Here is a 56607-nt window from a genome sequence, read left to right as displayed (position 1 = left end):
TTCTTGATTAGTCTGGCGCGCATGATCGAATTATGCGGCACAGCGTCAAGTTATTTCGCAGATGCGAAACGCGCGGTACGGACCTGGCCCGGATTGGCGATCTGGGGGCAATCCCTTCTAATATTTACCCTATTCGTCGCTGCAACCCTCGCCACAAACAAAGTTGAATACTTGTTCAACTTTGCAGTGACCGACGATCTGGCCGGTTTGTTAGCGCTAGCAGCACTGGCAATCATCGTTCCCGCCCTGGCCGAGAAGATGGTTTTCCGGGTCGGACTGGGCGGTCGCAAGGGGCGGATTCGCGCCGCCCTCGCCATCGCCGCCTTCGTGCTCTGGCACCCGGTCCAGGTCTGGCTCGGTCTGCCCATGGCGCAGCCTATCTTTCTGGAGCCCGGCTTCCTCGCCATCACCGCCGCCCTCGGCCTCGCCTGCACGATGGCCTACCGGACAAGTGGCTCGGTCTGGCCGCCAGTGGTGATGCACTGGCTGGTTGTGGTGGCATGGAAGGGGCTGACGGTTCCGGTTTGAGCTAACGCTCGCACGCTTCCGTCTCGCCCAGCCCGCAGGCCTGCGCGAACAGCTCCCGCGCCCGGACGGCATTGCGGCGCATGGTCTGGGCGCCGTCGCGGCCGCGATGATACATCAGGGCCAGCTCGTAACAGGCCGTGCCGTCGCCCTCGGCGCACACCGCCTGGCAATCACCGAGCTTGCGCATCCGGCCGACACGATTGCCGTAGCAGGCCGCCCTCGAGGCCTCCAGCGCATTGCGGCCCAGCGAGGCCAGCAGATCGGCCTGGCGCGCACAGCCATCGGAAAAACCCGCCTCGCAGGACTGGCGGGCCAGCGCCTCGCCGCGCTCGCGATCGGCCACACTGCCATCCTCGTAAAAGCCCGCCGCCTGCCAGCACGCCATCGAACTGCCGCGTTCACAGCCCGACAGGGCGATAGGCAGATAGCGCTCACGGTCATAACGGATCGGTCCATAGGGGTTGGGCGTGTTGATGCGCTCGAATACCCAGCAGGCCCGGTCCGACCCGACCTCGCAGCCGCGCACGAACAGGGCCACACCCTCATCGGTCAGCCAGAACGTGCTGTCGGCGCGTTGCTGAACCCCATAGGCATAAAGACAGGAAAACCCGTCACCCGCTTCGCAGGCGGCAATATAGGGCGCCGGATCCGGACTCTCCGGTTGCGCCCGGGCCGTCGGGGCCAGCAAGACGCTGAAAATCAGGATCAGGAGAATACGCATCAGGCCTCGCCGGGTTTACGGGACAGGATAGTCGGCGCCTGCCTTGGCGGGCAAGCGCCAGCATCTCCATGGCGGGATCGCCTGGCGTGAGGGATGGGAGGGAGCGGGATGTCGACCGGAGCCGATAAAGCGCTGATTTTGATACGGTAGGCTTCGACAAGCATCCCGCTCGCGGAGTTTTCCCGGGCTGTCTCCACCCCGATTCCAATGCGTCAGGTAGATGGGGTCGGTCGTTTAGTGCCCCGCGACCTGGTCGCACGCCCTGCCGGAGCTTCGGACTGTCACATCCAAGGCGCGGACAGGCTCCGCTCGTTTCCGGGCACAAGTGACTGAGCTCGTGCCTCCCGTCCCGAAAACCGAGGGCATTATCGCTTGGTGGAAGGGGGGGCGGATAAGTTTTCTCGACTATTAGCTGCCGCGCGCTTTCCCTCTCCCCTGGGTGAGGGTCAGGGTGAGGGGTAAACCCCGGTGCCAGCAGGAATTTCCCCCCTCATCCGGCCTACGGCCACCTTCTCCCAGGGGAGAAGGAAAGCGGTGCACAACGGGGATAAAGGCGGCGCCGTTTTATCAAGAGCCCGCCAAACCAAACCCATTTTTCCCGGCCGCAGCCCCGCAAAAGCGGGGCGGAGAGCCGGGACCGACGAGACCCTCCGGCAAACGATGAGTCATCTGTTGATCCCGGATGGCGCTGCGCGCCTCCGGGAAAAATGGACAGGGGGCGCGCTGGCGGTGGGGTCCACCACGCCGTCCTCACCCGATCAAACGCACCCCACTCGAGCCCCCACCACGCCCGCTCGTACTGGTGATCCAGCCGCCACCCAGCACCCGGTCTTCATCGTCGGACGAATAGAAGACACAAGCCTGGCCCGGCGCGACGCCCTCTTCGCCCTTGGCGAGCACCACGCGGATGTCATCACCGTCGACCGACAGGGCGGCGGGTACTGGCGGGCGGGTGGAGCGGACCTTCACCTGCACGGGCGCGCCGTCCAGCGGGGCCTCATCGCCGAGCCAGTTGATCTCCTTCAGCGCGATCGTGTCGACTTCCAGCGCTTCGCGCGGGCCGACAATGACTTCGGCCTTGTCGGCATCGAGACGCACCACGTAGAGCGGGTCACCGACGGCGATCTTCAGGCCGCGGCGCTGGCCGACGGTGTAGCGGATCACGCCCTCATGCGTGCCCAGGACCCGGCCATCGACATGCACGATCTCGCCCGGCCGCGAGGCGCCGGGGCGGACTTTTTCGACGATGTCGACATAGCGGCCCTGGGGCACGAAGCAGATGTCCTGGCTGTCCGGCTTGTCGGCGACGATGAGACCGAAGGCCTCGGCCAGTTCGCGGGTCTGGTCCTTGTTGAGGTGACCGAGCGGAAAGCGCAGGAAGTCGAGCTGGTCGTGCGTGGTCGCGAACAGGAAATAGGACTGGTCCTTGCCGGCATCGGCGGCGCGGCGCAGCTCCGGCCCGTTCTCGCCGGTGACACGCTGGATGTAATGCCCCGTGGCCATGCACACGGCGCCCAATTGTTTGGCGGTGGTCAGGAGATCGGCGAATTTGACGGTCTGGTTGCAGCGCACACAGGGAATGGGCGTGAAACCGGCCAGATAGGTGTCGGCAAATTCCTCGATCACCGCCTCGCGGAAACGGCTTTCATAATCGAGCACATAGTGGCGAAAGCCGCAGGCCTCGGCGACGCGCTTGGCGTCGTAAATGTCCTGGCCGGCACAACAGGCACCCTTCTTGGCCATGGCGGCGCCATGATCATAGAGCTGAAGCGTCACGCCGACGACGTCATAGCCGAGATGGTACAGAAGGGCCGCGGTGACCGAACTGTCGACACCGCCGGACATGGCCACCACGACGCGATGGTCACCGGGATTGCCACCCAGCCCCAGCGGATCGCCGGACAGGCCAAAACGTGAAATGAGATCATCGGCCTGCGCACGGGCGCGGCCGGTAAGGTCGGTCGTCATATATCGCCTCCAGCGGGGTCAAGGCCCGCAGCAAACGGTTGATGGAGGCGGGCTATATAGGCGAAGCGGGTGCGCCTGACCAGCTGTCAGGAAATCGCCGTCAACGCCAGTACATCAGAATTTGCTCGATGAACTCTTTCGGGTCCGCCAGGAATACAAGCGACAGCCCAAATGAGAATCCGAAAGTGACCACGGCAACGGGACCCATGATCAAGATTGGCGCGCCCCACATGATCCAGACAAGCAAGGCAGTCAGCACCACCGCGATGGTGGCGCTGAGCACACCAAAGCGATCGAAAGCTTCGTCGCTTGTGATCTCGCTTCGTCCATCAGCCATCAGGCATCAGCCCCATTGAAAACGTCACCAAAGAAATCAATCACTTCTGAAAACAGTCCTCCCACACTGGAAAAAAGGGACTCGGCCAGGCGTGGAATGGTCGCGTCCGCCGAGGCGTCTCTCAGCCTGTCGCCGAGAACGCCGCCACCGATGGCGGCTCCGAGGGTCGCCCAAGGAAGCACCGTGACGGTCAACCCTGCACCGAAGGCGTAAAGCGAGATTGCAATCACGGCACCAAGAATGGCGCCACCCAACATTGGACGACGGCGCTTTTGGCCTTGATTGCGTGACATGAGCACCTCCCCTTCCAGTGCGAACACTAGAGCGAGGTCGCGCGACAACAAAAGCGGGAAAACCGGTCGGCGCGTCCCTACCTCAGGAAGTTCAGCAGGGACACCTGGCTGAGCGTGGAGAAGGTCTTGGCGGAGACGTCGAGGGCTGTCTGGGCAGCCTGGAAGCGGGTCGCGGCTTCGGCCATGTCGACATCCTCGAGGTCAGACAGCATTTGCTGCAGGAAGATCTGGCGGTCGCTGTGGGAGTTCTTGACCGTCTCGACATTGGCCTGGGCGGCGCCGTTTTCGCCGATCCTGGTGTAGATATTGTCCAGCGCGGTGATGACGTTCTGGATCTCGCCGTTGAGGAAGGTTTCCTGGGCAGCGCTGAGCGGTCTGCCGAAAGGCCCGTTCGCACCGGCGTCGAAATCGACGATGCGCTTGAAACTGTCGAACACCTCACCGCCGACATCACTGGCCAGCATGCCGGTCTCGATGGTCAGGTTCTGGTCGAGCTGGACCTGCGGACGACGATCATTGTTGACGAAGGCCTCGGCGGCCGAACCCATTGCGACCAGATCATTGATGTCATTGGTGGCCACCGGCGCGGTATCGGTGCGTGTGCCGCCGAAGATATAGGTGCCGGCGTGCTGGGTATTGAGCGCGTTGGCGACCTTGTAGAAGGCCTCCTGCACCTGGTGCATCGTGTAATCGCCATCCTTCGAGGTCACGGCGAGACGCAGATCGGTGATCGCCTCGGCCATCTGGCCCATGGCGATGTCCTGGCTCTCGAGGCGGGCCTCGGTGCGGATCGCGGCTTCCTCGTAGGCATCGGCGCGCTGCAGGGCGGCCCGGGTGGCGGACAGGGTCTCGGCCTGGTGACCGACGCCCTTGAGGTCGGTGGCGAGCTTGCCGGTGGTCAGCTGTTTCTGCGCGTCGAACACCGCCTTCTGGGCCTTCATCAGGTCCATCAGGGCGCTCTGGTTGGCGGCGAAGGTGGAAACACGGGTCATGGTGCGAATTACCTCCTAGACGATGCCCATCAGGGTATCGGTCATTTCCTTGGCCGCCTGCAGCATGCGCGCGGCGGCATTGTAGGATTGCTGGTAGAGCGTCATCGCCGCGAGTTCCTCGTCGAGGCTGACGCCTTCGACATCGGCCCGCTTCTGGGCGGCGGTGGCGCTGAGCGTGGCGGCAGAGGCGGCCTCGCTCTCGGCGCGGGCGGCGCGCGAACCGATCGTGCCGGCGATCCGGGCGGTGTAGTCACCCAGGCTGGCCGTCGAGGTCGCCAGCGATCCGGCAGCGTCGAAGCTGCGCGGCGCGGAAAGCGCCGCCTGCAGGCCGGTGCCGCCGCGATTGTCACCGGACGACAAGACGTAATCACCGACCACGGTGGCGGCGTCGATGTCGAGCTTGCCCAGTGCGAGGCGTGAGCTGTCGGCGCGGATCGCCGTATCGACCGCAAAGGCTTCGGAGCGGGATGCGCGGGACTCGAGGCCGACACCGAACAGTTTCGAGAATGCCACCCCGGACGTGCCCCGCGAGGTGTCATCGCCGGTCAGTGACATTTCATAGCCCTCATAGCCGGCATTGGCGGTGTAGCCGAGCTTGCCATTGCCATCGAGCGAGAAGGTGACGTAGCGGCCCATGCCGCTGGTGGTGTCGTTGAGCGCCGTGACGATATCATCGATGGTCTCGCCGGTGACCATCGGAATGGTGTAGGAGCCGACCGTCTTGCCGTCGGTCGTGTCCATGCGGAAGCTGAGCGAGGTTCCGGTGGTGAAACCGTGCGCGTCGGTCCCGGCCAGGCCGGTCTCGAAGAAGCCGGGCGAGTCCGAACGGACCAGGTCGTTGAGACCGAAGAAGTGTGACAGGCCGCGACCACCACGATCGGACGGGGTCGTCTCATCCTGCAGGAAGGCGACGCCATTATTGGCCGAGTCAGCGGCGACCGAGAGGGTGCCATTGGCGAAACTGGCCGTGCCGACACCGGCCAGTGCCGTGTTGAGAGCGGTCGCCAGATCACCGACCGTCCCGCCAAAACCGACTGCTGCGCCGCCATCGACGGAATAGGTCGCGGTGTCGAAATCGATATCGACGCGACGCACCAGCACGCCTGTACTGTCAGCGACCGCCAGCGTCGTCGCACCGGTGAAATTGTGGGCGTCGGTGCTTTCAAGCCCGGTATTGCGACCGGTCAGGGTCTGCGGGGCCGGATAGGCCGCGGCGTCGTTATGGGCCGCATTGAGCGCGTCAGCCGCGCCGGCGGTCATCTCGGCGAGTTCGGCAGCGACATCCGGCAGCGTGCGGTCACGCAGGTCGATCAGCGCCCGCAAGGAGCCCGAGGCGATGTGGCTGTCGAGTTCCTGCGGATTACCGCCATTGGGCGATTCCGCGTAGATCTTGCCGTATTCCACCCCGTAGGAACCGGAACCGGAAACCTTGTAGGTGAGGTTGGCCGGGTAATTGTCGAGCAGCAACACGCCGTCGGTGGTACGCAGCACGACACGGCCATTGCCCTGGAAATCGGCGCGGACATCCATGTGTTCCGACAATTCGTCGAGCAGTTCGGAAACCCGGTTTTCCGCTCCGGAACTGTCGCCACCACTTGATGCGACGCTCTGCACACTGGCGTTGAGATCGAACAGCTCGCGCAGGATCTCGTTGGACCGTTGCAGCGTGGCGTTGATCTGGGCGTCGGCCTCCTGCCGCTGGGTGCGGATCTCACCCGACAGACGCTCGGCTTCGGTGAAGAAGCTGTCGAGATCGGCCGCCGCCGACAGGCGCGCAACCGACAGGGTCGGGTCGACACTCGCCTGCGAAAGTCCGGTAAACGACGCATTGAGGCGCGAAAAGATTGAGCCGCTATCGTCGAGATTGCCGAATTGCGACTGCAGGCGATCCAGTGCCGTGGCACTGGTCTGGGTGACGCTGGCATCGGAAATGGTGCGCAGCGAGGTCAGCTGCAGATGGCGATCAACGATCCGGACAATGCCATTGACCTGCACACCCATGGCGACGCCGCCGACATTGCGGGCCTCGACGCTGGCAATGGTCCGGGCATAGCCGGGCGTGTTGACGTTGGCGACATTGTTGGAGGATGCACGCAAGCCGGCCTGGCTGGCCTGCAATCCCGAAAGGGCGTTGCCGAGAATTCCGCTCAACGACATGTGAGGCTCCCTGCGCAGGCGGCAAAATCGAGGCGGTCCCGGCGGAATCTGCCGTCAACGCGGCAAGCATTGCCCAGCGGGGCGGTCATCCCGAAGGGCGCCTCCGCAAGGCATTCCATGCCGTAACCATTTGCCTTTATTTGCTTTTTCATGCGCTTTCCAAATTCCTGTCCCGACAGCATGTGCCAGGGCGTGCCTTAACCATCGCAAGCGCCGGGCCAGTCCCCGCCCTCCGCCCGCCATCACCGCACCGGCGCTCTGAACGTCTCGCCGCGGCGCTCGCGCGCGGGTGCCCACGACGCGCGACATGCGGATGCCCGCGCCCACGCTCACGCGCGGTAACAAGGTCGCTTCGATAGTCGGTCACTGTGCCGCCGGACGACCCGGCAAATTGCGCCCACCGGCGGCAAGCAAGGCCGGATATTCCTGCCCATCGCAAGGTGTTACCGCAAAATTAATGCGCAATATCAGCTAGTTAGAGGCCGCCGACTTGGCACACCGTTTGCGATCACTTCGATGAGACGAGGCATGATGTGTGCCTTGCCGCTGACGAAGAGCACCCATGACGCTGAACCTGACACCTGCGATCTTGCTGACCGATACCGGCGCTGCCGGCAGCGCTCCGGCGCAGCCTGCCGCCGGCGCCGGCAATACAAGCCAGGCCGTCAGCGGCGCAGGGGCGGCCAGCTCTCCCTTCGCACTCATGGTCACCGCCAATCAGGCCCAGTCGGCGCCTTCCCAGTCGGCGCCCTCCCAAGCGGCACCGGTCCGCAACACCGCGATGACCAGTGCTTCGCCCCTGCCACTCGATGCGTTGGCCCCGGCGACAGCCACACCCCCGACAGCGCCCCAGCCGGCGAATGCGGACGGTATCACCGCAGCGACCAGAACAGCGGGCCTGGCGCCGGCCATCACGGCACCCGTCACGTCCCAGCCGGAGCTGACCGGCGAGACCGGTACCGACCTGATTGTCGAAGACGTCATTCCCGTCACGCCGGTGGCCCCGATTACCCGCTCTGCTACCAAGCCGGGCGTTCAGGTGCAGGACGTGATCGATCCGGCCACCGCTTCGGCACGGCCCGCCTCAGCCGGGGCCACGACCGGAACAGGCTCACAAGTCCCGTCACCTGCAATCACACCAGAGGCACTGCAGGCAACGCCTGGCGCTGCGTCGCCGACAACCGCCGCAACGGGCCCTGCCGCCACACCTGTCACGGCCGACAAACGCACCGCTGCAGGCAAGCCTGTGTCCGAAACCATCGTTTCCAAGCCGGCCCCCGCAGCGCCGGCCGGCGCAACCCCCGCACCCGGGGCAGCAGCTGCCACGTCTCCGACCCTGGCCGCGACAGTCAATCCCGCTCCGGCCAGCAACGCGGCGGCATTGACCACGCAGCCGACACCGGCGACCGGCACCCTGCCGGCCACACCGGCATCAACGCAAAGCCTGTCCGCCGCTCCGGCGCGCGCCAGCGCGAGCGCGACAGGCGCGACAGCGACGCAAACGGCGGTCGCTGGCAATGCGTCCGGATTCGCCACGGCGCCGGCCGACCCATCCGGCGCTGCCATTCCGGCGACCGCCCAGGCGAGCGCCGCATCGACAATCCTCGCAACGACCAACACCGGCTCACCCCAGCCAGGCGCCCAGCCTGCTGCCGCGCCAGTACCGGCCTTTGCCCAGCCACCGGCCCAGGCCAAGGCGTCAACCGCCCCGGCCAAACCAGCTGCAGGATTGGCGGGAGCAAGCGGCACCGGCAAGTCCGCCGCCCCGGCTTCGTCGCCGATGCAGTCGGCCGGATCCGGAAACGCCAGCGCACTCGCTGAGACAGTTGACCTGACGCCGCTGCGCCAGCGCGGCGGTGACGGGCCCGCCATCCAGACCGCCAGCAGTCTGGCCGCCCGCCCGGCAGCCAAGCCGCAGGGCGGGTCTTCGACATTCACCGCGACCCCGGGTCCCACGGCGCCAGCCAGCCCGACGGCCAGCGGCGCCGCTTCGACGACAACCGGCAGCGATCCGGCAGCAGCACTGGCCGCAGCCAAGGACGCCCTGCCGACGGCGGCCCAGTCCGGAGCGCCGATCACACCGCTCCCCGCCGCCATTGGGGATGCCCAGGCCCAGCAAGCCACCCGAATTGACGGCGCCTCGCTCGATATGGCCATTCAGGCGGAAACCGACATCAACCTGTCGCGGATGGATGGCCGGATGGCCGCCGATCGCAATGGCAGCCACTCGCACCGTTTCACTCCGCACACCACCACCCAGCTGGCCGGCCAGATCACCAAACACGTGTCCAACGGCAATCGTGTCTTTGACATCCGGCTCGACCCGGCCGAACTGGGCAAGGTGGATGTGCGGATCGAGTTGCGGGCCGACAATCGCGTTCATGCCGTTCTCACGGTCGAACGCCCCGAAACACTCAATGAGTTGCAACGCACGGCACGCGATCTCGAGCGCTCCCTGGCCGAGGCCGGGCTGGAGCTCGATGAGGACGGGCTGAGTTTCCAGATGAATGACGGGCAGGATCCGGCCGGCGATGACGGTCGCGAAGCGGGCGATGCGTTGCCGGTCTTCACCCAGTCCAATGAATTGGCCATGCGCGCCGAGGACGAGTTGTCCGCCCGACCGCGCTCGGCTTACGGCTTCCTGTTGTCCGGACGCACCGGCGTCGACGTGCAGGTCTAGGAGTACACGATGGTAGATGCAGTCTCCGGCCTCGGTGCCACCAGCCCGTCTCTCGCGAATTCGCAGACCGGCCTGGCCGACAATTTCGAGATGTTCCTGACCCTGCTCACCGAGCAGATGAAGAACCAGGATCCGCTCAACCCGCTGGACTCTACACAGTTCGTGAACCAGCTGGTCGACTTCTCGAGCGTCGAGCAGCAGATCGCCCAGAACCAGAACCTGGAAAACCTGTTGCTGCTTCAGTCGGCCGCCGCCCAGAGCGCATCGGTCAGCTATATCGGCCGCGTCGCGACAGCGCTCACCCCGCAGGCCATGCTGGCCGATGGTGAGGCCAGCTGGGAGTATAACGTGCCGGAAGAAGCGACGACTTCTTCGATCATCATTCGCGATGAGGATGATCGCATCGTCGCCCGTCGCGACGGTGAAACCACCGCCGGCACGCACGATTTCACCTGGGATGGCCTGGGTGATGGAGGCGCCGCTCTTGACGATGGCGTCTACACGATGGAAGTCATCGCCCAGAATGCCGATAGCGACGATCTGCCAGTCACCATCCGCGCCGCCGCCCAGGTCACCGGTGTCGACCTGTCCGGTTCCGAAGTCATCGTGGAAATGGGCGGCATCCGCGTCCCGCTTTCCTCTGTCATGTCCATCAAGGACGCCAATACCACCTAACGCCAGGCCGCCGGCCTGATCCGGACCGCCAGAATGGCGATCCGGCCAACCTGACCAGCAGAAAGCTCCGTAAAATCAACCAGAACGCCAGGAGCACGCATTATGAGTATCAATTCAGCGCTTTTGGCCGGCGCATCCGGCCTGATCTCGAACTCGAACGCACTCGCCTCGATTTCGGACAATATCGCGAACGTCAACACGGTGGGCTACAAGCGCGCCTCGGCCGTTTTCACGCCGCTCTATGACAGCGACAGCTCGACCAAGGGCTATTCCGCTGCCGGTGTGAATTCGGTTGCCCGACTGGCCATCGGCGAAAGCGGTCTTTTGACAGCGGGGTCCTCGCCGACCGACCTGGCCATCTCCGGCCGCGGTTTCTTCGTCGTCCGTGACGATGCCACGGTCGATTCCTCGGACCCGGTCTCCTTCACACGTGCCGGCCGCTTCACACCGGACACGAGTGGTTATTTGCGCAATGACGCCGGCAAGTATCTGGCCGGCTGGCCGGTCGCTGCCGATGGTTCGGTCCCACAGAACCCGTCCGACCTCAACGCGCTGGAAACCATCAACCTGTCCTCGATCGGTGGCGCTGCTGAAGCGACCACGATCATGGGCATCAATGCCAACTTGCAGCAAAGCCAGGCGGTCTCGGCCGACGAAGCGACCTATGATGCCTCGCTCTCGGCCAACAACATGTCATCGGGCGCGGTGACGCCCGACTTCCAGCGCTCGATCCCGTTCTATGACAGTGTTGGCGGTGTCCGCACGCTGACCATCTCGATGCTCAAGAGCTCGACGCCAAACCAGTGGCACGCCGAAGTGCACATGGTTCCGGCGACCGACCTCACCACCGGTGCCGGCCTGGTTGATGGCCAGATGCTGACGGGGACGGTCGCCTTTGACGCCCAGGGCCGTATCGACAGCACCAACACGACGCTGCCGACCCAGCTCGACTTCCTGTCATCGACGAATGCCGCCGCCCTTGGTGCCTCCGAATTCCAGTGGGCTGCCGCAACCGGCGTCGACGCCCAGTCGATCACCCTGGACTTCGGCTCTCCGAACGCCCCGGGCGGTTTCACCCAGTATGACAGCCCGTCCGCCCTGCTCTCGACCAATGTGAACGGTTCGGCCTTCGGCAACTTCTCGAGTGTCGATGTGGATGATGACGGCTTCGTCTTCGCCAAGTTCAACAACGGCATCGTCCGCAAGATCTACCAGATCCCGGTCGCGACCTTCGTCAATCCGGACGGTCTGGAAGCCCAGTCGGGCGGTACCTTCACGGTGACGCCGGAATCGGGTGCCTACACACTCAACCCGCCGGGCCTGGGCTCGTCCGGCCAGATCGCTGCCTCGACGCTGGAAAGCTCGAATGTCGATCTCGCCAACGAGTTCACCAGCCTGATCACCACACAGCGGGCCTATTCCGCCTCGTCGAAAATCATCACCACGGCCGATGAAATGCTCGACGAAGCCATCCGTATGAAGCGCTAACCATCACCCAACCGCTTCTTGATCTGGGCCCTGCCACTCGGCGGGGCCCTCTTTTTTGACCGGCTGGCCGGTCCTCCCGGTTATCGGAGCGCCCATATAATATGACCGCAAAATGAGGCCAATCGGAACATTTAGAGGCGGATTTTACGGACCCCATTAAATGTAAATTTACCCAGCAGTTTAGGGCGATGTTAAAGGGCTGCGTGTAGGTTGATCCTACAAACAAAAAAAGAACGGGGACCGGACATGCAACCGCGCCTTAAAAAAGAAAATTATGTCATTGGACCGGATGGTAGCCCGCTGACGCTTGGTGACCTGCCCAATCCGAGCACCCAGCGTTGGGTTGTTCGGCGCAAGGCTGAAGTCGTCGCCGCGGTACGGGGTGGTCTGCTCACTCTCGAACAGGCGTGTCAGCGTTATTCGCTGACAGTTGAGGAATTCCTCGGCTGGCAACGCTCGATCGACCGGCATGGTCTGGCCGGACTTCGCACGACGCGAATTCAACAATACCGCTAGCTCCCCTTACTAGCGCACGATGAACGGCGACCGCGCCCCCTCGGTCGTCGTTCTCGCGCGCCAGCGACGGATTGTCGGCTGACGCTGCAGATGAATTGTGTGCCCTGATTGGTTAATCGGGCGCCAGTCATCACGTATGCAAGCGTATTAAAGTCTCGTTTACCCGACAGGTAGGAAAATTCTGCCCAGTGCTTCGCTGATGAAGCGCACACTTTGAGGCAGGGATTTCCACGTGAACGCGCTTTTCGAACAGTTCAGGGCTTTTGGGGCCGGGCGGCTGACCGCGATCTTCGGCCTGGCCGCCGGTGTCGCCGCCGCGCTCATGTATTTTTCCGGTGCCATGGGCGGCGCCAGCCAGTCCCTGCTCTATTCCGGACTCGATCCGTCTGAAGCCGTCGCGACCTCGCAACTGCTTGATCAGGCCAATATCCCTTACGAAATCCGCGAAGGCGGGTCGGCGATCTATGTCGCCCGCGAGCAGGTTGACGAAGCACGGGTCCGCGTCGCCTCGAACGGCCCGCTGAGCGGTGCCTCGGTGGGCTATGAAATTTTCGATCAGCAGGACAGCTTCGGCCAGACCAGCTTCGTCCAGAACCTCAACGCCAAGCGCGCCACCGAGGGCGAGCTGGCCAGGACGATCCAGTCGCTGAACTATGTCAGCGCCGCCCGCGTTCATCTCAACCTGCCGGAACGTCGCCTGTTTTCGCGCGACCAGCAGGCGCCCACCGCAGCCGTTACGATTTCCACCAATGGCCGCTTGAACTCCGAGCAGGTCCGGGTCATCCGCAACATCGTTGCCTCCTCCTCCGGCATCGCGCCGACCGGCGTCTCGATCGCGGATGATCGTGGTCGCCAGCTGGCCAGCGGGTCCGATGGCCAGTCGGCCGGGTCGATGCTGATGGACGAGCGCCGCGGCGAAATCGAGGCCCAGCTGCGCCAGAATATTCTCGACATTGTCGAAGGTGTCGTTGGTGCCGGCGCTGCCCGGGTCCAGGTCAATGCCGAGCTCAACCGTCAGAGCATCACGCAGAGCTCCGAGACCTATGATCCGGAAGGTCAGGTCGTCCGCTCCCGCGAGCGCGGCGAAGACCTGTCCAATGACCAGGATGGCGCCAGCCAGAACCGGGTATCGGCCTCCGAAAACCTGCCTGATGCCGGCGAAGGAGCCGGTGCTGACGGCGCTGGCAGCCGCTCCAATCGCGAAAGCACCAGCGAGCGCGTCAACTACGAGATCTCCTCGACGACCCGCACCGAGATCATCGAAGCCGGCGCCATCAACCGCCTGTCGGTCGCGGTGGCGGTCGACGGGGTCCTGGAAACAGCCGAGGACGGTACGGTCACCTGGCGCGAGCGGCCCCAGTCGGAGATCGATCGCATCGAAGCCCTGGTCCGTTCGGCCATGGGGTTTGTCAGCGAGCCCGGCGCCCGACAGGACCTGCTGACGGTCAGCCAGATCGAATTCGCCCGCACCGACCCGCTTCTGGGAACGCCGGCGACCAGCGGCATGTCCTTCTCCAAGAGCGACATCATGCGCGTGGCCGAAATCGGCGTCATGTTCATCACCGCACTGCTGATCATCTTCCTGGTCGCCCGTCCCCTGGTCAAAGGGGCCAGTGGCGTGGCCATGCCGCAGGGGCTCGCCCTGGCCGGCGCCGGCATGGATGGCGCGGTTGGCGGAGCCCCTTCTCCGACGGCACTGCCGAGCCAGCCCAATCGCCCGGCCGCCCTGCCCGCTGCCGGCGGCAACGCGGGTCGCGATGACTCCATCGACATCGAAAAGATCGATGGCCAGGTGAAGGCTTCGTCGCTGAAGAAAGTCGCCAATATCGTTGAATCCCATCCGGAAGAATCGATTTCGATCCTTCGGACCTGGCTGCATGAGAGCTGAGCCCGACCATGGCTGACAAGCGCGCCATTGAAGATCCGACCCGCCTGACCGGCCCTGAAAAGGCGGCGGTGATGCTGCTTGCCCTCGGCGATGAGGGCGAGAGCATGTGGCAGCACCTGGACGAGGAGGAGATCCGCGAGGTCTCCCAGGCCATGTCAAATCTGGGCACGGTGACATCTTCGGCTGTCGAGAAGCTGATCGTCGACTTTGTCGGCCAGATGTCCTCGACCGGCTCGCTGATGGGCTCGTTCGAAGCGACCCAGCGCCTGTTGGGCTCCTTCCTGCCCGGCGACAAGGTCGAATCGATCATGGAAGAGCTGCGCGGACCCGCCGGCCGGACCATGTGGGACAAGCTGGGCAATGTGAACGAGGTCGTCCTCGCCAACTATCTCAAGAATGAATATCCGCAGACCGTCGCCGTGGTCCTGTCCAAGGTGAAGCCGGAGCACGCCAGCCGTGTGCTCGGCGCCCTGCCCGAGGACTTCGCCCTCGAGGTCGTGACCCGCATGCTGCGCATGGAGCCGGTCCAGCGCGAGATCCTTGATCGCATCGAAGAGACGCTGCGCACCGAGTTCATGTCGAACCTGGCGCGCACCTCCAAGCATGACAGCCATGAGATGATGGCCTCGATCTTCAACAATTTCGACCGCCAGACCGAGAACCGCTTCCTGGCGGCCCTGGAAGAACGCAATCGCGAGAGCGCCGAGAAGATCCGCTCCCTGATGTTCGTCTTCGAAGACCTGTCCAAGCTGGATCCGGGTGGCATCCAGACGCTGATGCGCTCGATCGACAAGGACCAGATGGGTCTGGCGATGAAGGGCGCATCCGACAGCCTGCGCGACCTGTTCTTCTCCAACATGTCCGAACGCGCCGCCAAGATCATGCGCGAAGACATGGCATCTCTCGGACCGGTTCGTCTGAAGGATGTCGACCAGGCCCAACAATCGATCGTTTCCATGGCCAAGGATCTCGCCGCCAAGGGCGAGATCATGCTGGCCGATGGCGGCGCCGACGATGAACTCATCTACTAGGGAGGTTGAACGATGAATCCGATCAAATTCGATTTCGATACAGAGTTCGACCATGACGGCCAGATCCTGCGCGAAGGGGAGAGCTACAAGCGCTTCTTCACCCAGGACGATGTCGATGCCGCCCGCATGTGGGGCGTCGAGGAAGGTCGCGAGATGGAGGAAGGCCGCTGCGTCCAGTCATTGCAGGCCATCGCCTCGCAGATGCAGCTGATCCTGTCGCGCCTGGCTGTCGAGTCCGACGGGCTGCGGCAGGAAGCTGCCGGCCTCGCCATCGCCGCGGCCCGCAAGATCGCCGGCGAAGCCCTCGCCGCCTATCCGATCGACACGATCGAGCAGGTCGCCCTGGAAGCGGTCAAGGACCTGCGGTCGGAACCGCGCCTGTCGGTGCGCTGCAATCCGGAACTGGTTGAAGCCCTGGCCGAACGCCTCGAGAAGACCGCCCGCGACGCCGGGTTTGACGGCGCCATCATGGTGCGCGGCGATGACGCCCTGCCCGATGCCGATGTCCGCCTGGAATGGGGTGCCGGTGCCATCCAGCGCAGCGCCGATGAAATCGAAACCCGACTGAATGATGTCGTCGCACGCTGGCTGGCTTCGCCGCCAAGCGACGAGGAAACCCAATCTGACGCGCCCGGCGACCAATCCGCCAGTGCAAGCGCGGCTTAAGGAGGCCTGACATGGCTGACGACAATCTCGACCTTCCCGATCTGGGCGATGACGGCACCCAGGTGCCCGTCGAAGCACCGCAACGGGGCCAGCAGATGATGGACGAGGAAGAAAAGAGCGCTGCCGACCTGGCGCCGGTCTTCGACGTTCCCGTCAACATCTCCGCGGTCCTCGGCAAGGCCCATATCGACGTGAACTCGCTGCTCAAGCTGACCTCCGGATCGGTGGTCGAGCTGGACCGCAAGATCGGCGAAGCGATCGACATCTATGTGAACAACCGGCTCGTCGCGCGTGGCGAAGTCGTGGTGGTTGACGACCGTCTGGGCGTCACCATGACAGAAATCATCAAGGACGGGGACGCGGGCTAAGGCCTGGCGGAGAGGACGGAGCACATCATGCGAATTTTGATAGTCGGCAGCCTGGGCGGGCAACTTCATACCGCCACCAAGATCGCCCTCGACCGCGGGGCGAAAGTCTCGCACGTGGACACGATCGAGCAAGCCACCGCCCATTTGCGGGCCGGGCGCGGCGCCGACCTGTTGATGGTCGACCTGCACCTGGACGTGCAGTCCCTGATCGCAGCGAACGACGCCGAGCGGATCTCCGTCCCGGTCGTCGCCTGCGGCGTCAATGTCCGTCCCGAGGCTGCCGCGGCCGCGATCCGCGCCGGCGCCAAGGAATTCATCCCGATGCCGCCGGATGCCGATCTGATTGCTGCCGTGCTGGCCGCGATTGCCGACGACGAACGCCCGATGATTGCCCGCGACCCGTCCATGCAGGCCGTCATCCACCTCGCCGATCGCATCGCCGGCTCCGACGCCTCCGTCCTGATCACCGGTGAAAGTGGCTCCGGTAAGGAAGTCATGGCCCGCTATGTCCACACCAAGTCCAAGCGCGCCCAGGCTCCCTTCATCTCCGTCAACTGTGCCGCAATCCCGGAAAACCTGCTGGAATCCGAGCTCTTCGGTCACGAGAAAGGCGCCTTTACCGGCGCGATCGCCCGCCGCGTCGGCAAGTTCGAAGAGGCCGATGGCGGTACGCTGTTGCTCGACGAGATCTCCGAAATGGATGTCCGCCTGCAGGCCAAGCTGCTGCGTGCCATCCAGGAACGTGAAATCGACCGGGTCGGCGGCACCAAGCCGGTCAAGGTCAATATCCGCATCCTGGCGACCTCGAACCGCGACCTGCGCAAGGCCGTGGCCGATGGCAGCTTCCGCGAAGACCTGCTGTTCCGCCTGAACGTGGTCAATCTGGCCCTGCCGCCGCTGCGCGAGCGCCCGGCCGACATCGTCGCCCTGTCCGAGCATTTCGTGAAGAAATACTCGGCCGCCAACGCCGTCGATGTCCGTCCCATCTCCGATGCCGCCCGCACCTCGCTGCTGGCCCGCGAATGGACCGGCAATGTCCGCGAACTGGAAAATGCCATGCACCGCGCCGTTCTGCTGGCCACAGGACGCGAAATCACACCGGACGCGATCCGCATGCCGGACGGTTCGGCCTTCACCGGCTCGGGCAATAATGTGGTCCGCCAGGCGGCCGACACCGCGCAATCGGTCCAGGCCGACATGATCGGTCGTACGGTCTCGGAAGTGGAACAGGACCTGATCCTGAACACGCTCGACCATTGCTTCGGCAACCGGACCCATGCTGCCAACATTCTCGGCATCTCGATCCGGACCCTGCGCAACAAGCTGAAACTCTATTCGGACCAGGGCGTCGACATTCCCGCGCCCAACCAACCCGCCCAGGGCGTTTCCGTAGCCTGATTGGACTAGATCTTGGTCGATACATCCGCATCCCCAACCGCCGCACCTGCAACCGGCGGATTTGATCTCCGCGCCTTCCTGAACCGCACGCTGCGCGGTGATGTGGCGCTGGCGGTCGGCATTCTCGCCATCTTGGTGATGCTGATGCTGCCCATGCCCAGCTTCCTGCTGGACATGTCCCTGGCCATTTCAATCTCGATGTCGGTGCTGGTCCTGATGACCGCGCTCTTCATCAAGAAGCCGCTGGAATTCTCGGCCTTCCCGGCCCTGCTGCTGATCACCACCCTGCTGCGCCTCGGCCTCAATATCGCCTCGACCCGCCTGATCCTGTCCAAGGGCCATGAAGGCACCGACGCGGCCGGTGAGGTCATCGAGGCCTTCGGCTCCTTCGTCATGCAGGGCAATGTCGTCATCGGCATCATTGTCTTTGCCATCCTGGTGATCGTGAACTTCGTGGTCATCACCAAGGGTTCCGGCCGGATCGCCGAAGTCGCGGCGCGCTTCACCCTCGACGCCATGCCCGGCAAGCAGATGGCGATCGATGCCGACCTGTCGGCTGGCCTGATCACCGAAGACGATGCCCGCAAGCGCCGCACCGAGCTGGAAGGCGAAAGCAATTTCTTCGGTGCCATGGATGGTGCCTCCAAATTCGTCCGCGGCGATGCCATGGCCGGCCTGATGATCACCGCCATCAACCTGGTCGGCGGCATCATCATCGGCGTGGTCCAGTCCGGCATGCCGTTCGCCGAAGCGGCGCAGGCCTATTCCTCGCTGACCATCGGTGACGGGCTGGTCTCGCAGATCCCGGCCCTGATCATCTCGGTCGGTGCCGGCCTGCTGGTCTCCAAGGCCGGCGTCAACGGCCAGGCCGACAAGGCGCTGTTCGGCCAGCTGACCGCCAACCCCCAAGGCCTCGGCCTGGTCTCGGGCGTTGCCCTGATGGTCGGCCTGCTGCCCGGCATGCCGCTGGTGCCCTTTGCCCTGATGTCGGCCGGCGCCGGCGCCCTCGCCTGGATGAACCGTGACATCGCCGAACGCACGGCGCAGGCCGAGCTGGACGCCAAGGCCGAACAGGAAGCCGAGGCACAGGAAAGCCAGGCTGAAACCGAAGCGCCGATCGAAGACAGCCTCGCCATTGACGAGCTGAAAATCGAGCTGGGTTACGGCCTCCTGCCGCTGATCAATGATGTCGACGGTCGCAAGCTGACGGACCAGATCCGGGCCCTGCGCCGCTCGCTGGCCGAAGAAATGGGGTTCATCACCCCGGCCGTGCGCATCATCGACAACATGGCGCTGGGCAATAACGAGTACACGATCCGCATCAAGGAGCTGGAAGCCGGCCGCGGCGACCTGGAACTGCACAAGCTGCTGGTCATGGATCCGGCCGGCATGCCGATCGACATGCCCGGCAACCATGTCAAGGAGCCGACCTTCGGCCTGCCCGCGACCTGGATCGACGAAGGCCTGCGCGAGGAAGCCTCCTTCCGCGGCTACACGATCGTCGAACCCGCCGCCGTCCTGGTCACCCATCTGACCGAATTGCTGCGCGACAACATGGCCGACCTGCTATCCTATGCCGAAGTCGAAAAGCTGATCGCCAAACTCTCCAAGGAGCACAAGGCACTGGTTGACGACATCACGCCGGGCCAGATCAGCCGGGCCGGTATCCAGCGCGTGCTGCAGTCCCTGATCAAGGAACGCATCTCGATCCGCGACCTGCCGACGATCCTCGAGGGCATCGCGGAAGCCAGCGCCACGACGCAGAATCTCGACGCCATTGTCGAACATGTCCGCACCCGCCTGGCGCGCCAGATCTGTCACGCCAACAAGGCGCCTGACGGGGTCCTGCCGGTATTGGCCATGGGTCCGCAATGGGAGCAGGCCTTCCTGGAGTCACTGGTCGGCGAAGGCGACCGTCGCCAGCTCGCACTGGCCCCGTCCAAGCTGCATGATTTTGTCGCCGCCATTCGAAACTCTTTTGAAACCGCATCAGCTCAGGGTCATGTGCCTGTACTGCTGACGAGCCCACTGATTCGTCCGTATGTGCGTTCGCTGGTTGAGCGTTTTCGCCCGCAGACCGTGGTGATATCGCAGAATGAAATCCACCCGAGCGCACGTCTCCAGACGATGGGCCATGTCGGCTGACCGACCGATTTTGACCTGTGAAATGATGCGAGCCCATGCACCTTAAAACCTTTGCAGCCCCGTCCCTGACCCAGGCCATGGCCGATGTCCGTCGTGAAATGGGTCCCGACGCCGTGATCATCGCCACCGGCGATGGGCCTGATGGTGGCGTGCATGTGCGCGCGGCCAGCGAGATGGCGCGTATTGCCGAACCGGCCGAACAGGTCCGCGATCGCTCGATCCGGCTGGCCGGCGAAGCCGAGGTCGAACGCGGCCTGCGCGAGGACAACGAGCTGGACCGGGTGATCCGGGCGCTTGGCTTCCATCGCGCACCCGGCTCGGCCGCCCAGGCCCTGATCCGTTCGGCCCATGACCTGTCCGACGGTCGGGCCGTGGCCCGCCTCGCCCATGCGATCGAGAGCCGCTACACCTTCCAGCCACTGCCTGCCGTGCCCGAGCACGCCGTCCTGTTCGCCGGCACGCCCGGTGTCGGCAAGACTTCGGCGCTGGCCAAGACAGCGGCCCGCGCCATTACTGGCGGCGCAGTCCCGACCCTGATTTCCTGCGACGGCGAACGCGCCGGTGCCAATGACCGGCTGCAGGAGCTGGCCCGCCGCATGGGCGCCGGTTTCCGCGCTGTCGATGACCCGCGCGAAATGATCGATGCGGTCGACGAAATTGACGGTCCCGTCCTGATCGACAGCCCGGCGGTCAATCCGTTTGAACTCGACGACCTGGACATGACCCTCGCATTCGCCGACAGCGCCAATGCGGAGATCATCTATGTCTTCGATGCCGGCCTGACGCCGGAAGACGCCGAGGACGCGGCCTCGCTGTTCGCCTCGATCGGCGCCAGCCGCTGCATCCCGGTCAAGCTGGATTGCGCCCGCCGCCTCGGCGCCATCCTCGGCGTCGGCGAAACCGGGCTGGCCTTCGCCCAGATTTCCTCGACCCCCTTCATCGGTGGCGGCCTGGCTCCGGCCACGCCCCTGCGCATGGCCCGGGTCCTGGTCGAGGATCGCAACACAATGTTCGAGGAAGACGACTGATGAAGATCGCCTCCGCCCCGCAAGACCGCTCAGCCGGCCGCATTCTCGCCATCGCCTCCGGCAAGGGCGGCGTCGGCAAGACCATGCTGTCGATCGGCATGGCCCGCGCCTTCTCGCAAATGGGCGAGCGCTGCCTGCTGATGGATGGCGATCTGGGCATGGCCAATATCGACGTCCAGCTGGGCCTGCAGCCCAATTCCGACATTTCCAGCGTCATCAATGGTCGTGTCGCCATTGCCGACGCCGTCTGCCCTGCCATGGGCGGCGCGTCGCAAAAAGGTGGGTTCGACGTCATCTCGGGACGCTCCGGATCGGGCGCCCTGGCGAATCTGGCCGGCCCCGGCCTGACCAAGCTGGCAACCGGTGTCGCGGCCCTGTCGCTGTCCTATGACCGCGCCATTCTCGACCTCGCCGCCGGCGCCGATCGCGCCACCATTCGCCTCGCACTGACCGCCGACGATGTGGTGATCGTGCTGAATGACGAACCAACCTCGCTGACCGACGCCTATGCCTTCGTGAAGACGCTGCGCCTGCACGATGACGGAGCCTCGCCGCTGGTGGTGATCAACAACGCGCCCGACATGAGCGCCGCCAACGAGGCTTTCAGCGCCTTCCGCAAAACCTGTGAGGCTTTCCTGAGCTTTACGCCGACACTGGCCGGGATCATCCGTCGCGACCCGACGGTACCGGCCGCCATCCGGTCACAGACCGCCGTGTCCTTGCGCGCACCCCAATGCGACGCTGCCAAGGATATCCAGAGCTTGGCCGGGTCGCTTGCGCGTGGCAAACAGGCCGCCTGACCGGGCATTGGGGAGCACCGACGCATGTATGACAGTCTCGCAGATCGCCTGAGTGCCGGCTTCACCCCGTTTGACTGGTGGTTGATCGTCGTGCTGTCGCTGGTCGCCGCCCTGATCATGCGCAAATGGCCGCAATGGCCCGCCGCCGCCTCGATCGCCTTCATGCTCGATGCCTGCGCGCCCTTCTTCTACCGCTGGTCGACCGGCGTCCCGCCCGATTTCGCCTATGACTTTGCCTTCTCCCGGCTGGACGAGCGCGGCGGCGTCGTGGTCCTGCTCAGGCTGGCGATCTACATGATCACGATCGGCGGGATTTACTGGGCCAAGCGCCGCTACGGGCGGTAAAAAAAAGGCGGCAACCCGTGGGGTCACCGCCTTTTCCGTCACTGATGATGATCCAGCCTATTCGATGATGGTGATCTGGCTGTCGAGATAGGTCGCCGCATCCTCGAAGGCGGTTTCGGCATCGCTGAGACCGAACAGGACGCGCTGACCGGCTTCCAGGACCGGGCCGTAGAGCAGCGTGCCCTCGGCATCATCCTCGATGTGGAAACGGCGCGTGCCGTCGGATTCCAGCGCATCGAAGCGGGCGCGAACCATGGCCCAGTAGTCCTGCGTCGCATCCCAGTAATCCAGCGCGGCTTGGCCGTTGGACAGGTCGGTATTGCGATAGGTGTTGACCCCGACCTCACGGACCAGCTCGTGCACGACACCATCTTCCAGGTCGAGCTTTGAATTGTCCTGCTCGTGGATCCAGCCCCAGGAGGTGACCGTGTGGCGGTTGACGGCGGCGATCACGTCATAGTCGTCGCGCGTGGTGTCGTCGCGGCGCGGCAGCGGACGCCAGGACACCGGCGGTTCCCACGTGGAGATGCCATCGGCGTCGTGGGTCCAGGGCGCCACTGCCGCATAGCGCGGGCTGTCATCGACCTGGTAGACTGTCTGAGACCAGGCACCGGCACGTTCGGCCGCAGCGACCTCCTCGACGGTCCAGTCATCAAAACCCTGGAAAGCCAGCACGGTTGCCGGCTCATAGCGCCAATCCTGACGCCAGTGCTTGACGATGAACGGGTTGTCGCCTTCGCCCGCGATAAGCAGGTGCTGCAGCATGATGAAATCGCCCGTGTCCTCGACCACGACCACAACTTCACGGGCCGGCGTGACTTTCGGCTCGGCCAGCTCATAGCCGTCAGCGATCGGTACCATTTCGCGGAAGTCGAAGGTGACAGCGTATTCGCCCTGCATGGCCAGGATGGCCTGGCGGTCACGCTCATAGGCTTCGGCGGAATGAACGGCGACCGGAGCGACCGGTGCGGTCGCCGTTTCGGTCGAAGTGGTGGCGCAGCCGGCCAGTGTCAGCGCGGCGACAGCGAGATAAGCGAGTTTCATGAGCCCCTCGGTGGAATTGGAATAACCCGGAAGAAATTGACGTGTTGTTGAGTTAGATTCTCACTTGCATTCGCAGAAATCAAGCGGCAGAACACAGCTTATGCAATTCATTCGCAATCAGGACACATCATGAAACGCGTATTTCTGGCCTCGACGGCCCTGTTCGCCCTTGCCACCCCGGCCTTCGCCCAGACCGATAGCGAGGAGACGTCCGAAGACGTGATCATCGTCGAGACCACCTATACCGAGCTGGACCGCTTCGTGTATCCGGGTGCCACGGCGACCGTGGATGCCGAGGCCCTCGACCTGTCCCGCCCGTCGGACCTGGACGACCTGCTGCGCCAGCTTCCGGGCGTCGATGTCTCCGGCGGCCCGCGCCGTACCGGCCAGACGGTCTCCCTGCGCGGTCAGGGCCGTGAGAACACCACCCTGCTGCTGGACGGTGCCCGCCAGAATTTCGGCTCGGCCCATGACGGCGTCTTCTTCGTGGATCCGGCCATGCTGGTCGGTGTCGAAGCCGTGCGCGGGCCGGCATCGGCCCTGTTCGGCTCCGGGGCCTCGGGCGGCGTGATCGCCTTCCGCACAGCCAGCGCCGATGACCTTCTGGGCAATGGCGAGAGCTGGGGCTATGGCCTCGGCGCCGGCTACCGTTCGGTGGACGAAGAACAACGCGGCTCGGTCAGCCTGTATGGCCGCACCGGCCAGTTCGACGCCCTCGCCTCGATCTCCTCGCGCCGCTCCGGTGATATCGCGCTGGGTTCGGGCAATGACCTTCCCGCCGATGATGAGAGCCTGTCCGGCCTGGTCAAGCTGGGCGCCGACCTCGCCGACGGCATCCGGGCCGAGTTGAGCTGGCAGACCTTCGAGGGCAGCGCCATCGAGCCCAATAACGGCCAGGGCGCCGGTGCGGTCGGGGCCTTCAACGCCCTTGTCGACAAAGACATCACCTCCGACGCCATTACCCTCAACGCCACCATCGCCCCGCCGACGATCAGCTGGCTCGATCTCGACGTCACCGTTTATCGCAACGAGACCGGCGTCGATGAGACCGAGACCGGCACCGGCCGCGAATTACGCCGTGATCTGGAGACCAATGGTATCCGCCTCGACCAGCGCTTCGATTTCACGCTGGGCGCTTTCGATGCCGGCCTGACAATGGGCGGCGAGTATTATGAAGACACACAGGACGGCTATGACAGCGCCGAAGCTGGCGGCGTGCGCGGCGGTGCGCCCGATGCGGCCAGCCAGTTCACCGCCGGATGGGTCCAGCTGGAACTGGATGGGCCGGCACCGCTGGGCCTGCCGGGGCGGCTGATCCTGCTTCCGGGTGTGCGTCAGGACAGTTTCGAAACCTCGACGCCAAGCACGGCGACCGTCTCCAATGACGCCACGTCCAGCCGTCTCGCCGCGACCTATGCGCCAATCGATGATCTCAACTTCTTCGTCAGCTGGGGCGAGGCCTTCCGGGCGCCGTCAATCAATGAGCTCTATCTGGACGGCACCCACTTTTCCCTGCCGCACATCATCCTCGGACCGCCAACCTTCATCTCAAACGAGTTCATCGCCAATCCGGACCTGCTGCCGGAAGAGACCGAGACACTGGAAATTGGCCTGCGTGTTGACCTCTCCGACCGGGTCAACCTCGACCGCCTCGACATGAGTGCGTCCTGGTACCAGACCGAGGCGGACAACCTGATCGACCTGTTTGTCGACTTCGCCTTCGATGCGACCTGTTTCGCCCCGCCCTTCTTCGCCCCCTGCTCTGCTGGCACGACGCAGAGCCGCAATGTCGGTGCGGCCGAACTGGAAGGCTATGAGATCCAGCTGGGCCTGTCCGAAGGCCCGTTCTCGCTCGACGCGTCACTCACAGGTATTGACGGCAAGGACGTGGCGACCGGCGACCCGCTCGGCTCACTGGCTCCGACCCGGCTCTTCCTCGACGGCCGCTGGCGCTTCGAAGAGACCCGCCTGACCCTGGGTGGCCGCATCGAGGCCGCCGGCGAATATGACGAACCGCTCGCCACCAGCGAACACCGGCCCGGCTATGTCGTCGCCGACGCCTATGCCCGCTGGCAGCCCATCGCCGAAAGCGGCCTGCGCATCAATGTCGGCGTCGAAAACCTGTTCGACCACGATTATGACCGCGTCTTCGCCGGCGTCAGCGAACCGGGCCGCTCGGTGCGGATTGATGTGAGCTGGTCGCAGAATTTCTAGGTGGTTCAACCGCTTGTCATCCCTGATGGACGCCCGGCGAAAGCCGGGCGCAAGTCAGGGACCTAGCTGGTTGCAGGCACATAGGTCCCTGTCCTGCGTCCGGCTTTCGCCGGACATCCGACAGGGATGACAATTAGTTACACGGAGCCCCACCCCCCAAAACAAAAAGGCCCCGAACCAGCTGGTCCGGGGCCTTTTTCGTTGTCACAGATTTCGCGCGGTCAGTGCGACGAGCGACTGTGGCGGATCTGGGCGATCTCGTCGAGTTCGTCCTGTTCGGCAGCGCGCACGGATTGTTCGATCCGGGCCAGGCGCCGCTCTTCGAGCAGCTCGTACTTCTTCAGATCGGTGAAGGCTTCCGACAACCGGTCACGCAAGGCATTGGCCTGGACATCGACCTCATCGAGCGAAACGCGGATGTTTTCCTTCCGCTTGATCACCGCCTGGGCATAGGAGCCGTAGGCGACATAGCCTTCCTTGGACTGGGCGGCTGCGGCCTGCTCCTCGGGCACGGAAGCCTCAAGGCGCTCGATCTGTCCGATCAGCGCGGCGCGCGAGCGATCGAGCTCGGCCATCTGCTTTTGCAATTCTTCGACCTTGAACCGAGCCAGCCGGATCAAGGGTTCATGTGAGCGTGTCATTGCCGCCCTCCTTCACCACCACCCAAAATCTCCGACAGCATCGTGAATGTCGACGGAATGTCCGCCGCATCATCTTTTGACTGTCCGAGGAACGCTTCCAGCGGCTCGTTGAGCTCGATGGCCCGATCCACCGCCGGATTGGATCCCTGGGTGTAGGCACCCAGACGGATCAATTCTTCCATGTCGGCATAGGCCGACAGATGTTTGCGCGCTTCCGCGACCAGGGGCCGCTCGGCTGCGTCATAGACTTCCGGCGCGGTCCGGCTGACCGACTTGAGAACGTCGATGGCGGGGTAGCGCCCCCGTTCAGCAATGGCTCGGCTCATGACCACATGTCCATCCAGGATACCGCGTACGGCATCGGCAATCGGTTCGTTGTGGTCATCACCATCCACCAAAACAGTGAAAAGACCGGTAATGGAGCCGGATTTTTTGCCATCCTTGCGCTGCGGACCGGGTCCGGCACGCTCAAGTAGCCGTGGCAGTTCAGCAAATACCGATGGCGTGTAGCCGCGCGTGGTCGGCGGCTCGCCGGCGGCAAGGCCGATTTCGCGCTGGGCGAGGGCAAAACGGGTGACACTGTCCATCAGACACAGCACGTCGAGCCCCTGATCACGGAAGTATTCTGCAGCGGTCAGGGTCAGGTGGGCGGCCTGACGGCGGGCCAGCGCCGGCGCGTCCGAGGTCTCGGTGATCACGACAGAACGCTTGCGACCTTCCGGGCCCAATACGTCGTCGACGAATTCGCGGGCCTCCCGGCCCCGTTCGCCGATCAGGCCGATGACAATGACGTCGGCATCGCAGGCGCGGGCCAGCATCGACATCAGCACCGACTTGCCGACACCGGAGCCGGCAAAGATGCCCAGCCGCTGGCCGCGACGCATGGGAACAAAACTGTTGAGGACCCGCACACCCATATCCATTCGGTCACCCAGACGAGCGCGGCCATGGGCGCCGGGTGGATTGCCCTTTAGCGGATAGGGCGTACCGCCTTCGGTCAGCGGCGCCCCGTCATCGAGCGGCCGCCCGAAACCGTCGAGCACGCGGCCCAGCCAGGACCGGCTTGGACGGACACGCGCCGCTTCCGGCTGCAACAGCGCACGAGCACCCGGGCGAATGCCCTCCAGCGGACCGAAGGGCATCATCAGAGCCGTTTCGCCCCGAAAGCCGACGACTTCACACTCGGCGATGCCATTGCCGGTCTCGATCTTCGCATGGGCGCCCAGCGACAGCCCCGCCTTGGGGCCTTCCGCCTCGACGAGCAGCCCGTTGAGCGCGGTGACCCGGCCTTCGAGAGTCCGGTCATCCAGTCGCCCGACGCGATCGATCAGGGTTTGCATCATACGGGTCGGCCCGCCTTTTCATGCGTGGCCAAAAAGCCACTTCCCGGCCACCATATCGGCCGCGTCTTGCCTCGACGTAAACACCCGGCAGAAATTGCAGCCCACCAATCACGTCGATTCTTTCAAGGAACGACTCCGATTCCGAAGGAGAGTCCCACCTGGAAGAATATCAACTGTGGATAACCGGGCGAAGGCCAGTCCCGTCTTCAATGCCCCGATTTGCCCGCTGAGGCAGGTGAATCCGGAACCCGATCAGGAATACTTTATGCCGTGCATATTTGATCAATCTGCGGAAATTTTCCGCAAACTTGCCTGGAAGGACCGCGTTAACCCTTGAATGGTTAACGTGAAATCCGAATCAAGCGTTCCCGGTGAAAAATCGAAAATCTGCGATTCCGGATTTCGGTCAAGGCGCAGTTAACTTTCGTTAAGGGTTTCCGCCTAGCGTCCAAATAAGGTTAATCACGAGATGAGGCCGGGCGGATGTGATTCGCCCCGCGTAGCAAAAACCGGAGGCGAACCAAATGCGGGTTCTTCTTATTGAGGACGATCGGGCGACGTCCCAGTCCATCGAATTGATGCTGAAGTCCGAGGGCTTCAACATCTACACCACCGACCTCGGCGAAGAGGGCGTGGATCTGGGCAAGCTGTATGATTACGACATCATCCTGCTCGACCTGAACCTGCCGGACATGCCGGGCTTTGATGTCCTCAAGACGCTCCGCGTTGCGAAGGTCGACACGCCCATCCTGATCCTTACGGGCAATGCGGACATCGACAACAAGGTGCGCGGCCTGGGCTGTGGCGCTGACGACTACATGACCAAGCCCTTCCACAAGGACGAGATGGTCGCCCGCATCCACGCCATCGTGCGTCGCTCGAAGGGCCATTCCCAGTCGATCATCAAGACCGGCTCGATCGGCGTGAATCTCGACGCCAAGACGGTTGAGGTCGAAGGCCAGCGCGTCCACCTGACGGGCAAGGAATACCAGATGCTCGAGCTGCTCTCCCTGCGCAAGGGAACGACGCTCACCAAGGAAATGTTCCTGAACCACCTTTATGGCGGCATGGACGAACCGGAACTGAAGATCATCGACGTCTTCATCTGCAAGCTTCGCAAGAAGCTGGCAGCCGCGACTGCCGGCGAACACCATATCGAGACGGTCTGGGGCCGCGGCTATGTGCTGCGTGATCCGGTCGAGGAGAAGGCGTCAGCCTGACCCCGGTCTCAAGCGTGATCTGAAAAGGCCCGGGCTGCCCGCCCGGGTCTTTTTCTTTGCGCAGCCTCCGGCTGACGCGGGCCGCGAGGTCCCGGATCACCGCCCCTCCAGGCAGACCGGCAAATCATTGCGCTCGAGAAAGCGATCGATTTCTTCCACGGCCGACATGGCGGCGAGGTCATTGTACTGAAATGTTGCGCTGGGCCCGAAGATCGGGAACAGGCGAACGGTTCGGGCTTCCTCGAGGCTTGCAATATCGAACCCGTGACGTGCGTCACCGAAGACAATCACGTCAAGAAGCCCGTTCGAGGCAGCAGCGGTGGAGACCTCAAGGGGCGGCGTCACATCGTCAAGCGCGCCGACCATCGCCAGCGACGGAAACCCGGGTGCAATGACCAGATCATCCTGATTGGACGGGTAGTAGAGGATGGCGGCATCCCACGCGTCCGCGCGCTCGTTTTCAGCACCAAGGGCCCACACCCCCTCACCCCCCAAGGACCAGGCCGCCAACAGGTTGGCACCCCCCTCCGACAACCCCAAGCCATCGACATAGGACCGCGCCTCGGTTGCGGCCCAGGCGATCTTGTGGCCGGTCTCACCGACCCGTGGTCGACCGGCGGCGTTGTAGGCCTCGCGATAGTCCACCATCACGACATCATAGCAACGGCGCCCCCATTCCCGGGCCGCCCGGTTATAGTGTCCGGTATCTCCGAAGATGTCGAAGCCGGAGGAACCTGGCAGGATATAGACCGTGCCGGCCGGCTCACGAGCCTCGGTCGGAACGATCCGGACGAAGTCCGACATGTCGAACGCGTCCGGCTGCGCCGCGTGGGCCGATCCGACCAAGATCTGTGATCCGACCGACACAACGGTGCCAATTGCCAATGCTCCAAGGGCCATTGCGCAGGTTCCGAGTTTGAATTGGCGAGTTGGGGGCATGTTCTACCTTTCTGGCTGTCTGTTGGCGCGGGGCCACGGAGATTGGCTAGTCAACGATCGGCTCGCGATCCATCGCGCCGAGATATTCGATCTCGGTGAATGCCATCTCGGTTACTTCGCTGATGTCCTGGAACGCCGCGCTCCCCTCGACCCGGCTCGACAGACGCCTCATGACTGGCGCTGTCAGGCCCTCGATGTGTTGGAACTCCATGACAAGATCGAAGACATCGATCCGCACGATGGGATGTGGTCGGAAACGCTCCGGCGCGTGAAGCCGGATACGGGCCGGCCCGGACCCGTCGCGCCAGACTGTTACTTCGCCGATCAGGTGATGGGCGATGGCCGCGTCCATTTCGTCGGTCCCGAGATAGGGCGAGAATGTGTAGGTCAGCTCCGCCTCGGTTTGCGACAGCAACCGGATTTCGCCGCCGATCAACTCAACGGCGTCTGAAGCCAGGAAGAGGCCGCCGGGATCGTCCTCTTCCTCGTCTGGTGAGACAATCTCGGTATAGGAAGAGCGCTGGGCAGAAGTCAGTTCGTCCGCAGACGGGGTCTCGAGACTCCAGCCATTCCGGACGTCCAGCTGTCCGCCATTGAAACGCAGGAACAATGGCCCATCGATTGTGTCGGCTTCAGCCATGAAGCGCCAGTTCTCGCGACCGTCGGAGTCAGACTCCACAGCCGACGCAAAGGCCGCCACGAGCGGTGCGGGCCAGGCGTCCTGGTCCGCCACAGCCGCCCCCTGCATGGCGGACCACAGCGCGACGATAGCGCCCAGGCCGGTCCATGAGATCGACCACCGCCGCGTCTTGGCACGGCGGATGTCGGCGGGCTTCGCGACTACCGGCATTCGATCATCAACTCACGGCTGACCATGGTCTGGAAGCTCAGATCGCCATCCATTTCCGAAACCATCGTGTCCGTGTCGCCGATGCGATCGATCACGACATAGCCCTGCGGGCACAGTCGGCTCGCCTCATCATAACAATCACTCCAGCGGCCACTCGAACAATCGACCGAGAAGCCCGGAAGACCGTTCGGGGAGGTAAGCGGCTCGGACGTCGTGCAGCCGCTCACGAAGAGTCCGATGGCGAGAACGGCCAGCCAGGCCTTGGTCGGGCGGATGAGTGCTTTGGATTGTGTGGACATCAGAAACTGTGTGGGCATTGGGGAGGGGCTCCGGTTTAGATCGTGACCGGACCCTGTCACCCCGAACGAAATGCCGCGTCCGAGCCGAGCGGCACGGCCCTCCCTCCCAACTCTGACGGACCGGCCCGGATGGCTCGGACGTCATGACAGGCCGGCGCCGCTACCAAGACGCATCAGCCGGGTCTGAACAACGGGTTCTGCCCACTCACATCCGGCTGGGAGTCCAAACGGTGGCCGCCCTCCCCGGGCGATGAGGCGCTCAAGCCAAGCCGCGCCAAGTCCGAGGCCGCCGTATTCAAATCCGTGTTCAAATCCAGTTTCGGGAAAAACAATGAAACATCTGATCCTGACAACGGCTCTGGTCGCCGCTTTCTCAGCAAGTGCCCATGCACAAGACTCGCGCTTCACCCTCTCCGAGGGCTACGCCTACCAACAATTCGACGAGTTCAACGCCCACTCCCTCAACAGCCGGCTGGGCTACAATCTCACTGACTTCATCCGTGTCGAGGCCAATGCGGTGTCGGGTCTGAGCGGCTCCTCGGGAATTGATTGCCCGGTTGGCACAGATTGCTCGTCGATAGAGCCAAGGGCCCGTTTCCGCTACGGATATGGCGTGTCGGTCGCCGGCGAGTATCCGGTATCCGAACAACTCTCCATGTTCGCCCGCGTCGGGTATGATATCGCCAATTTCAAGGCTACCGCCGGTCCGTCCGGCGACGACTCCGGCCTGGCGTTTGGCGCCGGCGCCGACTTCTTCTTCAACGATGCCCATGGCGTCCGGCTGGAATACTCACGGACAGATTTCGACGACAGGGGCGATGCGTCGAGCTGGGGCATTTCCTACGTTCGCCGATTCTAGCAAACAGAGTCTGTACGCCCTCGCCTGCCCCTTGTGGCGATAGGGCGTCAGCCGGCGGCGGAGTTGCGGTGCCCACCGCAGCTTCGCCGCCATTCGGTTGGGGTCGTCCCACTCACGCGCTTGAACGCGGAATTGAATGTCGATTTGGTGTTAAATCCGACCGCGAGGGCGATCGACAGGACGGACTCCGAACTGTCGGGGTCGGCCAGCATCTCCATCGCCGCCCGGACACGGGCCTGGGCGATAAAGTCGTAGAACGTACTGCCTATCTCCTGGGTCAGTGTCTGCGACACATAGGGCGCCTGGACACCGATGCACTTCGACAGCTGGGTCAGTGACAGGTCACTGTTGCGATAGATCCCGTCGGTGTGGACAGCCTGGCGGATCTTCGCGGCGATGCGCTCCATATCCCGCCGGGTCAGACCGGACTTGGAATATTTCTGCTCCGCCTCTTGCTGCCCGTCCGACAGGACCGGACCGGTATCGGGATCGTCCGGAGCACCGCCCGGCGGTGCAGGCGTGACAGGCGCGGGCGGCGAGGGTTGTGGTCCGAAAATGACGCCCTGACGCAGCCCGAGGATCGCCATCACATAAAAGCTCAGCAACTCCCAGACGATCAGCGCGACAAAGCCGGCCGGGGCCTCGGATATGTCGGTCCAGTCCGCCGCCATCGTCACGACCCACAACAGCGCGATGTTGACCAGAGACACGCGCAACCATCTCAACCGTTTGCGGTCCAGATTGGAAAACTCGTCACGGATCCGGGCCGAGTTTGCGTTCAAAAGCCCATATCCCTTGATGATGTACACCAAGGTGATGATGAAGGTGGTCAACAGGATGACAACCAGGATCAGCACAATGAGCAGATCGACCAGGGTGGCGGGCTCCACGTCCTGTGTAATGAATGCGCCCAACGCGTCGGAGGGCACCAGCCACAATCCAGTCGCAAAAACAGCTCCGATCGATGGCGCGATGAAATGCCGCCAGTTGGACGGTTCCGTCAGCGGACCATCGGGGTTCACGACCTTGGTGATGTAGAGATAAAGCAGCGGCCCGAGAAACATGGGCGCGGCGATGAGCGGCGCGGTAATGCCCGGCGCCGCCGCCAGAATGCCGGTCTCGGCGGTGATTTCGGCCAGGAAAGTCAAGCCGTAGAGGCCGACGAAGACACCCAGGTAGAAGCGTGGCTCCGCATTACTGCGTGCATAGGCAATCAGCATCACGGCCACCAGCAGCGATTGCGAAAACCCGGCGGTGAGAAGCGCCAATTTGAGCTGTTCCAATGGGTAATCCGACAAGTTTGAAGCCCAGTCCATCATCTCCACCTTCCGTTTCGGTACCAACAAGGTCAATGCTGGTTGTCGCCCCCTCCGCCAGCGCCTGCCTGCGCGGACGGAGGGGGCATCGCACACCCGTTGCCCCGGTCATGAAGGCGGGGGGCCCTGATTGGCAGGGCAGCGGGCCGCACTGGCCAGCCGCAAAAGGGGGAAAGCGACAGCCGGTACGCGATCGGTGCGATATGGACTTTGACGACCTGCGCCTAGTGTGAGGCCCTGACGCGTCCGATCATCGCCCGGATTTCCGCGATGACGAGGTCTGGCTGGTCACGCTGTATGTAGTGCCGGGACCTGGACGCCTCCACGTACCGCCCATTGTCGACAGCGGCCGCAAAACGCTGTTGTTCGTCCATCCATAATTGCTGGAATTGCGACGAAGCGCCCACAGATGGCCGGGTCGACACGATCACGGTGACCGGCAGGTTACCGAGCTGCGCCGGGTCGGCCAGATCGGCCATGGTCGCCTCGGCCCCGTTCAGTTCCGCCCGCACATGTGGATCCATCAGCATCCTGACAAGCCGCGGCAATTCACACAGACCGGCATCGACCTCGGCGCAGCGCTGGCTGAACAGCGGAGGCCTGCTGTCTACCAGAACCAGACCCGCCGTACGGTCAGGATAACGGCGGGCAAAGCTTTGCACGTAAAGACCGCCAATGGAGTGCCCGACCAGGATGTAGGGCCCTTCGAGGTTTGCGCGCTCCAGCATTTCCCGCAACGCGGTCGCGACTTCATCACCGGTCCGGCCATCTCGGTCGCCGTCGAATGTCGGGTCCGAGAATGGTGTGCCGCCATAGCCGGGCCGATCATAGATCACGACGGTCGCCTCTGAAGACAGCTGACGGGCGACGGCCTCCCAGGAATGGCGGCCGTCACCAAGTCCGGCCTCGAACACCACGACCGGTTCGCCGCTTCCCAGCACCGAGTAATGCAGATCAGCGCCTTGCAGATTGATCGAGGTCGCAGATGTGGTGGTGCAACCCGGCACGGTCGCGACCATCAGGACCGCAAGGAAAAATCTGGCAATCATGGAACGTCCTGTCACAGTGCTCGAACGCCGGGCAATCGCCCGCACGCTCCTCAAGAGGCCGCGACAATAATCATGGACCGGCCACCGCCGACCGGCCCGAGCGGGCCGGTCCTCCAGCTCCGGCCGTTGGCGCTCCACTGCCGCCCAGGCAAAAGAAAACCCCGCAGTGACCACTGCGGGGTTTTCCAATTCGCGTCCGGACCGGAAAGGGTCAGGCGGCAGCCGACTTGGCGACGACCTTGCGGCCATAGAGGCCGCGTCGTCCTTCGACGGGCGAGAAGTCAGCCGACAGTCCGACCACGGTCTCGGCGGCGCCCATGATCAGATAGCCATCCTGGGCTGTCTGCGTGGCGATGCGCGCCAGGACCTTTTTCTTGGTATCCGGATCGAAATAGATCAGGACATTGCGGCACAGAACCAGGTCGAACGTGCCAAGCGTGGCGAAACTCTCCAGCAGGTTCTGCTTCTGGAAGGTCACCATCGAGCGGATGTTCGACTTGATGCGCCACTGCTCGCCCTGTTGGTCGAAATGCTGGACAAGGCGCTGCACGGCCAGGCCGCGCTGGACCTCGAACTGCGAGTAGACACCGGCCTTGGCCTTCTCGAGCACGCGCGGGGCCATGTCGGTGGCGACGATCTCGACGCGCAAATTGCCGAGCCGGGCGCGCTCTTCCTCGAGCAGCATGGCCAGCGAATATGGCTCCTGACCCGACGAACAGGCGGCACACCAGATGCGGATCGATCCATTATTGCCGCGGGCACGGGCAAGGACCGGCAACACATCCTGCTTGAACAGGTCGAACGGCGTGTTGTCGCGGAAGAAAAAAGTCTCGTGTGTCGCGAGGGCTTCGGTAATCGACCACAGGAGTCGACCCGTATTGTCGCGGCGTGCGGCGGCGATCAGGGCTTCGATCGATGGATAGCCTTCGGCCCGTGCCAGCGGTGCCAGCCGGCTTTCCAGCAAATAGCCCTTGTCGGCTGACAGGACGAGACCGGAACGCTTGAACGCTTCAGCGGCAACGAAAAGGATGTCATCGTGTTTTATCATTATTAGTTTCCACCTTTCGCGCGCCGGACAATGCCCGGCCCCATGTCCGCGAGGGACAGTATTTCATCGGCCAGGCCCGCTTCTGCGACGGCTCCCGGCATGCCCCAGACAACGCTGGTCGCCTCGTCCTGGGCAAGGATGGTACCGCCGACGCTACGCAACATCCGCGCGCCTTCGCGGCCATCATGACCCATGCCGGTCAGCACGATCCCCAGGGCTGCGCCACGCGTGACTTCCGCCACCGACTGGAACAGGGGGTCAACGGCCGGACGGCAGAAATTGATCGGCGGCGTCTGGTCCAGCACCGCATAGAAACCGGCCGCGTCCTTGCGGATGGTCATGTGGAAGTCACCCGGAGCGATATAGACGCAGCCCGGCTTCAGCCGTTCATTGTCTTCCGCTTCCTTGCAGACCAGCTTGCCAGCCTTGGTCAGGTGTTCGGCGAGGATCTTGGTGAACAGCGCCGGCATGTGCTGGGCGATCACGATCGGCGAACGGACGTCGGCAGGAATGGCCGCGATCACATCGCGCAGGGCCTGGGGTCCACCGGTCGAGGAGCCGATGGCGATGATTTCCGGGCGTGCGGTGTTGCGCGGCGTGCCCCGTCCCTGCGGCGGCTGGGCCACCGGCGCGAATGCTTTCTTCGCGGGCGCAGACGCGGAGGGTGGCGGCGTGGTCGCGCGGGCAACCGGCGCGCCGGGAGCCGTCGGCGCTGCCGGCGGGGACATATCACGCTGTGTCGGAACCGGCGGAATCGGGCGCGGGGCCAGGGCCTTCAGCTTCGACAGCAGGTCGCGACGGAACTCCTCGGCGCCAGCCAGGCGTCCGGCCTGCGGCTTGGAGGCATAGTCGGCCGCGCCCATCGACAGCGCGCGGATCGTCACCTCACCGCCGCGGCGGGTCAGCGTAGACGCCATCACGACCTTGCAACCGGGGACAGCCTTGAGCAGCAGCGGCAAAGCCGCCAGCCCGTCCATTTTCGGCATCTCGACGTCGAGAACGATCAAGTCCGGCTTGAGTTCTTCGGCCTTTCTCAGGCCCTGCTCGCCATCAACGGCCGAGCCGATGAGGGTGAGATCGGAATCCTCTTCCACCCAGCGTGTCATGAGACCGCGGGCGACAGCCGAGTCGTCGATCACGAGGACGCGGGCGATAGAGTGGGCGGGAGACGCCGTGGGGGCGAGTTCCGTCATGGGAAGCTCCCTCAAGAGGCGCGCAGCAAACCCGTCTGCTGGAATTTGGACTCGATGATGTCGCCATCAAAGGGCTTCATGACATACTCATCGGCACCGGCACGCAGGGCTTCGGTGATGTGCGCCATGTCATTCTCGGTGGTGCAGAACACGACGACCGGCTGGTCCCCGGTTTCCTCACGCCGCAGCGCCTTGACGAAATCAAGACCGTTCATGACCGGCATGTTCCAGTCCAGCAGGATGGCATCCGGCATCTGCTTGCGGCAGGCTTCCAGGGCTTCCGAGCCGTCACCGGCTTCCACACACTCGAATTCGAGCTCTTCAAGAATTTTGCGGGCGACTTTCCGGATCACCCGGGAGTCGTCTACGACCAAACAAGTTTTCATCCCAACACCCTCCGCTAGGCAGCTTCTTTGCTGGCGCCGGCCGATCCGATTACGGCCGAGACATCCAGAACTGCGAGCAATTCTTTTTCCAGGCGGTGCACACCCTTGACCATCGAACGCCAGGTCGGATCGACATGGGCGGGCACCGGTTCCAGCTCCGCCCTCGGTCGACGAAGCACTTCACCGACACTGTCCACGATAAGTCCAAAAATTTCGCTACCACGCTCGACGCCAAGTGCCATTCCGGCATCATCGGCTTCACGGGGCGGCAATCCGAGGCGGCGACGGGCGTCGATCGCGGTCACGATACGGCCGCGCAGGTTCAACAATCCGGCGACTTCGCTAGGCGCGAGCGGTACGGACGTGACCGATTGCGGGGCAAACACTTCACGGATCGCGTCGACCGGCGCACCGAACAGCTGGTCGCCGATACGAACCGACACATATTCGTTCATCGACTCGGCGCTGAGCTCGGAATTGTCACTGTGATGCGTGGTCATGCCACCTTCTCCTCTTGAGACACCGAGTCGAGGGCGGCGATCAGGGCGCCACGATCAGATCTCGGCAGCACGGCCGTCAGGCCCTCGGACTGCGTATCTTCAGGCCAGTCAGTGACGGCCAGGGTCGGCAGGTCTGGCCACAGGCCTTCCTGACGGATGCGCGACAGCGCACTGGGGTCACCCACCATGGCATCGAATTTCTCGCCGGCTTCGGCGATGGCGTGCACTTCGTGCATGCCGCCCGTCGGCGTAACGTCATATCCGGCAGCGGCCAGCAGCGGGGCGATCATGCGGCGCGCGAAGGCGTCGGCATCGACCAGCAGGATGCGGCGGCGGCGATTGCTGGACCGGCGCTGGATATTGCCGGCGCGCGACTGGTCGAGATACCAGGCGATGTCGACCACGTCGGTCGCCTTGCCCTTGATGATCGCCGAACCGATGACGCCCGGCTTGTCGGACGACATCTGCAGGTCAACGCGCTCTTCGACAACATCGACAATCTCGTCAACGGCCAGGCCGATCGAGGTGTGGTTCTCTGCGAACACCAGAACCGGCTGGCGTTGGCCCTCGACGGTGCGGATTTCCGACCCGATCGGCACGATCGGCATCAGGCGACCGCGATACTGGACCACGAGGCGACCATTGGTGCTCTCGATGGTACCCGGATCGAACTCTTCCAGACGCGTAACCAGGGCCAGCGGGACAGCTTTCGGCTCGGTGCCGCCAGCGCGGACCAGGAGCAGTCTTTGGGTATTGGCCATTTCAGCAGCTTTCGCGGAACCGACACCCTCGGCGGTATCTTCTTCCATCGCCGTGACAATTTCGCCAGCCAGCCCGTTCGGATCGAGGATCATGATGACAGAGCCATCGCCCAGGATGGTGGCGCCGGAATAGGCATGGACGCCGCGCAGCGAGTCCGACAGCGGCTTGACGACGATCTCCTCGGTATCCAGGACATTGTCGACGACCAGGCCGACATTGCGGCCACCGGCATCGAGGACAACCACGAAACCGGTCTCGTCCTTGTTGCCGTTATAGGCTTCGCCGACACCGAGAACATCGTGCAGGTCGACCAGCGGCATCAGACGGTCGCGCAGACGCATGACGCGGGCGCCGTTGAGGTTTTCAACTGTGTGCTCCGACCCGGCACCAACCCGGACCAGCTCGCGGACGGCAAGCTGGGGAATGGCGAAGCGCTGTTCGTCGCAGCCGACGATGAGCGCCGACACAATGGCCAGGGTGAGCGGGATCTTGATCGAGAAATGCGAGCCCTTGCCGGCGGTGGACGTCACATCGATGACGCCGCCGATCTGCTCGATATTGGTGCGCACCACGTCCATGCCGACGCCGCGGCCGGACAGGTTGGTGACTTTCTCGGCGGTGGAGAAGCCCGGCGCGAAGATGAAGCGGTGGATCTGCTGATCCGTCATCCGCTCCAGTTCTTCATGCGTGGTCAGACCCTTTTCCAGGGCCTTCTCGCCGATCCGCGCCGTGTTGAGGCCCATGCCATCGTCAGAGATGGCGATGATGATGTGGCCGCCTTCATGATAGGCGGAGAGCTTGATGGTGCCCTTTTCCGACTTGCCGGCCTTGAGGCGGTCAGCCGGCATTTCCAGGCCGTGATCCGCCGAGTTGCGGACCATGTGGGTAAGCGGATCCTTGATCAGCTCGAGAACCTGGCGGTCAAGCTCGGTCTCATTGCCGTCCATCACCAGTTCGATCTTCTTGCCCAGATCGGTGGAGACGTCGCGGATGATCCGCGGCAGCTTGCGCCAGGCATCACCGATCGGCTGCATGCGGGTCTTCATGACACCGTCCTGCAGCTCGCCGGTCACCGCAGACAGACGCTGCAGCGGGCCCTTGAGATCGTCGTCTTCCAGACCGCGCACGGTCTGCATCAGCTGGTTCCGGGTCAGAACGAGTTCAGACACCGTCGTCATCAGGGCTTCAAGCACGTCGACGCCGACGCGGACCGTCGCCATGACCTTCACACCGCCCTCGCCCATGACCTGTTCGTCAGCACCCTTGAGTTCTGCCATCGCAGTCTGCAGGGCTTCCTCGCGGCTCATGTCCTTGGTGATCACCTCGGCAACAGCCGGCGGCGCGACAGCGGGATCAGCTTCAGCTTCGGCGAATGCGGCTTCAAGCTCGGCAGCTGACACTTCGCCCGGACGCAACTCGCGACCGAGGTCGGGATCGAATTCACCCACGCCGATATGCTCGACCGGGGCTGATGTTTCTTCGGCGACAGCCGGCTCGGCACCGGTGTCGGTTTCCGCTTCAGCGCCATTGAAGGCCGCTTCCAGATCGGCCAGGGACACTTCGCCCGGGCGCAGCTCGCGGCCGAGATCATTGTCCCAGTTCTCGGGCTGCTGCGGGACGTCCTCGTCTGCCTGCTCGGCCAGACGGCCCATGGCGGCATCTTCCAGGCGGGCGACCAGCTCGGCGTCATCGCCGGCCGGCTCGACACCGGATTGTTCAAGGGAATCCAGAACCACCTTGATCTGGTCAATCGCCTGGAGAACCAGGGTCACCATCGGCGGTGTCACGCTCAGCTCACCGTCGCGGAACTTGCCCAGCAGGGTCTCGCCGGCGTGGGCGACCGCTTCCAGGCGGGGCAGACCGAGGAAACCGCAGGTTCCCTTGATGGTATGCAGAAGGCGAAAAATATTATCGAGGATCGCCCGGTCTTCCGGGTTGTTCTCGAAGCGTACCAGTTCGGAATCGATGACGTCGAGGCTTTCCGCCGTTTCCATCAAGAATTCGCTGATAAGATCGTCCATGGCAGGCCCCGTACGGTTCTGATTTCACCGTAACGTGACAGGGCTTGGTTAACGGACTCTTGGCTCCCGACGCGTCAGTCCTGCCAAAATGCTCATACGATATGAGATTGGCAGGATGAGACGGCCGCGGTGAGAATGGCAGCGCGAAACGGGCGGTCCGGATTGGGCGCGATCAGCCGATCATGCCCTCCGGACCTTTCACCAGGGCGATGAATTCGACGCGGTTCTCATTCGCCTGCGCGCTGACACGCCCGCCATTGCTGCGCGCGATCAGGCCTGTGTAATACGGCTGGATGGAACGGCCATCATAACCATTCTCCGGCGCCAGCGCTTCCAGCGCCCGTGCCGTGCCCGCCTCGAGGCGGGCGCGCGGGCCTTCCGAAATCACACGCAGGCGCGCACCACCACCGGTCTCGGTACCTTCGATGGTGACCGTACCGCCGCGCGGCGCCGCGGCGGCACCCAGCAGGCACATGTTCAGCAGCAGGCGGGCCGCCTGCTTTTCCAGTCCGGCCGACTCGACCTTCCAGACAATCTCCGGCTTGACCGACGAGAACATCGCCTCGGTCAGACGTTGCAGTTCGCGGCTGTCCATGATCCCGGGTGCCGAACCGCCGGCCCCGAAGGCCAGCCGGCAGAATTCCAGCTTGGCCTGGGCCTGGCGGGAGCTCTCTCGCACCAGCTCCATGGCATCATCATGCATGTCGGTGCTGTCAGGATCATCGAACACGCTGAGCGCTGCGCCCAGCGCCGAAACCGGGCTGACAAGGTCATGACAGAGCCGTGCACAGAGCAGGGCGGCGAGTTGGTCGGCCGGGAGTTCGGCGGGAAGATCATCTTGCATGCTTTTTTGCATACACGATTCTTTCGATCCGGGACCGGTTTTCGCACCGGAACTGCGATCCTCACCACGGAAAGGTCTTGGCAACCGGATCAGTCCAAGACATGATTCGTTCCCGGGCTGTGGGGACAGGTTCCGCGACGCACCCGAAGGATTTCGGGACCGGTGCGGAATTTGCTTGTTGGACCAGACACAGGTTCGCGTTCGGACCAGGCGTGCCGCGCGGACACATGTGTCGATTTGAGCAGACCGGAGTTTAGGGCCAGTGTCAGAATTTGACGTAACCCGTGCTGATACCCGTCGCACACGCGGCCTTGTCGCCCTTGCCAGCCTGACGCTTTCCGCCGGGCTGCTGGCCGCGTTGATGCTGACCGGCGAACCGAGCAGCGAAGCCGCCAGCGGCGAGGCGGTCAGCCTCGCCATGGTCGCTTCAGCCGATGCGCCCCTGGCAAGCGAGGCCGACGTCCCGCTTCAGGACGGAGCTGCGGCCGAGCCGTCGCTGGTCGCGCTGGATCCCGCTACCCTGCTGCACGTCAATGACGCAGCCTTCACCCGATGCACCAGCTGCCCGACCCGCATCCAGGCCGAACGCACCGTGCCGCGCGGCGGAACCATGGCCGGCCTGCTCGACGATGCCGGTGTCGACCGCGTCGAGGCCGCCCGCGCCATCGCGGCGCTGGGCACCGTTTTCGACCTGCGCTATCTGCGAGCCGGCGAGCGCATCAATCTCTATCTCGAGACCGAAACCCCGGCAGATGGCAGCCCGGCTGTGACCCGTTTTGAAGGCCTGTCCTTCCGCCCCGATATCGAGCGGTCGATCACCGTCGCCCGCACGTTTGATGACAGTTTCCGGGCCCGCGAGACCATCGCCCAGTTCGACCGTGAAATGGTTCGCGCCTCGGGCTCGATCACCGCCTCGCTCTATGTCGACGCCCTCGCCGCCGGTGCCACCGACCGGGTGGTGGTCGAACTGGCCGGCGTGCTCGCCTATGCCATCGACTTCCAGCGCTCGATCCAGCCCGGCGATGATTTCGACATCCTGTTCGAGCGTTTCGTCGACGAGGAAGGCAATACCGCCCGCACCGGCGACATCCTCTACGCCATGTATGATGGTCGCGGTGATCCCAAGGAATTCTTCCGCTACGAAACCGAAGACGGGATTGTCGGCTATTACAGCCCTGAAGGCGCCAGCGCCCAGCGTCTTTTGATGCTGACCCCGGTCAATGGCGCCCGTCTCTCCTCATCCTTCTCGAGAGCCCGTCGCCATCCGATCCTCGGCTATACACGCCGCCACAACGGTACCGATTTCGCCGCGCCGCGCGGCACGCCGGTGATGGCGGCTGGCAATGGCATCGTCGAACGCGCTGACCGCTTTGGCAGTTTCGGCAATTACGTCCGCATCCGCCACGCCAATGGCTACCAGACCGCCTATGCCCACCTGAACGGGTTCGCCCGCGGGATCCGCGCCGGCAGCCGCGTCACCCAGGGGCAGGTCATCGCCTATGTCGGCACCACCGGCCGCTCAACCGGCCCGCACCTGCATTATGAAGTCCACCACAATGGTACGGCGCGCAATCCGATGACGCTGGACCTGCCCACGGGCCGCCAGTTGTCAGAAGACGAGATCCCGCTGTTCGAAGCCGAACGCGACCGCATCATCGCCATCCGCGACGCCGCCCGTCCGGCCGCAGAGAACGAGACGCCGGTTGTGGCCGATGCCGGGAATGGCGCGCAGTAGGGTCTGGGGCTGCCAAATCAAAACCCGAACCCGCGTCCCGGTCGCCGCCTGTCATCGGCGCCAAGCGGGATTGCGACGCGTTTGATCTCGCTATTGCCAAGCCGTCCGGCTTGTTAGCGATTGGCTGATGCGAAACGCGTCGAGACCGGGAGATACGCATGATGCAAAGTTTCAAATCCGCTTGCCTTCTTATCGGCATGGGCTTGCTTGGCTATGCCGGGACCGCGTCTGCCCAACAAGCCGCCCCGCCTGTTTGCGGTCAGGACGTCGCACCGTATTCGGATTTCGATTTCGTCATCGGCGAGTGGGACTTCTTTGCTGCCGACGGACAACAGATCGGCACCCAGACCTATTCCCGGCGGGAGGCTGGCTGTCTGGTGGTTGAAGACTGGTCGACCTTCGATGGCGGAACAGGCACAGGAATGACCTTTGTCGACCCGGCCACCGGGCATTGGCGGCAGGTCTGGATGAGCCCGCGCTTTCACATCGACTATTCAGGCGGACTCGACGAAACGGGCGCAATGGTCCTGGAAGGCCTGTTGCACAGCAATGCGGACGGCAGCGAAATGCAGGTCCGGGGCGTTTGGGCACCACAGGAAGACGGCAGCGTCCGACAGGAATTCTGGGTCCGCCCGGACGACACGTCTGATTGGGCTCCCCTCTTTGTCGGATACACCCGACGCCGGTAACGCGGCTGGCCGAAACACGGGGACAGAAAACGGGGACACACATCATTTGTCTGATCTCCGCCCCGCCTTCGCGGAGCATCCATCAGGGATGACAACCGGCATCAAGGCGCATTGACCGCGCCCCTCGCCGCGCCTATCTAGCACCTCAGGCATGGAGATGCCCGCCGCTCGCAGGCTTTGGCCCTGGTGAAATCTCCCTTGAACACGACATTTCCCTCATCGTCATTGCGACATGCGGCGGGATGGCAAGGCGAGCCCCATCATTCGATCCGCATGCCAATACGAAAGGGCATGTCATGACCCCAACCCAACCGCTTTCGCGCGATGCGCTGAAAGCCCAGGCCCGGCGTTTGCGAAAAGCGCTGGAAGCCGAAGGCAATTTCATCTCGCACGGCGAGGCGCTGGAATTGCTGGCCCACCAGATGGGCTATCGCGACTGGAACACGCTGAGCGCCAAGACCGGCAACCGCCCCGACACGCCGCTAGCCGTCGGCGGTCGCGTCCGCGGTCGTTATCTCGGCCAGGCATTCGAGGCCGACATCATCGGCCTTCGAAGCATTGCCGGTGGCAATGGTGGCTGGCGAGTGTCGCTGAAGCTCGACGAGGCTGTCGATACGGTGAAATTCGATGGCTTCTCGAATTTGCGCCGCCGCATCAGCGGTACGGTCAGCAAGGATGGACGGTCCGTCGAGCGCACATCCGACGGGACACCTCACCTGCAACTATCGCTTCGGTAAAGCGCGAAACGAAAACTGGTTGAAAGCCATCAACCGAACCAGTACGACCCCGCCTGACTCATATGAGACGGGCGGGGTCGCATGCTCAATATCCTGGTTCTGTGCACGGGCAATTCCGCGCGCTCCATCCTGGGCGAAGCCCTGATCAATGCCCGTGGCGACGGCCGGGTCGCAGGATACTCCGCCGGCTCGACACCGACCGGCACGCCCAACCCGCTGGCCCTTGAGACCCTTGCCGCCCACGGCCTGCCCGCAACCGGCTACAGCTCCAAGAGCTGGGACGTGTATTCCGCGCCGGACGCGCCCGTCCTAGATGCCGTCATCACGGTCTGCGACAGCGCCGCTGCGGAAGTCTGCCCGATCTGGCCCGGCGCTCCGGTCAAGGCTCATTGGGGCCTGCCCGACCCGGCTGCGATTGCCGATGCCGAGGCCGCCCGAAAAGCCTTCCATCACACGTTCAACGCCCTGGACGCCCGCATCACCGCCTTGATGGCCGCGCTTGACGGCGATGATCGCGACGCGCTCAAACGCGCTTTCGACACCCTCAATGCCCGACCGAACGACAGCCGACAGGACACATCCGCATGACCGACACGACCCCTCAGGATGCCGCCCCGGGCGGCATCGGCTTCTTCGAGAAATGGCTGTCGGTATGGGTGGCCATGGGCATGGCTGGCGGCATCGCGCTCGGCGTGATCGTGCCGGACCTGTTCGCCTGGCTGGCCGGGTTTGAATACGCCTCGGTCAATCTCGCCATCGCGGTGCTGATCTGGGCCATGGTCTGGCCGATGATGATCCAGATCGACTTTGCCTCGCTGGCCCGCGTCGGCGAGCGTCCCAAAGGCCTGATCATCACCCTGGTCGTCAACTGGCTGATCAAGCCCTTCTCGATGGCGCTTCTGGGTGTCCTGTTCTTCGAGCATGTCTTCGCGCCCTGGCTGCAGCCCGAGGACGCGCAGCAATACCTGGCCGGCGTGATCATCCTCGGCGCCGCGCCGTGCACGGCGATGGTGTTCGTCTGGTCACAGCTGACCAAGGGCGATGCCAACTACACACTGGTCCAGGTCGCCGCCAATGACCTGATCATGGTCGTCGCCTTCGCCCCGATCGTCGCCCTGCTGCTGGGTGTGACCGACATCACGGTCCCGTGGGATACCCTGCTGCTGTCGGTCGGCCTGTATGTCGTCATCCCGCTGATCGTCGGCTGGCTGGCCCGCAAGGCGCTGTCGCGCGGCAAGTCCGCCGAGGCGGCGGACAAGGCTGTCGGTGATTTCACGGCGCTGATCAAGCCGGCCTCGATCATCGGCCTGATCGGCACGGTGGTGATCCTGTTCGGCTTTCAGGGCGAAGTCATCCTGACCCAGCCGGTCACCATCGCCATCATCGCCACGCCGCTGCTGATCCAGACCTATGGCATCTTCGTCATCGCCTATGGCGTCGCCTGGCTGTGGAAGACCCCGTTCAACATCGCCGCCCCGTGCGCGCTGATCGGCACCTCGAACTTCTTCGAGCTGGCCGTCGCCGTCGCCATCAGCCTGTTCGGCCTGAACTCCGGCGCCGCGCTGGCGACCGTGGTCGGGGTGTTGGTGGAGGTTCCGGTGATGCTGTCCCTGGTGGCCTTTGCCAACCGGACGCAGGGGTGGTTTGCGGGGCGTTAGGGGCCGGGCGAACCGGAATCTCCATCGGAAACGTCCGCGCCTCGCGGAGAGATATTCATTCTTGGCTTGTCAGCCGTTTGCCCAGGCAGGTTCAGCGCGTCAAGGGCGGCCTTGCCGCCGCGAAGCGGCCCTTGGCCCTTGACGCGCTGGACCTGCCTGGGCCTGATCTCGGCAAGCCAACAATGGACGCTTGGGCAGGCGGGCTGCCCGTTTTCGAACGAGAATGGGGCGGCCATCACGACCACCCCAAACATCAATTCACCGCTTCCAGCTTCGGCGCTTTCACGCCCACAGCGACGCCATTCACAGTCAGAACGCCGGCCTCGGTCGAGACCTGGATGGTGTCGCCATCCTTGATGCCGCCTTCCAGCAGGAGGCGGGCCAGCGGGTCCTGGAGCTCCTTCTGGATGACACGCTTCAAGGGACGCGCACCATAGGCCGGGTCATAGCCCTTGGCGGCGAGCCAGCTGCGGGCGCCGGCGTCGATTTCGACGGTCATGCGGCGATCGGCCAGCAGGCGGTCGAGATAGCCCAGCTGAATGTCGACAATGGCACCCATATGCTCTTCGGCGAGTTTGCGGAAGAGGATGATCTCGTCGATCCGGTTGAGGAATTCCGGACGGAAATGCCCGCGCACCGAAGCCATCACGCTGTCGCGCGCATCCTCGGCATCATCGACCAGCTGCAGGTGCTCGGAACCCAGGTTCGAGGTCATGATGATGATCGTGTTGCGGAAGTCGACCGTGCGGCCCTGACCATCGGTCAGGCGGCCATCATCGAGGACTTGCAGCAGCACGTTGAAGACATCCGGATGCGCCTTCTCGATCTCGTCGAGCAGGACGACCTGATAGGGACGCCGGCGCACGGCTTCGGTCAGGGCACCGCCCTCCTCATAGCCGACATAACCCGGAGGCGCGCCGATCATGCGGGCGACCGAATGCTTCTCCATGTATTCCGACATGTCGAGGCGGGAGACCGCCTGTTCGTCATCGAACAGGAATTCAGCGAGCGCCTTGGTCAGTTCGGTCTTGCCGACCCCGGTCGGGCCGAGGAAGAGGAAGGAGCCGATTGGACGGGCCGGGTCCTTGAGGCCGGCGCGGGCGCGGCGCACGGCGTCGGACACCGCTTCCAGAGCCGGGTCCTGGCCGATCACGCGGCCGCGCAGCGCGTCTTCCATGCGCAGGAGCTTGTCACGCTCGCCTTCCAGCATCTTGTCGACGGGCACACCGGTCCAGCGCGAGACGATCTGGGCGATCTGCTCGTCATCGACGACCTCCTGCATCGTGGTCCCGTCATCGCCCTCGGCCTCGGCGGCGGCGAGCTTGCGTTCCAGATCGGGCAGCTGGCCGTATTTGATCTCGGACGCCCGACCCAGATCACCGCGACGCTCGGCATCGGCGAGATCGGAGCGGGCGCGGTCGATGGCTTCCTTGAAGGTCGTGGCAGAGGCCAGCTTGTCCTTTTCGGCGCGCCAGGTGGCGGTCAGCTCGGCGGAACGGGATTCCAGTTCAGCGACTTCCTTGGTGATAGTGGCCAGACGGTCCTTCGACGCGTCGTCGCTTTCCTTTTTGAGCGCTTCCGCCTCGATCTTCAGCTGGATGGCCCGGCGATCAATCTCGTCGAGTTCTTCCGGCTTCGAGTCGATCTGCATGCGCAAGCGGGCCGAGGCCTCGTCCATCAGGTCGATCGCCTTGTCCGGCAGGAAACGGTCGGTGATGTAGCGATTGGACAGGTTGGCGGCCGAGACGATGGCGCTGTCAGCGATGCGCACGCCGTGGTGCACCTCGTATTTTTCCTTCAGGCCGCGCAGGATGGAGACCGTGTCCTGGACGGTCGGCTCCTCGATCATGACCGGCTGGAAGCGCCGCGCCAGGGCCGCGTCCTTTTCGACATGCTTGCGGTACTCGTCCAGCGTGGTGGCGCCGACGCAGTGCAACTCACCGCGCGCCAGGGCCGGCTTCAAGAGGTTGGAGGCATCCATGGCGCCATCGGTCTTGCCGGCGCCGACAAGCGTGTGCATCTCGTCGATGAAGAGGATGATCTGGCCATTGGCGCCCTCGACTTCCGACAGGACTGCCTTCAAGCGTTCCTCAAACTCGCCACGATATTTCGCACCGGCGATCAGGGAGCCCATGTCCAGCGCCAGCAGACGCTTTTCCTTCAGGCTTTCCGGCACATCGCCATTGACGATGCGCAGGGCGAGACCTTCGGCGATGGCGGTCTTGCCGACACCCGGCTCACCGATGAGGACAGGATTGTTCTTGGTTCGGCGTGACAGGACCTGGATGGCGCGGCGGATTTCCTCGTCGCGGCCGATGACCGGGTCGAGCTTGCCCTCGCGGGCCACCTCGGTCAGGTCGCGGGCGTATTTCTTGAGCGCCTCATAGCCGTCTTCCGCCGACTGGCTGTCGGCGGTCTTGCCCTGGCGCAGATCATTGATGGCGGTATTGAGCGCCTGCGGTGTCACGCCGGCGGCCTTGAGAATGTCAGCCACCTTGGTGCCGCTGGCCAGGGCCATGGCGAGCAGGATGCGCTCGGCGGTGACGAACTGGTCCCCGGCCTTGGTGGAGGCTTCTTCTGCGGCGCCGAACAGCTTGGCCGTCTCGGGCGCGAGGTAGAGTTTGGCGTCGGCGGCGTCGACACGCGGAATCGCGGCCAGGGCCTGGTCGACCCCGTCCTGGACCTGCCGCAGGCGACCGCCCGCCGCCTTGATGAGATTGCCGGCCAGACCGGCATTGTCGTCCATCAACGCCTTGAGCAGGTGCGCGGGCGCAAACTGCTGATGGCTGGACTTGAGCGCCAGGCCCTGTGCGGCCTGGATGATCGACCGCGCGCGGTCTGTATAAGTATCGAATTCCATGTCGATCCCCCGGAAAAGGCGAGATAGGTTACGTTTCGCCGCCTTGATCAAGCACGGCCAAATCGCGTTTCAGACCGCATGTAGGTGTTGCATATGCACCACACAAGAGGTCGACCCGCGACATTCTGACCACGGTTTCGAGCGGAACTCACGGAGCGACTCAATCCCATGCCCCAGCTTACAGCCATCACGCGCTTTCCGGTCAAAGGGCTTGGACCGGACCAACTGCCGCACGTCGAACTGTCCGCCAATGCCACCCTGCCGCTTGATCGCGCGTGGGCGATCGAGAACGGTCCCTCGCCCTTTGATGACAGCGCGCCGGGACATGTGAAGAAGAAGCATTTCCTGATGCTCGCCGGGCAGGCCGAACTGGCGCGTCTCGACTGTCGATACGCCGCAGACGGGCGCACGGTAACAGCCCGTCTCGATGGCGGGGCGCCGATCGAGGTCGCGCTGGAAGACCCGGCATCCCATCCGCCCCTGTTCGATTGCCTTGCCTCCCTGCTCGGCGACGCCGTGCGCGGCCCGCTGCGTCTGGTCCACGCGCCCGGCCAGGCCATGACTGACATCCCGATGCCGCAGATTTCCCTGATCAATGCCGCCTCGGTCCGGGACCTTGCGGAGAAAACCGGCCTGCCGCTCGACCCGGTCCGTTTTCGCGGCAATCTACTGGTTGAGGGGCTGGCACCGTGGGAGGAGTTCCAGCTGGTCGGGCAGAATATCCGCATCGGCGGGGTCGAACTGCGCGTCGAGTCGCGCATCCGGCGCTGCGCCGCGACCAGCGTCGACCTCAAGACCGGGACCCGTAATACAGATGTGCCCGCGGCGCTGTTCGAGCACTACGGGCACATGGACTGTGGTCTCTACCTGACCGTCCTGGAAGACGGGGTGATCGCGCTTGGCGATCCGGTCAGCCTGGCCTAGGCAGCCTCGGTTTCCGGGTCGTCTCCGCCGGCCTTGTCGTCATTATTGGCGTCACTGTCGGCGGCATCAGATGCGTTCTTCAGCGCAGCCTCGGCGGCGCGGGCCGCTTCCATTTCTGCCTTGGTGCGGCGTGGACGACGGGTACGACGCGGAGCTTCGTCGGACTGCGGAGCCGATTCGGCGGCCGGTGTCGGGGCCGGAGTGTCGCCTTCCGGGGTCACGACGCCGAGCGGGTCGGCAGCCGGCTCGCGATTGCCGTCGCGATCCTGGGGCCGGTCCTGGTCGCGACCATTCGGGCGGTTGCGGTTATTGCGCCCACGACGCGGTTCACGCCCATCGCCCTGCTCATTGCGATCATTGCGGTCGCGCCGCTCGCGCGGCTGGCGGTCCTGACGATCCTGGTTATTGGACTGGTGATTGCCGGACTGCTGACCGTCATCCTCGTCATCAACACTGTCATTGCCGTTATTGTCGTCATCCTGGTTGGGATCACGCTTGGGCTGGTTGAGCTGGACAATCCGCAGATAGTGCTCGGCGTGCTGGAAAAGGTTTTCCGCCCGCACCCGGTCACCGGCCAGAGACGCATCACGCGCCAGCTGCATGTATTTGTCATAGATCTGGGACGCGTTGCCGCGGATCTTCACTTCCGGGCCATTGCTCTCATAGCTCCGGTTTGCGGAATTGCCGGGCTTACGTCCTCGACCACGTTGACGCTTCATATCGCGTTATCCTGTTCAACAGCGATGCTTATCTGACTTCTGGCTTGGCGGTGCATTCGCAGGTGCAAGCCTGTGCGCTGATACCGTGGGGATCCAACTGATTGACCGGATAATGGCAAGTGGGTCATCCGGCCGCGCGAGACCCCCGTACTGGCGCGATCCACCTGCCTTGATCGGGACCCTAGACCGCGAGGCCAGGCATTCCAAGCCCTTTTAGCCGTCCACAGCGCTGGCACCGGCGCCCCGCCTGCCCATCACCACCCGATCATTCCCGGCCAGATCCGGCAAGACCCGGATTTCGACCAGCCCGGCCTCGTGCGCCAGGGTGCTTACGCTTTCACCCTGATCATGGCCGATTTCCAGTGCGAACAGGCCATTCGGCACCAGAAGGCGCGGCAGGTCGGTAATGATTTCGCGATAGGCGTCGAGCCCGTCAGTGCCGCCATCGAGAGCGAGCGCAGGCTCGTGATCGCGCACTTCCGGCTCCAGTCCGGCGAGGACATCCGAGACGATGTAGGGCGGGTTCGAGACCAGCACATCGACCGATCCGTCGGCCAGGCCCTCGCCCCAGCGGCCCTGCGAAAAGCCCGCCCGATTCGCCAGCCCGCACCGGACAGCATTGGCGGTCGCGATGGCCAGAGCCGGTGCCGACAGGTCAACACCGAGCCCGCTCCAGCCCGCTCGTTCACTCAACAAGGCAAGCAGGATGGCCCCGGAGCCGGTCCCCAGATCGACCAGCCGGGCGGGCGCATCATCAGCATCGGCCAGCACCGCCTCGACCAGGGTTTCCGTGTCGGACCGGGGTGTCAGCACATCGGGCGTGACGGCCAGGTCGAGCGTCCAGAAGGGCTGGCTTCCCAGCACTTGCGACAGCGGGACCCGCGACAGGCGGCGCCAGGCGAGCGCCGCCAGCTGGTCCGCCGCCTGCCAGGAAAACAGCGCCGGGTCGGCCAGCGCATCAGACAGGCGGGCTGGTGCCAGCACATGATTGATCAGGAAACGGCTCTCATCGGCGCCTTCATCGATCCCGGCCGCGATCAGGCGCGCACCCAGATCGGCGCGGATATCGGCCAGCGACAGGCCCTGCCAGGCTTCCAGCAGGGGTTTGTGGGCTGCGGCATCAAAACCTGATTTCGCGGTGTCCACCATCGTGTCGAAGGGCCCGCCCGACATGTGAGCCTACGCGTCGTCTTCAAGCGCCGCGAGACGAGCCGCCTGATCTTCCGCGATCAAGGCCGTGACCACCTCGTCCAGCCCGTCACCGGCGACAATGTCGTCCAGCTTGTAGAGGGTCAGATTGATGCGGTGATCTGAGACCCGGCCCTGGGGATAGTTATAGGTGCGGATGCGCTCGGAACGGTCGCCCGATCCAATCTGGCCCTTGCGCTCGGCAGCCCGTTCGGCATTGGCCGCCTCACGCTGCATGTCATAGAGCTTGGCCTTGAGGATTTCCTGCGCCCGGGCCCGGTTCTGGTGCTGGGACTTTTCCTGGCAGACAACCACGATCCCGGTCGGGATATGGGTCATGCGCACGGCACTGTCGGTCTTGTTGACGTGCTGCCCACCGGCGCCCGAAGCCCGCATCGTGTCAACCCGGACATCACCCATGTCGAGCTCGATATCGATGTCTTCCGGCTGCGGCATGATCGCGACGGTCGCGGCAGAGGTGTGGATGCGGCCCTGGCTTTCGGTCGCCGGAACCCGCTGGACCCGGTGCACACCGCTCTCGAATTTCAGCCGTCCGAACACGCCATTGCCGGAGATCGCGGCGACGACTTCCTTGTAGCCGCCATGCTCACCGTCGGAGGCCGAGACCAACTCCCAGCTCCAGCCCTGCAGCTGGGCGTAGCGCTGGTACATGCCATAGAGATTGCCGGCGAAAATGGCGGCCTCGTCGCCGCCTGTGCCGGCCCGGATCTCGATCATGGCATTGGCGCTGTCGTCCTTGTCTTTCGGCAACAGCATCAGGCTCATCGCGTGCTCGAGCTCGGGAAGGCGCTCCTTCAGCGCATAGAATTCCTCCCGCGCCATCTCGGCCATTTCCGCGTCATCGCCCTCCATCATCTCGGCGAGCTCGGCCAGTTCGGCGCGGGCCGACTTCAGCGCATTGGCCTTTTCGGCCACGGGTTTCAGCTCGGCATGCTCCTTGGAGAGCTTGACGATTTCATCGGCATCGCCGGCGGCGCCCAGGCGGGCTTCCACCTGGTCGAACCGGTCAATGACTTGGGCGAGTCTGGCTTCAGGTGCGTGCATGCTGCTCCGTTAGCACCTCGTGCCGACGATGAAAATCCTGTGCCGCTGTCAGGCCCTGCGTCAGGCCAGCACCGCCATCACATTGCGGACCGCCATGATGACCAGCACGATCGAGCCGAGGCAGAAGACCAGGAAGCGCATGGGGATGAAGTTCCACAGGCACTGGATCAGCGAGTGGACCACCCGGATCAGCACATAGGCCCAAGCCAGCATGATGTTGAACTCGTCCGACACGCCGACGAGGTGCGAATATAGCACCAGCGCGTAGAAGATCACCGGCTGTTCGTGCAGGTGATTGTAATTGTCCGCAATGCGCCGCACCTCGATGGGCAAGCGCTCCATGGCGGACTTGTCTTTCACCGTCGCCGGATCGATCCCGGCCTTGCGCATGGCCGGAATGCGGGTGGCATACATCCACACCCACATGATCAGCGTCCAGCACACCAGCGCCAAAATCGGCGTCATCATCGATTGGAACATCTTGCAGCCCTCCCCGGCCATTTTGCCGGAGGTTAGTCCGAGTTGGCCGGATTTGGCGAGGGGTGGATTTTCGATCTGCATGCCACCCGGTTTGTCATCCCGGGTGCACGACCAGCCGCATTTCCGCCGCGGTCCCTGCCAAATCCCGCCTTGCGCTGGGTCTAGCCTCTTGCAGGACCCGCCGAGATCGCGCCATATGGGATTAAATTCGAACATGCCGGATTCAACGATGGAATTTCACCGCACCAAGCGCTTGCCGCCATACGTTTTCGAAGAAGTCAATCGTCTGAAAGCCAAATTGCGGGCCGATGGCGCGGACATCATCGATTTCGGCATGGGCAATCCGGACCTGCCGACGCCGCCACATATCCTGACCAAGCTTCGCGAGGCGACCGAAAACCCGCGCACCAACGGCTATTCCGCCTCGCGCGGCATTCCCGGCCTGCGCAAGGCCCAGGCGCGCTATTACAAGCGGCGCTTTGATGTCGATCTGGACGCCGACAGCGAGGTCATTGTCACACTGGGTTCCAAGGAAGGCTTCGCCAACCTGGCCCAGGCGATCACGGCACCGGGCGATGTGATCCTGGCGCCCTCGCCCTCCTATCCGATCCATACGTTCGGCTTTCTCATTGCCGGTGGCACGATACGGCATGTCCACGCCCCGTCGCCGGAAGACTATCTGCGCGGACTCGAACACGCAGCGAGGCATTCGGTTCCGAGTCCGATAGCGGTCGTGGTCTGTTTTCCCTCCAACCCCACGGCACAAACCGCCTCGCTGGATTTTTACAAGGAGGTCGTGAAGTTCGCGACCAAGCACGACCTGCTCATCCTGTCCGATCTCGCCTATTCAGAGATCTATTTCGGTGACCAGCCGACCCCGTCCATGTTGCAGGTCGAGGGCGCCAAGGATCGCACGATCGAGTTCACCTCGATGTCGAAGACCTATTCCATGGCCGGGTTCCGGGTTGGTTTTGCCGCCGGCTCGGCCCGCCTGGTCGGAGCGCTGGCGCGGGTGAAATCCTATCTCGACTATGGCGCCTACACACCGGTCCAGGTCGCGGCCTGTGCGGCTCTTGATGGACCGCAGGACTGCGTCGATGAGACCCGCGCCATCTACAAGCACCGCCGCGATGTTCTGGTGGAGAGCTTCAGCCGCGCCGGCTGGACAATCCCATCGCCGGAAGCCTCGATGTTTGCCTGGGCGCCCCTCCCAAGCGGTTGCGAGGAGATGGGGTCGCTGGAGTTTTCCAAGCAGTTGATGGAAGAGGCCGGCGTCGCCGTCGCGCCGGGCATCGGCTTTGGCGAGCATGGTGAAGGCTATGTCCGCCTCGCTCTGGTCGAGAACGAACAGCGTATCCGCCAGGCCGCGCGCGGCGTGGGCGAATTCCTCAAATCCAGACAGCCGGCAATCCGGGCGGTCTGACCGCCCGGACCACCAGTTCTGGCTGACCCGGTTGAGGGAGGATGCCGGGCCGGCAGTCCGATCTGACGTCTAGAAGTAGTGACGGATCACCGTGGAGTGTGACCACAGGCCACCGGCCTTGGCCCGGCCACGACGGCGACGCATGCGGGCCTGCATCACGGTCCGGACTTCTTCCAGCGGCGGCTTGGCCTCCGCATCCGGTGCCTTCAGGTCTTCGCGGTGCGCGATGAATTCGGCGTAGGCTTCCAGCTCCGGAGCCAGACCGGCGGCGACCAGTTCGATCATGATCGCGTCATCGATATAGCCGATGCCAGGGGTGGAGTCCGGGATGAGGTCATCCGGGTCGACAAAATAAGCCAGCGCATTGAGCACACGCTCACGGTCTTCGCCTTCCAGCTTCCATTCGGCATCGTCCAGCATGGCAACAAGCGGGCCGAGCTGACGCAGGCGCGTCTTGACGAATTCCGGCGGATTGGCGGCCAGTGCCTTGGTGATCATGTCCGCCACGCCAGCCATGATGCGGCTTTCGTCCAGATCGGCACGGTCTTCGCGCGCCTTGTCGAGACGGTCCCGGAAGAAGGCGAGATCGGATTCGGACAGTTCGAACTCAACCTTGAGGGTCGGGGTGGACGGGTTGGTCATGACAGCGGGGCACCTTTCTGAAGCCGTTGATTGATGGAGAGCTTGTCGCACTTCGCCTGACAATGGAACAGCGGGAACAGAAAGGTTGCTGTCCCGGGGGATGCCGGCACGCCGGTTCCGCATCCACCCTGCCGCCGGGCGGTCGGCTCACCCTTCCTTAACCATCAATCCAGTCTTCGCTGCCAATCACCGTGCGGCACGACTATCCTGCGGGCATGAACATCGCTTTCAATACAGCCGTGACTGGCATGATGGCCGCCCAGTCCCACGCCGGCGACGCTGCGCGCGAAGTGGTCAATAATGCTGCCAAGGGTCAGGACATCATCCAGGCCTCGGTGGCGCTGAAAAAGGCGGAAGCCGCCCATTCTGCCTCCGCCATGACAGCCCGTATTGCCAGCGAGATGACGGACACGCTGCTGGACATCACCGTCTAGCCAGACTTCCGGTCGGTGGGTGGCCGGTGGGCGTCATCCCCCTGCGCCAGGCCCGCGATGGCCGACTGTCCAGGCCGGGGGGATGACGAGCCCGCACCGGCCCCGGAAACCAGCCTCGCAATTTACCGCGAACATGCCTAAATCACCGGCATGACCCATACCGTATCCGTCGATATCGTCTCCGACCTCGTCTGCCCCTGGTGCTGGCTGGGCAAGCGCCATTGGGACCAGGCCCGAAAGCTGACCGCCGACATCAAGGTTGAAACGGTCTGGCGACCCTACCAGCTCGACCCGACGCTGGCCCGCGAAGGGCGCCCCTACAAGGACTATATGCGCGATAAATTCTCCGGCGCCGAAGCTTCTGGCCGGTGGAAAGCCATGCGCGACCATCTCGAACAGGCCGGACCGACTGTCGGCATCGATTTCCGCTTCGACGACATCGCCATGCGACCCAATACGCTGGACGCGCACCGCCTGATGCGCTGGGCCGGCGGACAGGGACGCACCGCCGAGATGGCAGAGGCCCTGTTCTCGGCCTTTTTCACGCATGGCCGCGATATCGGTGACCGTGACACGCTGATCGCCCTCGCCGGTGATGCCGGGCTCGACCGCGACGTGACCGCCGACCTGCTGGCCACCGACAAGGACGAGAAAGCCGTCTGGGAAGAAGAGCTGTTCTATCGCAAGCTCGGGGTTTCCGGCGTGCCCACCTATATTTTCAATGGACGCTTCGCCGTGTCCGGCGCCCAGGAACCGGCTGTTCTGGCCGACGCCATCCGCCAGGCCGTCAAGGAGCCGGCGGAAACTGAATAAGTCCGCACGAGCGGACGGGTCAAAGGGGAGAGACCATCATGACCGGACTTGACGCATTCGCACTCTATACGGGCCTGAACGGCCTGTTGCTGATCGCCCTCGCCTACAATGTCATCCGGCACCGCCAGCGCTCGAAAATCGGCATCGGCACAGGCAATGACGCCGAGCTGGAGCGTGCCTGCCGGGTACACGGCAATGCGGTGGAATATGTACCGGTCGCCCTAGTCATCATTGGCGCCCTGGCCATGACCAGTGCGCCGGTCCTCGTCGTCCATGGTGTCGGCATCCTGCTGACGGTCGGACGTGCCCTGCATGCCTGGGGTCTGTCATCTTCCGCCGGCACAACACCGGGGCGTTTCATTGGCACACTGCTGACCTGGATCAGCATTGTCGCCGGATCGGGCTTCCTGATCTGGACGGCGGTCAGTTGAGCCATTGCCCGGCGGGGCCTCGCGGGGCTATAGCGCTCACATGACCAAGACGTTCAAAGCCCCCGACCCCGCAGCCCTGCAGGAGATTGCAGCCGACCTTGTCGCCCGCGCGCTGAAAGCCGGCGCCGACAGTGCCGAGGCTTCGGTTGCCGAGTCGCGCGAAACCGAGCTTTCGGTGCGCGATGGCAAGCTGGAGGATATCGGCCGTTCGGAAAGCCTGGATGCCGGCCTTCGCGTGTTTGTCGGCAAGCGGCAGG

The 56607-nt window shown here is 63.9% G+C and carries 54 protein-coding genes; 28 read left to right on the top strand and 26 right to left on the bottom strand.

The window, feature by feature from the left end; translation table 11 throughout:
• The first annotated feature begins 171 nt into the window (after positions 1–171).
• Positions 172–528, top strand: coding sequence for a type II CAAX prenyl endopeptidase Rce1 family protein (locus ACN0X9_RS09345; protein ID WP_417487336.1), 357 nt, complete (start codon positions 172–174; stop codon positions 526–528).
• Position 529: 1 nt separating this feature from the next.
• On the opposite strand, the gene ACN0X9_RS09340 is transcribed toward ACN0X9_RS09345, so the two are convergent.
• The 6 genes from ACN0X9_RS09340 to flgK form a co-directional block, all read right to left on the bottom strand.
• Complete coding sequence (locus ACN0X9_RS09340; RefSeq protein ID WP_417487335.1) at positions 530–1249, bottom strand: hypothetical protein; 720 nt, start codon at positions 1247–1249, stop codon at positions 530–532.
• A 750-nt stretch (positions 1250–1999) separates the two neighbouring features.
• Entirely contained in the window at positions 2000–3217 is a 1218-nt protein-coding gene (gene mnmA / locus ACN0X9_RS09335) for a tRNA 2-thiouridine(34) synthase MnmA (protein WP_417487334.1), read from the bottom strand.
• 100 nt (positions 3218–3317) lie between these two features.
• The gene (locus ACN0X9_RS09330) at positions 3318–3554 is read right to left on the bottom strand and encodes a hypothetical protein (protein ID WP_417487333.1); all 237 of its coding nucleotides are present in this window, start codon (positions 3552–3554) and stop codon (positions 3318–3320) included.
• Positions 3554–3847 (bottom strand): hypothetical protein, encoded by a 294-nt coding sequence (locus ACN0X9_RS09325; protein ID WP_417487332.1) that lies wholly within the window; start codon positions 3845–3847, stop codon positions 3554–3556. The genes ACN0X9_RS09330 and ACN0X9_RS09325 overlap by 1 nt, the downstream gene beginning before the upstream one ends.
• Before the next feature lie 77 nt (positions 3848–3924).
• Positions 3925–4839: a flagellin gene (locus ACN0X9_RS09320; protein ID WP_417487331.1), complete on the bottom strand. Its 915-nt coding sequence runs from the start codon at positions 4837–4839 to the stop codon at positions 3925–3927.
• A 15-nt stretch (positions 4840–4854) separates the two neighbouring features.
• The gene (gene flgK, locus ACN0X9_RS09315) at positions 4855–6996 is read right to left on the bottom strand and encodes a flagellar hook-associated protein FlgK (RefSeq protein ID WP_417487330.1); all 2142 of its coding nucleotides are present in this window, start codon (positions 6994–6996) and stop codon (positions 4855–4857) included.
• Positions 6997–7558: 562 nt separating this feature from the next.
• Here flgK and ACN0X9_RS09310 point away from each other — a divergent pair.
• From ACN0X9_RS09310 to ACN0X9_RS09250, 13 genes are all read left to right on the top strand, one after another.
• Positions 7559–9676, top strand: a complete 2118-nt coding sequence (locus ACN0X9_RS09310) for a flagellar hook-length control protein FliK (RefSeq protein WP_417487329.1) — start codon at positions 7559–7561, stop codon at positions 9674–9676.
• 9 nt (positions 9677–9685) lie between these two features.
• Positions 9686–10351: a flagellar hook assembly protein FlgD gene (locus ACN0X9_RS09305; RefSeq protein ID WP_417487328.1), complete on the top strand. Its 666-nt coding sequence runs from the start codon at positions 9686–9688 to the stop codon at positions 10349–10351.
• Positions 10352–10453: 102 nt separating this feature from the next.
• Positions 10454–11839, top strand: coding sequence for a flagellar hook-basal body complex protein (locus ACN0X9_RS09300; RefSeq protein WP_417487327.1), 1386 nt, complete (start codon positions 10454–10456; stop codon positions 11837–11839).
• A 246-nt stretch (positions 11840–12085) separates the two neighbouring features.
• Complete coding sequence (locus ACN0X9_RS09295) at positions 12086–12355, top strand: DUF1153 domain-containing protein (RefSeq protein ID WP_011642627.1); 270 nt, start codon at positions 12086–12088, stop codon at positions 12353–12355.
• A gap of 232 nt (positions 12356–12587) precedes the next feature.
• Complete coding sequence (gene fliF / locus ACN0X9_RS09290; protein ID WP_417487326.1) at positions 12588–14243, top strand: flagellar basal-body MS-ring/collar protein FliF; 1656 nt, start codon at positions 12588–12590, stop codon at positions 14241–14243.
• Positions 14244–14251: 8 nt separating this feature from the next.
• Positions 14252–15274 (top strand): flagellar motor switch protein FliG, encoded by a 1023-nt coding sequence (fliG, locus tag ACN0X9_RS09285; protein WP_417487325.1) that lies wholly within the window; start codon positions 14252–14254, stop codon positions 15272–15274.
• Positions 15275–15286: 12 nt separating this feature from the next.
• Entirely contained in the window at positions 15287–15940 is a 654-nt protein-coding gene (locus ACN0X9_RS09280; RefSeq protein ID WP_417487324.1) for a hypothetical protein, read from the top strand.
• Between the two features lie 95 nt (positions 15941–16035).
• Positions 16036–16308 (top strand): flagellar motor switch protein FliN, encoded by a 273-nt coding sequence (gene fliN / locus ACN0X9_RS09275; RefSeq protein ID WP_366511510.1) that lies wholly within the window; start codon positions 16036–16038, stop codon positions 16306–16308.
• A gap of 27 nt (positions 16309–16335) precedes the next feature.
• Positions 16336–17706, top strand: a complete 1371-nt coding sequence (locus ACN0X9_RS09270; protein WP_417487323.1) for a sigma-54 interaction domain-containing protein — start codon at positions 16336–16338, stop codon at positions 17704–17706.
• 12 nt (positions 17707–17718) lie between these two features.
• The gene (flhA, locus tag ACN0X9_RS09265) at positions 17719–19851 is read left to right on the top strand and encodes a flagellar biosynthesis protein FlhA (protein WP_417487322.1); all 2133 of its coding nucleotides are present in this window, start codon (positions 17719–17721) and stop codon (positions 19849–19851) included.
• Positions 19852–19886: 35 nt separating this feature from the next.
• A complete protein-coding gene (locus ACN0X9_RS09260; protein WP_417487321.1) occupies positions 19887–20879 on the top strand; it encodes a flagellar biosynthesis-like protein (FlhF) in 993 nt (330 codons plus the stop codon).
• Complete coding sequence (locus ACN0X9_RS09255; RefSeq protein ID WP_417487320.1) at positions 20879–21679, top strand: AAA family ATPase; 801 nt, start codon at positions 20879–20881, stop codon at positions 21677–21679. Before ACN0X9_RS09260 ends, ACN0X9_RS09255 begins: the two co-directional genes overlap by 1 nt.
• Positions 21680–21703: 24 nt before the next feature.
• A complete protein-coding gene (locus ACN0X9_RS09250; protein WP_417487319.1) occupies positions 21704–22024 on the top strand; it encodes a hypothetical protein in 321 nt (106 codons plus the stop codon).
• Between the two features lie 57 nt (positions 22025–22081).
• Here the strand turns inward: ACN0X9_RS09250 and ACN0X9_RS09245 are convergent, their stop codons facing one another.
• The gene (locus tag ACN0X9_RS09245) at positions 22082–23068 is read right to left on the bottom strand and encodes a DUF6607 family protein (RefSeq protein WP_417487318.1); all 987 of its coding nucleotides are present in this window, start codon (positions 23066–23068) and stop codon (positions 22082–22084) included.
• A gap of 129 nt (positions 23069–23197) precedes the next feature.
• On the opposite strand from ACN0X9_RS09245, the gene ACN0X9_RS09240 reads away from it, so the two are divergent.
• On the top strand, positions 23198–25282 hold the full coding sequence (locus tag ACN0X9_RS09240; RefSeq protein ID WP_417487317.1) for a TonB-dependent receptor domain-containing protein: 2085 nt from the start codon (positions 23198–23200) through the stop codon (positions 25280–25282).
• A gap of 221 nt (positions 25283–25503) precedes the next feature.
• Here ACN0X9_RS09240 and ACN0X9_RS09235 read toward each other — a convergent pair whose 3' ends face one another.
• Together ACN0X9_RS09235 and fliI are read right to left on the bottom strand one after the other, a co-directional pair.
• Entirely contained in the window at positions 25504–25923 is a 420-nt protein-coding gene (locus tag ACN0X9_RS09235) for a flagellar FliJ family protein (RefSeq protein WP_417487316.1), read from the bottom strand.
• Positions 25920–27263: a flagellar protein export ATPase FliI gene (gene fliI, locus ACN0X9_RS09230; protein WP_417487365.1), complete on the bottom strand. Its 1344-nt coding sequence runs from the start codon at positions 27261–27263 to the stop codon at positions 25920–25922. Before fliI ends, ACN0X9_RS09235 begins: the two co-directional genes overlap by 4 nt.
• 527 nt (positions 27264–27790) lie before the next feature.
• Between fliI and ctrA the strand changes: the two genes are divergently transcribed.
• On the top strand, positions 27791–28486 hold the full coding sequence (ctrA, locus tag ACN0X9_RS09225; protein ID WP_291767960.1) for a response regulator transcription factor CtrA: 696 nt from the start codon (positions 27791–27793) through the stop codon (positions 28484–28486).
• A 96-nt stretch (positions 28487–28582) separates the two neighbouring features.
• Here ctrA and ACN0X9_RS09220 read toward each other — a convergent pair whose 3' ends face one another.
• The 3 genes from ACN0X9_RS09220 to ACN0X9_RS09210 form a co-directional block, all read right to left on the bottom strand.
• The gene (locus tag ACN0X9_RS09220) at positions 28583–29332 is read right to left on the bottom strand and encodes a hypothetical protein (protein ID WP_417487315.1); all 750 of its coding nucleotides are present in this window, start codon (positions 29330–29332) and stop codon (positions 28583–28585) included.
• A gap of 139 nt (positions 29333–29471) precedes the next feature.
• Positions 29472–30275 (bottom strand): hypothetical protein, encoded by an 804-nt coding sequence (locus ACN0X9_RS09215; RefSeq protein ID WP_417487314.1) that lies wholly within the window; start codon positions 30273–30275, stop codon positions 29472–29474.
• Positions 30266–30574, bottom strand: coding sequence for a hypothetical protein (locus ACN0X9_RS09210; RefSeq protein ID WP_417487313.1), 309 nt, complete (start codon positions 30572–30574; stop codon positions 30266–30268). Before ACN0X9_RS09210 ends, ACN0X9_RS09215 begins: the two co-directional genes overlap by 10 nt.
• 331 nt (positions 30575–30905) lie before the next feature.
• On the opposite strand from ACN0X9_RS09210, the gene ACN0X9_RS09205 reads away from it, so the two are divergent.
• Positions 30906–31433, top strand: coding sequence for a porin family protein (locus tag ACN0X9_RS09205; protein ID WP_417487312.1), 528 nt, complete (start codon positions 30906–30908; stop codon positions 31431–31433).
• A 47-nt stretch (positions 31434–31480) separates the two neighbouring features.
• On the opposite strand, the gene ACN0X9_RS09200 is transcribed toward ACN0X9_RS09205, so the two are convergent.
• The 8 genes from ACN0X9_RS09200 to chpT form a co-directional block, all read right to left on the bottom strand.
• On the bottom strand, positions 31481–32716 hold the full coding sequence (locus ACN0X9_RS09200; RefSeq protein WP_417487311.1) for a helix-turn-helix domain-containing protein: 1236 nt from the start codon (positions 32714–32716) through the stop codon (positions 31481–31483).
• Positions 32717–32973: 257 nt separating this feature from the next.
• Positions 32974–33798: an alpha/beta fold hydrolase gene (locus tag ACN0X9_RS09195; protein ID WP_417487310.1), complete on the bottom strand. Its 825-nt coding sequence runs from the start codon at positions 33796–33798 to the stop codon at positions 32974–32976.
• 211 nt (positions 33799–34009) lie between these two features.
• Positions 34010–34846, bottom strand: a complete 837-nt coding sequence (locus ACN0X9_RS09190; RefSeq protein ID WP_417487309.1) for a CheR family methyltransferase — start codon at positions 34844–34846, stop codon at positions 34010–34012.
• Positions 34847–34848: 2 nt separating this feature from the next.
• Entirely contained in the window at positions 34849–36039 is a 1191-nt protein-coding gene (locus tag ACN0X9_RS09185) for a protein-glutamate methylesterase/protein-glutamine glutaminase (protein WP_417487308.1), read from the bottom strand.
• An 11-nt stretch (positions 36040–36050) separates the two neighbouring features.
• The gene (locus tag ACN0X9_RS09180) at positions 36051–36425 is read right to left on the bottom strand and encodes a response regulator (protein WP_323762339.1); all 375 of its coding nucleotides are present in this window, start codon (positions 36423–36425) and stop codon (positions 36051–36053) included.
• A 14-nt stretch (positions 36426–36439) separates the two neighbouring features.
• A complete protein-coding gene (locus ACN0X9_RS09175) occupies positions 36440–36925 on the bottom strand; it encodes a chemotaxis protein CheW (RefSeq protein WP_011642599.1) in 486 nt (161 codons plus the stop codon).
• Positions 36922–39708 carry a chemotaxis protein CheW gene (locus tag ACN0X9_RS09170; RefSeq protein ID WP_417487307.1) on the bottom strand — a complete coding sequence of 929 codons (2787 nt, stop codon included), beginning with the start codon at positions 39706–39708 and terminating at the stop codon, positions 36922–36924. The genes ACN0X9_RS09175 and ACN0X9_RS09170 overlap by 4 nt, the downstream gene beginning before the upstream one ends.
• 172 nt (positions 39709–39880) lie before the next feature.
• Entirely contained in the window at positions 39881–40552 is a 672-nt protein-coding gene (gene chpT / locus ACN0X9_RS09165; protein ID WP_417487306.1) for a histidine phosphotransferase ChpT, read from the bottom strand.
• Between the two features lie 262 nt (positions 40553–40814).
• Between chpT and ACN0X9_RS09160 the strand changes: the two genes are divergently transcribed.
• The 5 genes from ACN0X9_RS09160 (at position 40815) to arsB (ending at position 45371) form a co-directional block, all read left to right on the top strand.
• Positions 40815–42287, top strand: coding sequence for a peptidoglycan DD-metalloendopeptidase family protein (locus ACN0X9_RS09160; protein ID WP_417487305.1), 1473 nt, complete (start codon positions 40815–40817; stop codon positions 42285–42287).
• A gap of 158 nt (positions 42288–42445) precedes the next feature.
• Entirely contained in the window at positions 42446–42976 is a 531-nt protein-coding gene (locus tag ACN0X9_RS09155; RefSeq protein WP_417487304.1) for a hypothetical protein, read from the top strand.
• A 296-nt stretch (positions 42977–43272) separates the two neighbouring features.
• Complete coding sequence (locus ACN0X9_RS09150; protein ID WP_417487303.1) at positions 43273–43713, top strand: glyoxalase superfamily protein; 441 nt, start codon at positions 43273–43275, stop codon at positions 43711–43713.
• A gap of 81 nt (positions 43714–43794) precedes the next feature.
• Entirely contained in the window at positions 43795–44301 is a 507-nt protein-coding gene (locus ACN0X9_RS09145; RefSeq protein WP_417487302.1) for an arsenate reductase ArsC, read from the top strand.
• Positions 44298–45371, top strand: coding sequence for an ACR3 family arsenite efflux transporter (gene arsB, locus ACN0X9_RS09140; RefSeq protein WP_417487301.1), 1074 nt, complete (start codon positions 44298–44300; stop codon positions 45369–45371). The genes ACN0X9_RS09145 and arsB overlap by 4 nt, the downstream gene beginning before the upstream one ends.
• 253 nt (positions 45372–45624) lie before the next feature.
• Here arsB and clpB read toward each other — a convergent pair whose 3' ends face one another.
• Positions 45625–48231 (bottom strand): ATP-dependent chaperone ClpB, encoded by a 2607-nt coding sequence (gene clpB, locus ACN0X9_RS09135; protein ID WP_417487300.1) that lies wholly within the window; start codon positions 48229–48231, stop codon positions 45625–45627.
• Positions 48232–48399: 168 nt separating this feature from the next.
• Between clpB and ACN0X9_RS09130 the strand changes: the two genes are divergently transcribed.
• Positions 48400–49155, top strand: coding sequence for an MOSC domain-containing protein (locus tag ACN0X9_RS09130; protein WP_417487299.1), 756 nt, complete (start codon positions 48400–48402; stop codon positions 49153–49155).
• Here ACN0X9_RS09130 and ACN0X9_RS09125 read toward each other — a convergent pair.
• From ACN0X9_RS09125 to ACN0X9_RS09110, 4 genes are all read right to left on the bottom strand, one after another.
• Positions 49152–49874 (bottom strand): DUF4167 domain-containing protein, encoded by a 723-nt coding sequence (locus ACN0X9_RS09125; protein ID WP_417487298.1) that lies wholly within the window; start codon positions 49872–49874, stop codon positions 49152–49154. The genes ACN0X9_RS09130 and ACN0X9_RS09125 overlap by 4 nt on opposite strands.
• Positions 49875–50087: 213 nt before the next feature.
• Complete coding sequence (prmC, locus tag ACN0X9_RS09120; RefSeq protein ID WP_417487297.1) at positions 50088–51047, bottom strand: peptide chain release factor N(5)-glutamine methyltransferase; 960 nt, start codon at positions 51045–51047, stop codon at positions 50088–50090.
• Positions 51048–51053: 6 nt separating this feature from the next.
• Positions 51054–52127 carry a peptide chain release factor 1 gene (gene prfA, locus ACN0X9_RS09115; protein WP_417487296.1) on the bottom strand — a complete coding sequence of 358 codons (1074 nt, stop codon included), beginning with the start codon at positions 52125–52127 and terminating at the stop codon, positions 51054–51056.
• 60 nt (positions 52128–52187) lie between these two features.
• Complete coding sequence (locus ACN0X9_RS09110) at positions 52188–52607, bottom strand: MAPEG family protein (RefSeq protein WP_417487295.1); 420 nt, start codon at positions 52605–52607, stop codon at positions 52188–52190.
• A 214-nt stretch (positions 52608–52821) separates the two neighbouring features.
• On the opposite strand from ACN0X9_RS09110, the gene ACN0X9_RS09105 reads away from it, so the two are divergent.
• Positions 52822–54030: an LL-diaminopimelate aminotransferase gene (locus ACN0X9_RS09105; protein ID WP_417487294.1), complete on the top strand. Its 1209-nt coding sequence runs from the start codon at positions 52822–52824 to the stop codon at positions 54028–54030.
• A 69-nt stretch (positions 54031–54099) separates the two neighbouring features.
• Here ACN0X9_RS09105 and ACN0X9_RS09100 read toward each other — a convergent pair whose 3' ends face one another.
• Positions 54100–54672 carry a YkvA family protein gene (locus ACN0X9_RS09100; protein WP_417487293.1) on the bottom strand — a complete coding sequence of 191 codons (573 nt, stop codon included), beginning with the start codon at positions 54670–54672 and terminating at the stop codon, positions 54100–54102.
• Positions 54673–54887: 215 nt separating this feature from the next.
• Between ACN0X9_RS09100 and ACN0X9_RS09095 the strand changes: the two genes are divergently transcribed.
• From ACN0X9_RS09095 to ACN0X9_RS09080, 4 genes are all read left to right on the top strand, one after another.
• Positions 54888–55106: a hypothetical protein gene (locus tag ACN0X9_RS09095; protein ID WP_011642582.1), complete on the top strand. Its 219-nt coding sequence runs from the start codon at positions 54888–54890 to the stop codon at positions 55104–55106.
• A gap of 150 nt (positions 55107–55256) precedes the next feature.
• Positions 55257–55919 carry a DsbA family oxidoreductase gene (locus ACN0X9_RS09090; protein ID WP_417487292.1) on the top strand — a complete coding sequence of 221 codons (663 nt, stop codon included), beginning with the start codon at positions 55257–55259 and terminating at the stop codon, positions 55917–55919.
• A gap of 38 nt (positions 55920–55957) precedes the next feature.
• Entirely contained in the window at positions 55958–56350 is a 393-nt protein-coding gene (locus ACN0X9_RS09085; RefSeq protein WP_417487291.1) for an MAPEG family protein, read from the top strand.
• A gap of 40 nt (positions 56351–56390) precedes the next feature.
• A partial coding sequence (locus ACN0X9_RS09080; RefSeq protein WP_417487290.1) for a PmbA/TldA family metallopeptidase occupies positions 56391–56607 on the top strand: 217 nt, incomplete at its 3' end.

The sequence above is a fragment of the Maricaulis sp. genome, assembly GCF_048268525.1.
Classification (GTDB): Bacteria; Pseudomonadota; Alphaproteobacteria; order Caulobacterales; family Maricaulaceae; genus Maricaulis.
Note: the sequence above shows the minus strand (reverse complement) of the source record. Positions and strands in the feature narration are given on the sequence as shown.

What these genes read in the sequence shown, in the direction of transcription:
- ACN0X9_RS09340 (WP_417487335.1), bottom strand. Translation starts at nt 1,249, where the DNA reads ATGCGTATTCTCCTGATCCTGATTTTCAGCGTCTTGCTGGCCCCGACG.
- mnmA (WP_417487334.1), bottom strand. Translation starts at nt 3,217, where the DNA reads ATGACGACCGACCTTACCGGCCGCGCCCGTGCGCAGGCCGATGATCTC.
- ACN0X9_RS09330 (WP_417487333.1), bottom strand. Translation starts at nt 3,554, where the DNA reads ATGGCTGATGGACGAAGCGAGATCACAAGCGACGAAGCTTTCGATCGC.
- ACN0X9_RS09325 (WP_417487332.1), bottom strand. Translation starts at nt 3,847, where the DNA reads ATGTCACGCAATCAAGGCCAAAAGCGCCGTCGTCCAATGTTGGGTGGC.
- ACN0X9_RS09320 (WP_417487331.1), bottom strand. Translation starts at nt 4,839, where the DNA reads ATGACCCGTGTTTCCACCTTCGCCGCCAACCAGAGCGCCCTGATGGAC.
- flgK (WP_417487330.1), bottom strand. Translation starts at nt 6,996, where the DNA reads ATGTCGTTGAGCGGAATTCTCGGCAACGCCCTTTCGGGATTGCAGGCC.
- ACN0X9_RS09310 (WP_417487329.1), top strand. Translation starts at nt 7,559, where the DNA reads ATGACGCTGAACCTGACACCTGCGATCTTGCTGACCGATACCGGCGCT.
- ACN0X9_RS09305 (WP_417487328.1), top strand. Translation starts at nt 9,686, where the DNA reads ATGGTAGATGCAGTCTCCGGCCTCGGTGCCACCAGCCCGTCTCTCGCG.
- ACN0X9_RS09300 (WP_417487327.1), top strand. Translation starts at nt 10,454, where the DNA reads ATGAGTATCAATTCAGCGCTTTTGGCCGGCGCATCCGGCCTGATCTCG.
- ACN0X9_RS09295 (WP_011642627.1), top strand. Translation starts at nt 12,086, where the DNA reads ATGCAACCGCGCCTTAAAAAAGAAAATTATGTCATTGGACCGGATGGT.
- fliG (WP_417487325.1), top strand. Translation starts at nt 14,252, where the DNA reads ATGGCTGACAAGCGCGCCATTGAAGATCCGACCCGCCTGACCGGCCCT.
- ACN0X9_RS09280 (WP_417487324.1), top strand. Translation starts at nt 15,287, where the DNA reads ATGAATCCGATCAAATTCGATTTCGATACAGAGTTCGACCATGACGGC.
- fliN (WP_366511510.1), top strand. Translation starts at nt 16,036, where the DNA reads ATGATGGACGAGGAAGAAAAGAGCGCTGCCGACCTGGCGCCGGTCTTC.
- ACN0X9_RS09270 (WP_417487323.1), top strand. Translation starts at nt 16,336, where the DNA reads ATGCGAATTTTGATAGTCGGCAGCCTGGGCGGGCAACTTCATACCGCC.
- ACN0X9_RS09260 (WP_417487321.1), top strand. Translation starts at nt 19,887, where the DNA reads ATGCACCTTAAAACCTTTGCAGCCCCGTCCCTGACCCAGGCCATGGCC.
- ACN0X9_RS09255 (WP_417487320.1), top strand. Translation starts at nt 20,879, where the DNA reads ATGAAGATCGCCTCCGCCCCGCAAGACCGCTCAGCCGGCCGCATTCTC.
- ACN0X9_RS09250 (WP_417487319.1), top strand. Translation starts at nt 21,704, where the DNA reads ATGTATGACAGTCTCGCAGATCGCCTGAGTGCCGGCTTCACCCCGTTT.
- ACN0X9_RS09245 (WP_417487318.1), bottom strand. Translation starts at nt 23,068, where the DNA reads ATGAAACTCGCTTATCTCGCTGTCGCCGCGCTGACACTGGCCGGCTGC.
- ACN0X9_RS09240 (WP_417487317.1), top strand. Translation starts at nt 23,198, where the DNA reads ATGAAACGCGTATTTCTGGCCTCGACGGCCCTGTTCGCCCTTGCCACC.
- ACN0X9_RS09235 (WP_417487316.1), bottom strand. Translation starts at nt 25,923, where the DNA reads ATGACACGCTCACATGAACCCTTGATCCGGCTGGCTCGGTTCAAGGTC.
- fliI (WP_417487365.1), bottom strand. Translation starts at nt 27,263, where the DNA reads ATGCAAACCCTGATCGATCGCGTCGGGCGACTGGATGACCGGACTCTC.
- ctrA (WP_291767960.1), top strand. Translation starts at nt 27,791, where the DNA reads ATGCGGGTTCTTCTTATTGAGGACGATCGGGCGACGTCCCAGTCCATC.
- ACN0X9_RS09215 (WP_417487314.1), bottom strand. Translation starts at nt 30,275, where the DNA reads ATGCCGGTAGTCGCGAAGCCCGCCGACATCCGCCGTGCCAAGACGCGG.
- ACN0X9_RS09210 (WP_417487313.1), bottom strand. Translation starts at nt 30,574, where the DNA reads ATGTCCACACAATCCAAAGCACTCATCCGCCCGACCAAGGCCTGGCTG.
- ACN0X9_RS09205 (WP_417487312.1), top strand. Translation starts at nt 30,906, where the DNA reads ATGAAACATCTGATCCTGACAACGGCTCTGGTCGCCGCTTTCTCAGCA.
- ACN0X9_RS09195 (WP_417487310.1), bottom strand. Translation starts at nt 33,798, where the DNA reads ATGATTGCCAGATTTTTCCTTGCGGTCCTGATGGTCGCGACCGTGCCG.
- ACN0X9_RS09190 (WP_417487309.1), bottom strand. Translation starts at nt 34,846, where the DNA reads ATGATAAAACACGATGACATCCTTTTCGTTGCCGCTGAAGCGTTCAAG.
- ACN0X9_RS09185 (WP_417487308.1), bottom strand. Translation starts at nt 36,039, where the DNA reads ATGACGGAACTCGCCCCCACGGCGTCTCCCGCCCACTCTATCGCCCGC.
- ACN0X9_RS09180 (WP_323762339.1), bottom strand. Translation starts at nt 36,425, where the DNA reads ATGAAAACTTGTTTGGTCGTAGACGACTCCCGGGTGATCCGGAAAGTC.
- ACN0X9_RS09175 (WP_011642599.1), bottom strand. Translation starts at nt 36,925, where the DNA reads ATGACCACGCATCACAGTGACAATTCCGAGCTCAGCGCCGAGTCGATG.
- ACN0X9_RS09170 (WP_417487307.1), bottom strand. Translation starts at nt 39,708, where the DNA reads ATGGACGATCTTATCAGCGAATTCTTGATGGAAACGGCGGAAAGCCTC.
- chpT (WP_417487306.1), bottom strand. Translation starts at nt 40,552, where the DNA reads ATGCAAGATGATCTTCCCGCCGAACTCCCGGCCGACCAACTCGCCGCC.
- ACN0X9_RS09155 (WP_417487304.1), top strand. Translation starts at nt 42,446, where the DNA reads ATGATGCAAAGTTTCAAATCCGCTTGCCTTCTTATCGGCATGGGCTTG.
- ACN0X9_RS09150 (WP_417487303.1), top strand. Translation starts at nt 43,273, where the DNA reads ATGACCCCAACCCAACCGCTTTCGCGCGATGCGCTGAAAGCCCAGGCC.
- ACN0X9_RS09145 (WP_417487302.1), top strand. Translation starts at nt 43,795, where the DNA reads ATGCTCAATATCCTGGTTCTGTGCACGGGCAATTCCGCGCGCTCCATC.
- arsB (WP_417487301.1), top strand. Translation starts at nt 44,298, where the DNA reads ATGACCGACACGACCCCTCAGGATGCCGCCCCGGGCGGCATCGGCTTC.
- clpB (WP_417487300.1), bottom strand. Translation starts at nt 48,231, where the DNA reads ATGGAATTCGATACTTATACAGACCGCGCGCGGTCGATCATCCAGGCC.
- ACN0X9_RS09130 (WP_417487299.1), top strand. Translation starts at nt 48,400, where the DNA reads ATGCCCCAGCTTACAGCCATCACGCGCTTTCCGGTCAAAGGGCTTGGA.
- ACN0X9_RS09125 (WP_417487298.1), bottom strand. Translation starts at nt 49,874, where the DNA reads ATGAAGCGTCAACGTGGTCGAGGACGTAAGCCCGGCAATTCCGCAAAC.
- prmC (WP_417487297.1), bottom strand. Translation starts at nt 51,047, where the DNA reads ATGTCGGGCGGGCCCTTCGACACGATGGTGGACACCGCGAAATCAGGT.
- prfA (WP_417487296.1), bottom strand. Translation starts at nt 52,127, where the DNA reads ATGCACGCACCTGAAGCCAGACTCGCCCAAGTCATTGACCGGTTCGAC.
- ACN0X9_RS09110 (WP_417487295.1), bottom strand. Translation starts at nt 52,607, where the DNA reads ATGTTCCAATCGATGATGACGCCGATTTTGGCGCTGGTGTGCTGGACG.
- ACN0X9_RS09105 (WP_417487294.1), top strand. Translation starts at nt 52,822, where the DNA reads ATGCCGGATTCAACGATGGAATTTCACCGCACCAAGCGCTTGCCGCCA.
- ACN0X9_RS09100 (WP_417487293.1), bottom strand. Translation starts at nt 54,672, where the DNA reads ATGACCAACCCGTCCACCCCGACCCTCAAGGTTGAGTTCGAACTGTCC.
- ACN0X9_RS09095 (WP_011642582.1), top strand. Translation starts at nt 54,888, where the DNA reads ATGAACATCGCTTTCAATACAGCCGTGACTGGCATGATGGCCGCCCAG.
- ACN0X9_RS09090 (WP_417487292.1), top strand. Translation starts at nt 55,257, where the DNA reads ATGACCCATACCGTATCCGTCGATATCGTCTCCGACCTCGTCTGCCCC.
- ACN0X9_RS09085 (WP_417487291.1), top strand. Translation starts at nt 55,958, where the DNA reads ATGACCGGACTTGACGCATTCGCACTCTATACGGGCCTGAACGGCCTG.